This window comes from Mesorhizobium sp. CNPSo 4671 (assembly GCF_057784245.1).
Genome location: NZ_JBWLUW010000007.1, coordinates 1 through 57,671, shown reverse-complemented (window position 1 = coordinate 57,671; position 57,671 = coordinate 1). Strand labels below are relative to the sequence as shown.

General features: G+C 63.8%; 49 protein-coding genes (1 of these 49 running past the window's edge). 25 read left to right on the top strand and 24 right to left on the bottom strand.

Translation table 11 applies throughout. The features are described from left to right. The 6 genes from AC04SF_RS20020 to AC04SF_RS19995 form a co-directional block, all read left to right on the top strand. Positions 1-678, top strand: the 3' portion of a protein-coding gene (locus tag AC04SF_RS20020) for a transporter substrate-binding domain-containing protein (protein ID WP_488479227.1). 165 nt of this gene lie to the left of the window's left edge; 678 of the gene's 843 nt are visible here — the last part of the coding sequence; its start codon lies off the left edge, out of view; it ends in the stop codon at positions 676-678. Between the two features lie 90 nt (positions 679-768). Continuing rightward, positions 769-1,515, top strand: coding sequence for an ABC transporter permease (locus AC04SF_RS20015; protein WP_488479226.1), 747 nt, complete (start codon positions 769-771; stop codon positions 1,513-1,515). 9 nt (positions 1,516-1,524) lie between these two features. Beyond that, positions 1,525-2,256 carry an ABC transporter permease gene (locus tag AC04SF_RS20010; RefSeq protein WP_096451354.1) on the top strand — a complete coding sequence of 244 codons (732 nt, stop codon included), beginning with the start codon at positions 1,525-1,527 and terminating at the stop codon, positions 2,254-2,256. Then, complete coding sequence (locus AC04SF_RS20005; RefSeq protein WP_488479225.1) at positions 2,256-3,071, top strand: ABC transporter ATP-binding protein; 816 nt, start codon at positions 2,256-2,258, stop codon at positions 3,069-3,071. The genes AC04SF_RS20010 and AC04SF_RS20005 overlap by 1 nt, the downstream gene beginning before the upstream one ends. A gap of 228 nt (positions 3,072-3,299) precedes the next feature. Then, positions 3,300-3,551: a hypothetical protein gene (locus AC04SF_RS20000; protein WP_488479224.1), complete on the top strand. Its 252-nt coding sequence runs from the start codon at positions 3,300-3,302 to the stop codon at positions 3,549-3,551. Positions 3,552-3,861: 310 nt separating this feature from the next. Continuing rightward, positions 3,862-4,632: an SDR family oxidoreductase gene (locus tag AC04SF_RS19995; RefSeq protein ID WP_488479223.1), complete on the top strand. Its 771-nt coding sequence runs from the start codon at positions 3,862-3,864 to the stop codon at positions 4,630-4,632. Positions 4,633-4,661: 29 nt separating this feature from the next. Here AC04SF_RS19995 and recQ read toward each other — a convergent pair whose 3' ends face one another. Together recQ and AC04SF_RS19985 are read right to left on the bottom strand one after the other, a co-directional pair. Beyond that, a complete protein-coding gene (gene recQ, locus AC04SF_RS19990; protein WP_488479222.1) occupies positions 4,662-6,494 on the bottom strand; it encodes a DNA helicase RecQ in 1,833 nt (610 codons plus the stop codon). After that, entirely contained in the window at positions 6,491-8,137 is a 1,647-nt protein-coding gene (locus AC04SF_RS19985) for a sulfotransferase (RefSeq protein WP_488479221.1), read from the bottom strand. Before AC04SF_RS19985 ends, recQ begins: the two co-directional genes overlap by 4 nt. 174 nt (positions 8,138-8,311) lie before the next feature. On the opposite strand from AC04SF_RS19985, the gene AC04SF_RS19980 reads away from it, so the two are divergent. Beyond that, positions 8,312-9,733, top strand: a complete 1,422-nt coding sequence (locus AC04SF_RS19980) for a coniferyl aldehyde dehydrogenase (RefSeq protein ID WP_488479220.1) — start codon at positions 8,312-8,314, stop codon at positions 9,731-9,733. Positions 9,734-9,915: 182 nt separating this feature from the next. Here AC04SF_RS19980 and AC04SF_RS19975 read toward each other — a convergent pair whose 3' ends face one another. Both AC04SF_RS19975 and uxaC read right to left on the bottom strand, forming a co-directional pair. Next, the gene (locus AC04SF_RS19975) at positions 9,916-10,254 is read right to left on the bottom strand and encodes a cupin domain-containing protein (RefSeq protein WP_096451366.1); all 339 of its coding nucleotides are present in this window, start codon (positions 10,252-10,254) and stop codon (positions 9,916-9,918) included. Between the two features lie 26 nt (positions 10,255-10,280). Beyond that, positions 10,281-11,690, bottom strand: a complete 1,410-nt coding sequence (gene uxaC, locus AC04SF_RS19970) for a glucuronate isomerase (RefSeq protein ID WP_488479219.1) — start codon at positions 11,688-11,690, stop codon at positions 10,281-10,283. Positions 11,691-11,844: 154 nt separating this feature from the next. On the opposite strand from uxaC, the gene AC04SF_RS19965 reads away from it, so the two are divergent. Further along, complete coding sequence (locus tag AC04SF_RS19965) at positions 11,845-13,338, top strand: mannitol dehydrogenase family protein (protein WP_488479218.1); 1,494 nt, start codon at positions 11,845-11,847, stop codon at positions 13,336-13,338. A gap of 52 nt (positions 13,339-13,390) precedes the next feature. On the opposite strand, the gene AC04SF_RS19960 is transcribed toward AC04SF_RS19965, so the two are convergent. The 6 genes from AC04SF_RS19960 to AC04SF_RS19935 form a co-directional block, all read right to left on the bottom strand. After that, positions 13,391-13,798: a F0F1 ATP synthase subunit epsilon gene (locus AC04SF_RS19960; protein ID WP_010912151.1), complete on the bottom strand. Its 408-nt coding sequence runs from the start codon at positions 13,796-13,798 to the stop codon at positions 13,391-13,393. Positions 13,799-13,897: 99 nt separating this feature from the next. Continuing rightward, on the bottom strand, positions 13,898-15,472 hold the full coding sequence (gene atpD, locus AC04SF_RS19955; protein WP_096451374.1) for a F0F1 ATP synthase subunit beta: 1,575 nt from the start codon (positions 15,470-15,472) through the stop codon (positions 13,898-13,900). A gap of 70 nt (positions 15,473-15,542) precedes the next feature. Then, positions 15,543-16,430 (bottom strand): F0F1 ATP synthase subunit gamma, encoded by an 888-nt coding sequence (locus AC04SF_RS19950; RefSeq protein WP_096451376.1) that lies wholly within the window; start codon positions 16,428-16,430, stop codon positions 15,543-15,545. A gap of 32 nt (positions 16,431-16,462) precedes the next feature. Further along, the gene (gene atpA / locus AC04SF_RS19945; RefSeq protein WP_095204821.1) at positions 16,463-17,992 is read right to left on the bottom strand and encodes a F0F1 ATP synthase subunit alpha; all 1,530 of its coding nucleotides are present in this window, start codon (positions 17,990-17,992) and stop codon (positions 16,463-16,465) included. Beyond that, positions 17,992-18,552, bottom strand: a complete 561-nt coding sequence (locus AC04SF_RS19940; protein WP_202352327.1) for a F0F1 ATP synthase subunit delta — start codon at positions 18,550-18,552, stop codon at positions 17,992-17,994. Before AC04SF_RS19940 ends, atpA begins: the two co-directional genes overlap by 1 nt. Before the next feature lie 246 nt (positions 18,553-18,798). Next, positions 18,799-19,194, bottom strand: coding sequence for an AGROH133_08824 family phage infection protein (locus tag AC04SF_RS19935; protein ID WP_096451380.1), 396 nt, complete (start codon positions 19,192-19,194; stop codon positions 18,799-18,801). A gap of 362 nt (positions 19,195-19,556) precedes the next feature. Here AC04SF_RS19935 and AC04SF_RS19930 point away from each other — a divergent pair, with 362 nt between their 5' ends. Then, positions 19,557-22,532 (top strand): hypothetical protein, encoded by a 2,976-nt coding sequence (locus tag AC04SF_RS19930; RefSeq protein ID WP_488479217.1) that lies wholly within the window; start codon positions 19,557-19,559, stop codon positions 22,530-22,532. A gap of 21 nt (positions 22,533-22,553) precedes the next feature. Here the strand turns inward: AC04SF_RS19930 and AC04SF_RS19925 are convergent, their stop codons facing one another. Together AC04SF_RS19925 and AC04SF_RS19920 are read right to left on the bottom strand one after the other, a co-directional pair. After that, on the bottom strand, positions 22,554-23,249 hold the full coding sequence (locus AC04SF_RS19925) for an aspartate/glutamate racemase family protein (RefSeq protein WP_488479216.1): 696 nt from the start codon (positions 23,247-23,249) through the stop codon (positions 22,554-22,556). Positions 23,250-23,299: 50 nt separating this feature from the next. Next, entirely contained in the window at positions 23,300-25,483 is a 2,184-nt protein-coding gene (locus AC04SF_RS19920; protein ID WP_488479215.1) for a primosomal protein N', read from the bottom strand. 90 nt (positions 25,484-25,573) lie between these two features. Here AC04SF_RS19920 and fsa point away from each other — a divergent pair, with 90 nt between their 5' ends. Next, positions 25,574-26,230: a fructose-6-phosphate aldolase gene (gene fsa / locus AC04SF_RS19915; protein WP_019861850.1), complete on the top strand. Its 657-nt coding sequence runs from the start codon at positions 25,574-25,576 to the stop codon at positions 26,228-26,230. A gap of 89 nt (positions 26,231-26,319) precedes the next feature. Here fsa and AC04SF_RS19910 read toward each other — a convergent pair whose 3' ends face one another. The 3 genes from AC04SF_RS19910 to leuS form a co-directional block, all read right to left on the bottom strand. Then, a complete protein-coding gene (locus AC04SF_RS19910) occupies positions 26,320-28,812 on the bottom strand; it encodes a DNA translocase FtsK (protein ID WP_488479214.1) in 2,493 nt (830 codons plus the stop codon). A gap of 267 nt (positions 28,813-29,079) precedes the next feature. Beyond that, positions 29,080-29,658: an LPS assembly lipoprotein LptE gene (locus AC04SF_RS19905; RefSeq protein WP_096451388.1), complete on the bottom strand. Its 579-nt coding sequence runs from the start codon at positions 29,656-29,658 to the stop codon at positions 29,080-29,082. Next, positions 29,645-32,269, bottom strand: a complete 2,625-nt coding sequence (gene leuS / locus AC04SF_RS19900; RefSeq protein WP_488479213.1) for a leucine--tRNA ligase — start codon at positions 32,267-32,269, stop codon at positions 29,645-29,647. Before leuS ends, AC04SF_RS19905 begins: the two co-directional genes overlap by 14 nt. A 156-nt stretch (positions 32,270-32,425) precedes the next feature. Between leuS and AC04SF_RS19895 the strand changes: the two genes are divergently transcribed. The 5 genes from AC04SF_RS19895 (at position 32,426) to AC04SF_RS19875 (ending at position 35,457) form a co-directional block, all read left to right on the top strand. Continuing rightward, complete coding sequence (locus tag AC04SF_RS19895) at positions 32,426-33,088, top strand: YggS family pyridoxal phosphate-dependent enzyme (protein ID WP_488479212.1); 663 nt, start codon at positions 32,426-32,428, stop codon at positions 33,086-33,088. Positions 33,089-33,170: 82 nt separating this feature from the next. Further along, on the top strand, positions 33,171-33,425 hold the full coding sequence (locus AC04SF_RS19890) for a type II toxin-antitoxin system Phd/YefM family antitoxin (protein WP_488479211.1): 255 nt from the start codon (positions 33,171-33,173) through the stop codon (positions 33,423-33,425). Next, positions 33,425-33,826: a PIN domain-containing protein gene (locus AC04SF_RS19885; RefSeq protein WP_488479210.1), complete on the top strand. Its 402-nt coding sequence runs from the start codon at positions 33,425-33,427 to the stop codon at positions 33,824-33,826. The genes AC04SF_RS19890 and AC04SF_RS19885 overlap by 1 nt, the downstream gene beginning before the upstream one ends. Positions 33,827-33,948: 122 nt before the next feature. Further along, complete coding sequence (locus tag AC04SF_RS19880) at positions 33,949-34,998, top strand: aldo/keto reductase (RefSeq protein ID WP_488479209.1); 1,050 nt, start codon at positions 33,949-33,951, stop codon at positions 34,996-34,998. Positions 34,999-35,115: 117 nt separating this feature from the next. Beyond that, positions 35,116-35,457: a hypothetical protein gene (locus AC04SF_RS19875; RefSeq protein WP_488479208.1), complete on the top strand. Its 342-nt coding sequence runs from the start codon at positions 35,116-35,118 to the stop codon at positions 35,455-35,457. 37 nt (positions 35,458-35,494) lie between these two features. Here the strand turns inward: AC04SF_RS19875 and AC04SF_RS19870 are convergent, their stop codons facing one another. Continuing rightward, a complete protein-coding gene (locus AC04SF_RS19870; RefSeq protein ID WP_488479453.1) occupies positions 35,495-36,205 on the bottom strand; it encodes a neutral zinc metallopeptidase in 711 nt (236 codons plus the stop codon). Positions 36,206-36,342: 137 nt separating this feature from the next. Then, the gene (locus AC04SF_RS19865; RefSeq protein ID WP_488479207.1) at positions 36,343-37,248 is read right to left on the bottom strand and encodes a LysR family transcriptional regulator; all 906 of its coding nucleotides are present in this window, start codon (positions 37,246-37,248) and stop codon (positions 36,343-36,345) included. Positions 37,249-37,388: 140 nt separating this feature from the next. Between AC04SF_RS19865 and AC04SF_RS19860 the strand changes: the two genes are divergently transcribed. Then, positions 37,389-38,570 carry an MFS transporter gene (locus AC04SF_RS19860; RefSeq protein ID WP_488479206.1) on the top strand — a complete coding sequence of 394 codons (1,182 nt, stop codon included), beginning with the start codon at positions 37,389-37,391 and terminating at the stop codon, positions 38,568-38,570. A gap of 59 nt (positions 38,571-38,629) precedes the next feature. Continuing rightward, complete coding sequence (locus AC04SF_RS19855; RefSeq protein WP_488479205.1) at positions 38,630-39,664, top strand: aldo/keto reductase; 1,035 nt, start codon at positions 38,630-38,632, stop codon at positions 39,662-39,664. 160 nt (positions 39,665-39,824) lie between these two features. On the opposite strand, the gene AC04SF_RS19850 is transcribed toward AC04SF_RS19855, so the two are convergent. After that, positions 39,825-40,097 (bottom strand): usg protein, encoded by a 273-nt coding sequence (locus tag AC04SF_RS19850; protein WP_096458115.1) that lies wholly within the window; start codon positions 40,095-40,097, stop codon positions 39,825-39,827. A gap of 303 nt (positions 40,098-40,400) precedes the next feature. Here AC04SF_RS19850 and acs point away from each other — a divergent pair, with 303 nt between their 5' ends. The 3 genes from acs (at position 40,401) to AC04SF_RS19835 (ending at position 44,089) form a co-directional block, all read left to right on the top strand. Next, entirely contained in the window at positions 40,401-42,356 is a 1,956-nt protein-coding gene (acs, locus tag AC04SF_RS19845; RefSeq protein WP_488479204.1) for an acetate--CoA ligase, read from the top strand. Continuing rightward, positions 42,356-43,105, top strand: a complete 750-nt coding sequence (locus AC04SF_RS19840; RefSeq protein ID WP_488479203.1) for an MOSC domain-containing protein — start codon at positions 42,356-42,358, stop codon at positions 43,103-43,105. Before acs ends, AC04SF_RS19840 begins: the two co-directional genes overlap by 1 nt. Positions 43,106-43,270: 165 nt before the next feature. Further along, positions 43,271-44,089, top strand: a complete 819-nt coding sequence (locus AC04SF_RS19835) for a sugar phosphate isomerase/epimerase family protein (protein ID WP_488479202.1) — start codon at positions 43,271-43,273, stop codon at positions 44,087-44,089. Positions 44,090-44,104: 15 nt separating this feature from the next. Here AC04SF_RS19835 and AC04SF_RS19830 read toward each other — a convergent pair whose 3' ends face one another. The 3 genes from AC04SF_RS19830 to AC04SF_RS19820 form a co-directional block, all read right to left on the bottom strand. Beyond that, the gene (locus AC04SF_RS19830) at positions 44,105-45,367 is read right to left on the bottom strand and encodes a class I SAM-dependent methyltransferase (RefSeq protein WP_488479201.1); all 1,263 of its coding nucleotides are present in this window, start codon (positions 45,365-45,367) and stop codon (positions 44,105-44,107) included. Between the two features lie 397 nt (positions 45,368-45,764). After that, positions 45,765-47,189, bottom strand: a complete 1,425-nt coding sequence (locus AC04SF_RS19825; RefSeq protein ID WP_488479200.1) for a pilus assembly protein TadG-related protein — start codon at positions 47,187-47,189, stop codon at positions 45,765-45,767. 313 nt (positions 47,190-47,502) lie between these two features. Further along, positions 47,503-48,372: a transglutaminase-like domain-containing protein gene (locus AC04SF_RS19820; RefSeq protein WP_488479199.1), complete on the bottom strand. Its 870-nt coding sequence runs from the start codon at positions 48,370-48,372 to the stop codon at positions 47,503-47,505. A gap of 169 nt (positions 48,373-48,541) precedes the next feature. Here AC04SF_RS19820 and AC04SF_RS19815 point away from each other — a divergent pair, with 169 nt between their 5' ends. After that, positions 48,542-49,207 (top strand): HAD-IA family hydrolase, encoded by a 666-nt coding sequence (locus AC04SF_RS19815; protein WP_488479198.1) that lies wholly within the window; start codon positions 48,542-48,544, stop codon positions 49,205-49,207. Positions 49,208-49,267: 60 nt separating this feature from the next. On the opposite strand, the gene AC04SF_RS19810 is transcribed toward AC04SF_RS19815, so the two are convergent. Continuing rightward, positions 49,268-49,489: a DUF1674 domain-containing protein gene (locus AC04SF_RS19810; RefSeq protein ID WP_488479197.1), complete on the bottom strand. Its 222-nt coding sequence runs from the start codon at positions 49,487-49,489 to the stop codon at positions 49,268-49,270. A 105-nt stretch (positions 49,490-49,594) separates the two neighbouring features. Here AC04SF_RS19810 and htpX point away from each other — a divergent pair, with 105 nt between their 5' ends. From htpX to AC04SF_RS19795, 3 genes are all read left to right on the top strand, one after another. Further along, on the top strand, positions 49,595-50,614 hold the full coding sequence (gene htpX, locus AC04SF_RS19805; RefSeq protein WP_488479196.1) for a zinc metalloprotease HtpX: 1,020 nt from the start codon (positions 49,595-49,597) through the stop codon (positions 50,612-50,614). Further along, positions 50,605-51,993, top strand: a complete 1,389-nt coding sequence (locus AC04SF_RS19800) for an RsmB/NOP family class I SAM-dependent RNA methyltransferase (protein ID WP_488479452.1) — start codon at positions 50,605-50,607, stop codon at positions 51,991-51,993. The genes htpX and AC04SF_RS19800 overlap by 10 nt, the downstream gene beginning before the upstream one ends. Positions 51,994-52,129: 136 nt before the next feature. Next, positions 52,130-53,854 (top strand): heparinase II/III family protein, encoded by a 1,725-nt coding sequence (locus AC04SF_RS19795; protein WP_488479195.1) that lies wholly within the window; start codon positions 52,130-52,132, stop codon positions 53,852-53,854. 27 nt (positions 53,855-53,881) lie between these two features. Here the strand turns inward: AC04SF_RS19795 and AC04SF_RS19790 are convergent, their stop codons facing one another. Next, complete coding sequence (locus tag AC04SF_RS19790) at positions 53,882-54,190, bottom strand: putative quinol monooxygenase (RefSeq protein WP_488479194.1); 309 nt, start codon at positions 54,188-54,190, stop codon at positions 53,882-53,884. A 151-nt stretch (positions 54,191-54,341) separates the two neighbouring features. Between AC04SF_RS19790 and purH the strand changes: the two genes are divergently transcribed. Continuing rightward, on the top strand, positions 54,342-55,958 hold the full coding sequence (purH, locus tag AC04SF_RS19785) for a bifunctional phosphoribosylaminoimidazolecarboxamide formyltransferase/IMP cyclohydrolase (RefSeq protein ID WP_488479193.1): 1,617 nt from the start codon (positions 54,342-54,344) through the stop codon (positions 55,956-55,958). Between the two features lie 131 nt (positions 55,959-56,089). Here the strand turns inward: purH and AC04SF_RS19780 are convergent, their stop codons facing one another. Beyond that, positions 56,090-57,466, bottom strand: a complete 1,377-nt coding sequence (locus AC04SF_RS19780) for an MFS transporter (RefSeq protein ID WP_488479192.1) — start codon at positions 57,464-57,466, stop codon at positions 56,090-56,092. Positions 57,467-57,671 lie beyond the last annotated feature (205 nt).

The window sequence follows — 57,671 nt, the reverse complement described above, 5'->3', positions numbered from 1 at the left end:
CTCAACGACGTCTGCGCCCGCGCGAAGCTCGAATGCAAGATCCAGGCGCAGGACTGGGACGGCGTTATCCCCGGCCTCACCGCAGGCAAGTTCGACATTGTCATGGACGGCATGTCGATCACCGAAGACCGCATGAAGACCATCGACTTCTCGATCCCCTATGCCTCCTCGCCGGTGGCTTTCCTTGCCGACAAGAATGGGCCGCTGGCGCAGCTGTCCAACAGCGGCAAGATGATCGATCTTTCCAAGGACGACGCCGAGTCTAAGGCGGCGCTCGACACGCTGCGCAAGGAACTGACCGGCAAGAATGTCGGCCTGCAGGTTTCGACCACGGAGGCGACGTTTGCCGACAAATATCTCAAGGATGTCGCCAACGTCCATGAATACAAGACCACCGACGAGCATGATCTCGACTTGATGGCCGGGCGCCTCGACGTGGCCTTCGCCGACACCACCTATTTCCTCGGCACGCTGGCCAAGCCCGACGCCAAGGACCTGGAGTTTGTCGGGCCGCAGTTCAAGGGCGGTCCGATCCTTGGACCGGGCATCGGTGCAGCCTTCCGCAAGACCGACAAGGACCTGCAGGATATCTACAACAAGGCGCTCAAGGCTGCTCTCGATGACGGCTCGGTGTCGAAATACTCGATGCAGTGGTTTAAGATCGACATTACCAAGTAGTGTCGCAAAGGGAGCAGCCAAGGCTGCTCCCGTTTTGCATTGAGGCGGGCGAGCTGTCGATGCATTATCTCGACGCCCGGGGAGGCGTAGGTGGACTTTCTCAACAGTCTCAAGGATCAGCTATCGACGGCCTATGAGCTGTTGGCGGCCGGCTGGGGCTTGCAGCTGCTCTGGGGCATTGGCTGGACGCTCGCCGTCACCGTCGTTTCGATGATGATCGGCGCCATGCTGGGTTCGCTCGTGGCGGCGGCCAAGCTTTCGCATCGCGGCGGACTGAGGTTCATCGGCGAGAGCTACACGACCGTGTTCCGCGGTGAGCCGGAGCTTTTGGTCATCTACCTCTTCTACTATGGCGGCACGCAGATCCTGACGGGCGTGGCGCGGTCCACCGGATCGATCGGTTCGACCGACATCTTGAACATGCCGAGCTTTCTGGGCGGCGTTCTCGCGGTCGGCATCATTTCGGGCGCCTATCAGGCCGAGGTCTTCCGCGGGTCGTTCCTGGCAATCCATCGCGGCGAGCTGGAAGCGGCGCGCGCCTATGGCATGTCGGCCTGGCTGCGTTTTCGCCTCGTGATCATGCCTCAGGTGCTGCGCCTGGCGGTGCCGGGGCTGGGCAATGTGTGGCAGCTGACCATCAAGGATTCAGCTTTGATCTCGGTCACCGGCGTCGCCGAGCTGATGCTGACGGCGAACAAGGCCGCGCGTTCAACACACCATTCGCTGCTTTTCTACACGGTCGCCGGTATCCTCTACCTCGTGATGACCTCGATCTCGACGCCGATCTTCGACAAGGCCGAGCGTTACACCTCACGCAGCTTTCTACGTCCGAAATAGGAGGTGGCGGTGGATTACAACTTCTACCTTTCGACCATGTGGAGCGTGCTGAAAGCACTGCCGCTGACGCTCGAGATCTGGTTCTTCGGTGTCGCCATCGGTCTGGTTATCGCCGCCGGCCTGACCTGGTTGCGGGCATCGGGCTACAAATCCGGCGAATATTTCACCCGGGCCTATGTCTTTGTCTTCCGCGGATCGCCGCTGCTGGTGCAGCTCTATCTGATCTATTTCGGCCTTTCCCAGTTCGATTTTGTTCGCCACAGCCCGATTCTTTGGCCGATCCTGCGGGACCCCATGTATTGCACGATCGTCGCGATGGCGCTCAACACCGCCGCTTATGAGAGCGAGATTTTCCGTGGCGCGCTCCGGGCCGTGCCGGTCGGGCAGATCGAGGCAGCCAAGGCCTTCGGCATGTCTACGTTCACACGGTTCCGCATTGTGACGTTGCCCATAGCGCTCCGCCTAGCCTTGCCGGCCTATTCGACCGAGATCATCCTGATGACGAAGGCGACCGCGCTCGCTTCCGTGGTGACGATCATGGAGATGATGGGAACGGCACAGAAAATCCAGCACGACACGTTCCGGCCGATCGAGGTGCTGACGTGCGCCGGTGTCATCTATCTGCTGCTCAACCTGTCGATCGCCCGGCTGTTTGCCTGGGTTGAATACCTGCTTTCACCGCATCTGCGTCCCCCACCCGAGCAGAGCCAGCAAATCAAACCCGTCCCGGAGGTGTTGTGATGTCGGCAAATGTCGCCGCTGCCGCGAAAGCAGCACCGTCCCCGGACGACAAGTCAGCCATCAGCGTCAAGGACATGCGCAAGTGCTTTGGCGATCATGAGGTGCTCAAGGGCATTTCGCTCGAGGCCCATAAGGGCGACGTCATTTCTATCCTCGGCTCTTCGGGCTCGGGCAAGAGCACGATGCTTCGCTGCATCAACCTCCTGGAGACCCCGGACTCCGGCGAAGTGCGGGTCGACGGCGAGCTCATCAAGATGAAGCAAAGCCGCGACGGTCATCAAGCGCCGGCCGATATGCGCCAGGTCGAACGGATTCGGGCCAATCTCGCCATGGTCTTCCAGAGTTTCAATCTCTGGTCGCACATGACCGTGCTCGAGAACCTTGTCGCCGCGCCGGCGCATGTGCTCAAGCGGCCGCGCGCCGAATGCCTGGAGCAGGCCGAGGCATTGCTGAAGCGCGTGGGGATATGGGAGCGTCGCAACTACTATCCCCCTCACATGTCAGGCGGCCAGCAACAGCGCGCCGCCATAGCGCGCGCCCTGGCGATGAATCCCAAGGTGATGCTGTTCGACGAGCCGACATCCGCGCTCGATCCGGAACTGGTCGGCGAGGTGCTGCGCGTCATGCGCTCGCTTGCGGAGGAGGGGCGCACCATGTTGGTGGTAACGCACGAGATGAGTTTTGCCCGCGACGTATCGAGCAAGGTGATGTTCCTTCACAAGGGTGAGGTGGATTCGGTGGGTGAGCCAAAGGAGATGTTCGCGCACCCCCCCACCCAGCAATTCGGGCAGTTTATCGCGAATTTCAACAAGTGACGTGAACCGCGAAACGCTTCTTCAGCTGAACTGGCTGGATTGGTGCGCCGCAATGGCGCTATCAAACACGCATCAAAAGGTCAACTTATCGACCGAAGCAAGCTTTACCATGATGGCTGATGGAAAGACCGATTGAACCGCCCCAAGGTGCCGGCTTCAACGGGCTGGCGGGAACGGATTTCTAAGCCTTTGCTGCTATCGGTTTGCTGGCGGACGGAGTTCCCGGCAGTGACCCAGCGCACGTTCATCATCTTGCTCATCCTGCTGGCGATGGCGGTCGCGCTGTCGGCGACATCGTTTCCGGGTTCGATGATCGGCTTCCTCGTCGCGATCGCTGGAGTTTTCTTCGTCGCGGTACCGGGCGCGGCCATCGGCGACGCGCTCAGACAGGGCGGCATCCCAGTTACCGGCGAGCAGCGCCTGCGGGCTCTGGCCGGCCTCTACGCCCTGCTCCCCCTTGGCGCCGCGGTGCAGGCATAGCCGCGGCTGAGGCGCAATGATTTCGACAGAGCCCGATCGGCGGCACTGCGCCTGGCGCTTCTGCTGGCGCTGCCGCTGATTGCCTGGCTGTCGGTCAATTCAATGCAGCGTGCCTGGCCGTGAAGCGGCGCCAGGTCTCTCGCGTGGTTCGCAGGCCTAGCTTCAGGCCGATCCACCTGATGGACGCAGGCGAAATTCACCTGCGCATTAAGTTCATTTGACCGGCTTCGATTGAACGGTAGGCTGAAAGCAAGCAGCCGATTGCCGCATGGGGTCGGTTGCCGTTCCATGCGCGCAGAGGCCGCCTGTTTTGAGCATTTTCGATCGATTTTCCCTGAAGGGGCGTGTGGCCCTGATCACCGGCGGTGGACGCGGCCTCGGCTTGGAGATCGCGCGCGCCTTTGCCGAAGCCGGGGCCTATGTCGTGGTGACCGGCCGCACCGCCGCCACGCTCGATGGTGCTGTCGCTGCCATCACGAGAAATGGCGGCAGCGCGCAGGCGGCGGTCTTCGACGTGGCCGACATCGGAGCGGGCCGCGCGATGATCGCCGAGATCAGCAAGACCCGAGGCCGTCTCGACATCCTGGTCAACAATGTCGGCGCCCGCGACAGGCGGCCGCTCGCCGCCTTCAACGACGACGACATTCTCGACCTGATCAGGACGGATCTTTTGTCGGCGATCTCGCTGTCGCGCGATGCGGCCGAGATCATGAAGGCCCAGGGTCATGGCCGGCTGATCGCGGTGACCTCGATCGTCGGCGAGATGGCGCGGTCCGGCGACGCCATCTACCCCGCCGCCAAGCAAGGGCTGACCGGGCTGATGCGCAGCATCGCCGTCGAATATGGCGCCCACGGCGTGACCAGCAACGCCATCGCGCCGGGAATGTTCGCCACCGAGACCAATGCCGCGATGGCGGCAAACCCCGATCTGGTTGCCTTCGCCCGCCAGCGGGTTCCGCTGCAGCGCTGGGGGCGGCCGCAGGAGATCGCCGGCGCCGCGCTTTTCCTCGCCAGCGAGGCGGCCTCCTTCGTCAACGGCCATGTCCTGACCGTCGATGGCGGCATGTCGATCCAGATGTGAGGATCGCCGGTAGTATCTGGTGAGGGTTTTCAGGCCGACCCGTTGGACCGGTGCGCGGCGATTGCCTTCAGAAAGATCGCCCCGAACTCCTTGAGCTTCGCCCCTCCCACGCCATTGACTTCAGCGAAAGCATCGAGGTCCCGGGGACGGCGTTCGGCCATGTCGATCAGCGTGCGGTCGGAGAACACCACATAGGCCGGCACCTGGCGCTCCTTGGCCAGACGCAGCCGCAGGGATTTCAGCGTGGCCAGCAGCGAAGCATCGACGCCTTCGGCACCCGAAGCCTCGGCCGCTCGCATCTTGCGCAAGGCGCGGCCGCGCATCTCGACACGGTAGTGGAACGGCAGCTCGCCGCGGCCAAGCGCATGGCCTTTTTCGGCGATGGCGAGGCCGCCATGGCCGCTCGGATCCGGCTCCAGGAAACCGTTCGCGACGAGCTGCCGCATCAGCGACAGCCAAAGATCCTTCTTGTGCGCCGCCCCGCTGCCGAAGCTGGCCAGCCTCTGATGGCCTCTGGCCAAAATCTTCTCGGTCTCGTGGCCGAGCAGGATGTCGATGACGTGCGCCGCGCCGAAGCGCTCGCCGCTCTGCGCGACAGCCGCCAGGATGATGCGCGCCTCGACAGCGCCATCGGCGCGCGGCACCTTGTCGACGCAGTTGTCGCAATTGCCGCAAGGCTCGGCTTCCTCGCCGAAATAGCCAAGCAGCACCTGGCGGCGGCACTGCGCCGTCTCGCAATAGCCGATCAGCGTGTCGAGCCGGCGATGCGCGCGCCTCTTATGCTCAGCGGCCGAGTCCTCGTCGTCGATGAACAGCCGGCGCATGCGGATGTCACCAAGGCCATAGAGCATATGCGCTTCGGCCTTGCGCCCGTCACGCCCGGCGCGGCCGATCTCCTGATAATAGGCTTCCAGGCTGCCCGGCATGTCGGTGTGGAAGACATAGGCGACGTCGGGCTTGTCGATGCCCATGCCGAAGGCGATGGTCGCCACCATGACGACGCCGGACAACGTCATGAAAGCGTTTTGGTTCGCCTCGCGCGCCTCCTTGCTCATGCCGGCATGATAGGCGAGCGCGGTGACGCCGTTCTTCTCGAGGAAGGCCGCCATCTCTTCCGTCTTCTTGCGTGACAGGCAGTAGACGATGCCGCTCTTGCCGGGATGGCGTTCGATGAAACGCAGCAATTGCCGCTTGCTGTCCTGCTTGGACTCGATGGCGAGCTTGATGTTGGGCCGGTCGAACCCCAGCACCAGCGTTTCGACCCGCTCCGCGAACAGCCTTGCCTCGATATCGCCGCGCGTGCTCTCATCCGCCGTCGCCGTCACCGCGATGATCGGCACGTTGGGGAAGATGTGCCGCAGCCGCGACAGGTCTTCATATTCGGGCCGGAACGCCGGCCCCCATTGCGAGATGCAATGCGCCTCGTCAATGGCTATCAGGCTGATGTCGAGCCTTGAAAGCGCCTCGAGCATGCGCTCGGTCATCAGCCGCTCCGGCGCCAGATAGAGTAGCCGCGTCTGGCCGGACGCCACACGGCGCCAGGCGGCGACATTGGCTTCGCGGTCGAGCGAGGAATTGATCGTATCGGCACCGACGCCGGCCAGCCGCAAGGCGGCGACCTGATCCTGCATCAGCGCCACCAGCGGCGACACGACGAGGGTGAGCCCACCCATGACCAGCGCCGGAACCTGGTAGCAGAGCGATTTGCCGGCACCCGTCGGCATGACGGCCAGCACATGGCGCCCGCCGAGCAGCGCGTCCATGACATCGGCCTGGCCGGGACGGAAATCGTCGAAACCGAACACGTCCTTCAGGACGCGCCGCTTGGGATCCTCGGCCCTAATGCTGGTAGTCTGCGTCATTCAGCCAATTCCGTCGTCGATATGCCGGCCGAATTGTCATAGCCGAACTCCCGGCAGAAGCCGTCGACGCGCTCAAGAAACGGCGGCGGCAGCCCGCGCAGATAGGTCCTGAACGCTTCATTGCGCTCCCATTTTCTCAGCGAGGTCGACCGAATGGGATTGTTTGCATCGCGGCTGAAGAGCGTAGCCGTCGTCAGGCCGAAGGAGCGGGCAATCCTCGCCTGCACGATGTCCGGCTCGGCGATCACATCCTCATAGCGCAAATAGGAGATGACCCTTTCCGGCTGGGCTTGTCGCAACCGCATCAAACCGTCATACTCGGCCTCCCAGCGCTCCATGGTCACGTGAAAAGGCCGCAGAGCAATGGTCTCCGGATGAGAGCTGGTCAGCACGTCGAAAGGATGCCGCACGCAATAGATCAGGCCGACCGAGGCCGGCAAGTCCTCGAGATCCCTATAGCTCACGAAAGTGCGTTTTACGACCAGGTTGGCTTGGTAGCGATCCAGTTCGATCAGTGTCTGGTACGGCGCTTCGCCGGCATGGATATAGATATCCTCAAAACAGCCCATCAGATTGAGGCTGAGCGTGGTGCCGCTGCGCGCGCAGCCGGCGATGAAAATTCTGTTTCGCGGTCTCACTGCCGAACGCAGCATTGGCGCCTTGCGTCGAAGGTGCCAGAAAAACCGCCGCGCGCGGCGACGCAACGTCGCAATCGGCTTCCGGGCCGCGGTGGCCCGCACCTCGGAAAAGCCAAGCTCGGCGAGCGCGATTCCGCTTTCTCCGGCGACCGCATAGAGCAGCCAGCTCTGATTGTCCTGCTCAAAAATAGCCGGGTCGCGCAACGCGTTTTCCCTGCCCTGGGCCTGACCGAGCCGGCTGGGGCGGATCGGCAAACCGGCCCCTTCGAACTCCATCAGCGGCCGCAGCACTTCGCTGTCCCCACGCACGGTCCAGTCCCGCCAATCCTCGGCGAGATCGATCGTGCCGCAAAGGATCCGTTCCGGCGCGTCGCCCCGACGCGTGTAATAGACCCGCAGCCAGCGGCCGGACTTCTGCAGCGCGACATGGCGTGGGGCGAGATCGCGCCGCATGGCGGGCAGCACGACCGGACCGCGTTGGAAATCCGAAATGCCGTTTCTCGATCGGTAGACGGTGATCGCTCCCGTTCCAAGCAAACCGTACCACCAGCCATCGTGACGGAAGATGCGCGCGTAGAACGGCCCGAGCGGCTCGGAAAGCGGAGTGAAACGAAGCCCGTCGACGGATGTCGCGGCGAAGCTCGTCTGGCCTTCGCCGGATTTTGCCGGGCCATGAAAATACATCACGAAATGGCGAAGCTTGCGGTCGACGTGAACATCCGGCGAGGCGATATGCCCGACGATGAATGGGCATTGATCGAGAGACAGCACACCGCCGGGGTGGATGCGCCAAGGCCCGTGCAGCGAATCGGAGTAGGCAAGGCGGATATAGGTCCCCATGTGGTGGGCAAAGTAGAGATAGTAGGCACCAAGCCGACCGGGCACCCAGTCGGCCATGCTGATCAGCGACGGCCCGTTGATGTTGGCCCCGTCATCGCCGGGCAGCATATCCGGCGTAATGACGGGGCCGTGTCGCATGGCAGTGACACGGATTTGCGGAATCATACGGCACGCGCCCTTGGCGGAGATTTCAGCTTACCGCATTCGGTACAACGCCATGGATGCAAACGGAAGGTCAAACAATAGCCATGTGAGCCTCGCCTGCCCTTGCGGCAAGTGCTCCTAGCTGGATTCGGGCTGGCTCTGATGTAAGCTGGACTGGAGCAAGGAGAGCGCGCGATGCTGCAGGTGAGACAGGATGTCCTTGGCGAGCGATTCCAGCTACAGCGCACCGTCTTCGAGAAGCAGCCCTTTCCGGACCTGAGCGTTCGGAAAGACCGCCTGAAGCGCCTGCTGGCGCTGACCGAGCGGCACGAGCCCGAGATTTGCGCCGCGATCAACGCCGACTTCGGCAGCCGCTCGGCGCATGAGACGCGCCTTGCCGAACTGTTTGTCGTGCGCGCCGGTATCCGCCACACGCTGTCTCATCTGAAGGGCTGGATGCGGGAGCGTCGTGTCGCCACCACCTTGCCGTTCCTGCCGGGCAAAAATCGCCTCCTGCCGCAGCCGCTTGGTGTCGTCGGCATCGTGTCGCCGTGGAATTACCCGTTCCAGCTTGCCGTCGCGCCGGTCACGGCAGCGCTCGCCGCCGGCAACCGCGTGCTGGTCAAGCCGTCCGAACTGACACCGGCTTTCTCGGCGCTGCTCGCCAGATTGGCCGGCGAGCATTTTTCGCCCGACGAGTTGAGCATCATCACCGGCGATGCCGAGATGGGCAAGGCCTTCGTGTCGATGCCGTTCGATCATCTGCTGTTCACCGGCTCGACCGCGGTCGGCCGCCAGGTCGCGATGGCCGCTGCCGCCAACCTGACCCCGGTCACGCTCGAACTCGGCGGCAAGTCGCCGGCGATCTTCGATCCCTCCTGCGATCTCGATGCGGCAACGGCCAGCATCGCCTATGGCAAGCTGCTCAATGTCGGGCAGACCTGCATCGCGCCGGACTACCTGCTGGTGCCCAAGGGGCAGGCCGGCACGGTCGCAGCCAAGCTCGCAACCGCGGTGGCGCGGCTCTACCCAACCTTGCGCGACAACCCCGACTACACCGCCATCATCAGCGACCGGCATTTTCAGCGCCTGCGCGCCATGATCGCGGAAGCCCGCGATGCCGGTGCCGATGTCACCGAAATCAACCCGGCCGGCGAAGACCTTGGCGCCACGAGCCGCAAGCTTCTGCCGACCCTGGTCAGCAATGCCGGCCCGGATTTGCGGCTGATGCGCGAGGAGATTTTCGGCCCGGTGCTGCCGATTGTCGAATACGCCACCATCGAGGAGGCGATCAGCCATGTGAACCAAGCCGACCGGCCGCTGGCGCTCTACTGGTTCGGCAATGACAGCACCAACCGCCAGCGGATCCTGCGCGAGACGGTTGCCGGCGGCGTCACCGTCAACGACTGCATGCTGCATCTGGTGCAGGAGAACCAGCCTTTCGGCGGTGTCGGCGCCAGCGGCATGGGCGCCTATCACGGCGAATGGGGCTTCCGCACCTTCAGCAAGGAGAAGCCGGTTTTCCTGCAATCGCGCTTGAGCGCCGGCGCCCTGCTGCGCCCGCCCTATGGCAAGACGTTCGAGCGGCTTTTCAGCTTGCTTCAGCGGATTACCTGACCAACCGCCGCGACCGTCGGCGCATTAAGTCTATATTCACCATGATCCGGCAGGTTCCAATTCTGCGGTGATGTTTTTGAGTACCGCGGCGCGACAAGCGCCCAGGCAACAAACCCGCGCCTCCTTTGAGGGCGCGGGTTTTTCATTTCGAAAGAGAGCGCGAAGTCGGCCGCGGCTCGCCCTCAGGCGAGGAAATCAGCCCGGTGCGGCGTAAAACTGTCGACCAGCCGCCCCGCTTCCAGCGCCTTGACGCCATGCACCAGACCCGACGGCACGATGAAGCTGCCCCCGGTTTCGAGGATTTCGGTTTGGCCGTCGATGGTCACCTCGAAACGGCCTTCGGCGACATAGCTCGACTGGACATGCGGATGCGAATGCAAGGCGCCGACACCGCCCTTGTCGAAACCGAATTCGACCAGCATCAGCTCATCGGTGGAGAGGAGAACGCGCCGCCTGTTGCCGTCCGGCGTTGGTGTCCAGGCGCCCTCGCCGGCATGCGCGAAGATCTTCGTCATCGTCATCTCCTCATTGCGGACGGCAGCATGCGTCAGAGCCGATAGGCTTTCTTGGCCAGCGTATAGGCCAATTCCCCTGCCAGCTCATGCGCCTCGTCCTCACGCAGCCGGTGCTCGGCGACAAGGCGCGCAAGGAAGGCGCAGTCGACCCGGCGCGCCACATCGTGGCGAGCCGGGATCGAGGGAAAGGCGCGCGTATCGTCGTTGAAGCCGACAGTGTTGTAGAAGCCGGCGGTCTCGGTTGTCATCTCGCGAAACCGGCGCATGCCTTCCGGACTGTCGTGGAACCACCAGGCGGGGCCGAGCTTCAGCGCCGGGTAAACACCGGCCAGTGGCGCCAGCTCGCGCGCGTAGCTGCTCTCGTCGAGCGTGAAGAGGATCACCGTCAGGTTACGCTCCAGCCCGACACAGTCGAGCAGCGGCTTCAGCGCCGTCACATAGTCGGTCCGCGTCGGGATATCGAAGCCCTTGTCGCGGCCGAACCTCTGGAAAATGGAAGGCGAATGGTTGCGCCAGGAACCGGGATGGATCTGCAGCACCAGCCCGTCATCCCGGCTCATCTTGGCCATTTCGGTGAGCATCTGGGCACGGAACAGTTTGCGCTCGCGCTCGTCCTCCGAGCCGCGGCGGATGCGGTTGAACAGTTCCTGCGCCGCCGCGTCTGAGAGATTGGCGGTCTCGGCCGTCGGATGGCCGTGGTCGGATGAGGTCGCGCCAAAACTTTTGAAGAAGGCGCGGCGCTGGCGATGCGCGTCGAGATAACCGGCCCAGCTGCCGGTGTCGCAGCCGGTGATCTCGCCCAGCCGGTAGAGATTGGCCGAAAACCCGTCGAAATCGGGATCGACAACCGCGTCCGGCCGATAGGCGGTGACGACGCGGCCCTCCCAGCCGCTGTCGCGGATCATCTTATGCCATTTGAGATCGTCGAGCGCGCCTTCGGTCGTGGCGATGACCTCGATGTTGAAACGCTCGAACAGAGCGCGGGGACGGAAATTCTCCCACTGCAGCACCGTCGCGATCGTGTCGTAATGCCGGTCGGCTGTCGCTGCATCCAGCGGCTCTTCGATGCCGAACAGATGCGCCAGCACATGGTCGAGCCAAAGCCGGGTCGGTGTGCCACGAAACAGATAGTAGTGCTCGGCAAAGCGCCGCCAGATGGTCCTGCCGTCGGTCTCGACCGGGGCGCCGTCCAGGCTCGCCACGCCGAGATCCTCCAGACGCACGCCCTGGCTGAACAGCATGCGGAAGATGTAGTGATCGGGCACGATGAGCAGTTGCGCCGGATCCGGGAAGGGCTCGTTCTGTGCATACCATCGCGGATCGGTGTGACCATGCGGGCTGACGATGGGCAGGTTCTTGACGCCGGCGTAGAGGTCGCGGGCAAGCGAGCGCGAATGCGCTTCGGACGGAAACAGCAGGTCCGGATCGGTCAGCGCGACCATGGGAAAACGGCTCCTCCCAGTTTGGATAGCGGTACGTTCGGGCCAAGGCGAAGTCAATGTGCGCAGGCAAAACGGCATCCTTGCGGCAGGCGCAAACAGGTGTTACGCCGCCTGTCATCCGCCGCGCCCCCAAGCCCTCAGCCCCGGTATCGTGATGACCAGAAGCCATCTGTCCGACGCCACGCTACAGAAGCTGCCCGCCGGGACCAAAATTCCCGCATATGATCGCGGCAAGATTGTCCCAGGCATCGTGCATCTCGGCGTCGGCGCCTTCCATCGCGCCCATCAGGCCGCCTATGTCGACGAGTGCCTGGCGGCGGGCGAAACGGACTGGGGCATTGTCGGTGTCTCCTTGCGCAGCCCCGACACGCGCGATGCGCTGGCGCCGCAGGACGGGCTCTACACGCTGGCGATCCGCAGCAGTGGTGTGGAAGAGCTGCGCGTCATCGGCTCGATTCAATCGATGCTGGTGGCGCCGGAAGATCCGGGCGCCGTGCTGGCCGTTCTGACCGATCCGCGCACCCGCATCGTCACGCTGACCATCACCGAGAAGGCCTATCTCAGGGCGGCGGGCGGCGGGCTGGACACCGCCCATCCCGACATCATCCACGATCTGGCCAATCCGCGAACACCGAAGACGGCGCATGGTTTTCTCACCGAGGCGCTTGCCCGGCGACGCGCCACGGGTACATCCGCCTTCACCGTGCTGTGCTGCGACAACCTGCCCGCCAATGGCGCCACACTGCACCGGCTGCTGATCGAATTCGCCGCATTGCGCGATGCCAGCCTCGCCACGGCAGGCGACACTGGAATCGCCGACCACATCGCGAACCAGGTCGCCTTTCCCTCCAGCATGGTCGACCGCATCGTGCCGGCAACCACCGACGCCGATCGGACGCGCGTCGCTGGCGAACTCGGCGTCGAAGATGCCTGGCCTGTGATGACCGAGCCCTTCCGCCAATGGGCGGTCGAAGATAATTTTCCGGCAGGCCGGCCGGCCTGGGAAAAGTTCGGCGTCACCATGGTCGGCGATGTCGGTCCCTTCGAGGACATGAAGCTCAGGCTGCTCAACGGCGCGCATTCAGGCATCGCCTATCTCGGCCTGCTCAGCGGCCACGCCACGGTCGACCGCGCTTTCGCCGATCCGGCGATCCGGCAATTTGTCGACGGGCTCTGGGCCGAAGCCATCCCGACATTGCCGGAAGATGCCGGGCTCGACACATCAACCTACACAGCCGAGCTTGCCGAGCGTTTTTCAAACACAGCGCTCGCCCACCGCACCGCGCAGATCGCCAATGATGGCAGCCAGAAACTGCCACAGCGCATCATCGCCTCCGCCATCGAGTGCCTCGAAGCCGGTACCGAGTTCGTACATCTCACGCTGGTGGTGGCGGCCTGGATCGCCGCCTGCGCCGCGCGTGGAAAAACCTTGCCCGAAAACCATTTCACCGATCCGCTCGATGCAGCGTTGACGGTGCTTTTGGACCAGCAGCTACCGGCGAACGAGACCGTGACGGCGGTGTTCGACCTGGCCGGCTTCGCTGGAGACCACTCCGAACGCCAGACGCTGATCGAACTCGTGGCGGTGCATCTGGTCCACTTGCGGCGGGATGGTCCGACACTGGCCTTTGCCGCCTTGGGCATTTAAACAAAAAAGCGAGGCAAGGCCCCGCTTTTTATCAAGTCACTCGATGCAGACTTCAGGCCGGGAGAATCGCGCCTTCCAGCGTGGTGAGCTGGCTGAGGAACTGCTCGGCCTTGCTGCGCGCCTGGTCGTCCTTGGCGTCGGCGGCATCTTCCTTGGCTTCCTGGATGCGGCGCGCAAGATCCGCACGATCGACATCCTTCACGGCGACAGCCGATTCCGCCAGCAGCGTGCAGCCGGCCGGAACGATGTCGGCGAAGCCGCCGAACACGACATAGCGTTCTTCGCCGCCCGACGCGGTCTTCACGGTGACGACACCCGGCTTGATCGTGGTCATGACCGGCGCGTGATGCGCCATCACGGTCATCTCGCCTTCGGCGCCCGGAATGACGACGGACTCGACCTGCTCGGAAACCAGCAGGCGCTCCGGCGAGACCAGTTCGAATTTGAAAGCTTCAGCCATGATCACTTTAGCGAGTAGGAATTAGTGAGTAGCGAGTACGGAAGAAACTCGCTCGGCTCACCTTGCCCTATTCGCTACTCCCTATTCGCTATTCGCTTCTTATGCCGCTTCAGCCGCCAGGCGCTGTGCCTTCTCGACTGCTTCCTCGATGCCGCCGACCATGTAGAAGGCGGCTTCCGGCAGGTGATCGTAGTCGCCGTTGCAGAGGCCCTTGAAGCCCTTGATGGTGTCGGCGAGGTCGACCAGCTTGCCCGGCGCGCCGGTGAACACTTCGGCGACGAAGAACGGCTGCGACAGGAAGCGCTCGATCTTGCGGGCGCGGGCCACGGTCTGCTTGTCCTCTTCCGACAGCTCGTCCATGCCCAGGATGGCGATGATGTCCTGCAGCGACTTGTAGCGCTGGAGGATCGACTGCACCTGGCGGGCGACGGCATAGTGCTCGTCGCCGACAACCAGCGGGTCGAGCATGCGCGAGGTCGAATCCAGCGGATCGACCGCCGGATAGATGCCCTTTTCGGCGATGGCGCGGTTCAGCGTCGTCGTCGCGTCAAGGTGGGCAAACGAGGTCGCCGGCGCCGGATCGGTCAAGTCGTCGGCGGGCACGTAAATGGCCTGCACCGAGGTGATCGACCCCTTGGTGGTGGTGGTGATGCGTTCCTGGAGCGCGCCCATGTCGGTGGCGAGCGTCGGCTGGTAGCCGACGGCCGACGGGATACGGCCGAGCAGAGCCGACACTTCCGAACCTGCCTGCGTGAAGCGGAAGATGTTGTCGACGAAGAACAGCACGTCCTGACCCTGGTCACGGAAATATTCGGCAACCGTCAGGCCGGTCAGGCCGACGCGAGCGCGGGCGCCCGGCGGCTCGTTCATCTGGCCGTACACGAGAGCCGCCTTGGAGCCTTCGCCGCCGCCCTTCTTGTTGACGCCGGATTCGATGAACTCGTGATAGAGATCGTTACCTTCGCGGGTGCGCTCGCCGACGCCGGCGAACACCGAATAGCCGCCATGCGCCTTGGCGATGTTGTTGATCAGTTCCTGGATCAGCACGGTCTTGCCGACGCCGGCGCCGCCGAACAGGCCGATCTTGCCGCCCTTGGCGTAAGGTGCCAGCAGGTCGAGCACCTTGATGCCGGTGATCAGGATCTGCGCTTCCGTCGACTGCTCGACATAGGCCGGAGCCGGCTGGTGGATCGAGCGCATCTCGGTCGCGTCGACCGGGCCTTCTTCGTCGACCGGCTCGCCGATAACGTTGATGATGCGGCCGAGCATGCCCGGGCCGACCGGCACGGAGATCGGGCCGCCGGTGTCGCGAACTTCCTGGCCGCGCACCAGGCCTTCGGTGGAGTCCATGGCGATGCAGCGCACCGTGTTCTCGCCGAGATGCTGGGCAACTTCGAGCACGAGGCGGTTTCCGACATTGGTGGTCTCGATCGCATTCAGGATCGGCGGCAGGTGATCGCCGAACTGCACGTCGACGACGGCGCCGATGACCTGACGGACCTTGCCGACAACGCCGGTTGCCTTGGTGGCAACAGCCGAGGTCTTGGCCGCTGCGGCCTTTGCTGGCGCTGCCGCCGTCTTGGCCGGAGCTGCCTTGGCCGCCTTCGCGGGGGCTGCGGTCTTCGCGGCTGCGGCCTTGGGGGCTGCCGTCTTGGGGGTCGCTGCTTTCGCCATCGTCTTTACCCTTTTCGTCCTTTGTTTCTCACGCGGTCCGGTCGCGGGCAGATTGACCCGCGAACCGCGCCTAGAGCGCCTCGGCGCCCGAAATGATTTCGATCAGTTCCTTGGTGATCTGCGCCTGCCGCTGACGGTTGTAGGTGATCGACAGCTTGTTGATCATCTCGCCGGCGTTGCGCGTCGCATTGTCCATGGCGCTCATCTTGGCGCCCATCTCGCCGGCCGCGTTTTCGAGCAGCGCCCGGAAAACCTGCACGGAGATGTTGCGCGGGATGAGGTCGGAGAGGATTTCGCCCGGCTCCGGCTCGTATTCATAGACGGCGTTGGCGCCATCCGCCGACACTGCCGGAGCAGACGAAGCGACGCCGGCCGGAATGATCTGCTGCGCGGTCGGAACCTGGCTGATCACCGACTTGAACTGCGAATAGAACAGCGTGCAGACGTCGAAGGCACCCTCGTTGAAGAGGTGGATGACCTTCTTGGCGATCGCGTCGGCGTTGACGAAGCCGAGCGTCTTGACCTCGCGCAGATCGACGCGATCGAGGATCATCGCTGCATAGTCGCGGCGCAGTATGTCGAAACCCTTCTTGCCGACGCAGATGATCTTGACCTGCTTGCCGTCGGCGAGAAGCCGGCGGATATGGTCGCGGGCGTGACGGGCGATCTGCGAATTGAAGCCGCCGCACAGGCCGCGCTCGGCGGTGCAGACGACGAGCAGATGGACGTCGTCCTTGCCGGTACCGGTCATCAGCGCCGGGGCATCGCCGCCGCCGCCGATCGCCTGGGTGATGTTGGCCAGCACGGAACCCATGCGCTCCGAATAGGGGCGCGCCGCTTCCGCGGCCTCTTGCGCACGGCGCAGCTTCGCCGCGGCGACCATCTGCATCGCCTTGGTGATCTTCTGCGTCGCCTTGACCGAGGCGATACGGTTACGAAGGTCTTTTAATGAAGGCATGCTTCAAACCTGATCCCGTCTTGTCGCTTCGCTCAGGCGAAGGTCTTGGCGAAAGCGTCGATCTCGGCCTTCAGCTTGGCGCGCAGATCGTCCGACAGTGCCTTTTCCTTGCGGATGGCGTCGAGAACGTCCTTGCCGGCCGCACGCATGTGGCTGAGCAGACCATGCTCGAACTTGCCGACCTGGTTGACCGGCAACTTGTCGAGATAGCCATTGACGCCGGCGAAGATCACCGCGACCTGCTCTTCCGTCTTCAGCGGCGAGAACTGCGGCTGCTTCAGGAGTTCGGTCAGACGCGATCCGCGGTTGAGCAGGCGCTGCGTGGCGGCGTCGAGGTCCGAGCCGAACTGCGCGAAGGCCGCCATTTCGCGGTACTGCGCGAGCTCACCCTTGATCGAGCCGGCAACCTGCTTCATCGCCTTGATCTGCGCGGCCGAGCCCACGCGGCTGACCGACAGACCGACGTTCACCGCAGGACGGATGCCCTGGAAGAACAGGTTGGTTTCGAGGAAGATCTGGCCGTCGGTGATCGAGATCACGTTGGTCGGGATATAGGCGGACACGTCGTTTGCCTGCGTCTCGATGACCGGCAGCGCGGTCAGCGATCCGCCACCCAGATCGTCATTGAGCTTGGCGGCGCGCTCGAGCAGGCGCGAGTGCAGGTAGAAAACGTCGCCCGGATAGGCTTCGCGGCCCGGCGGGCGGCGCAGGAGCAGCGACATCTGGCGATAGGCGACAGCCTGCTTCGACAGATCGTCGTAGCTGATCAGCGCATGCATGCCGTTGTCGCGGAAATATTCGCCCATGGTGGCGCCGGCGAACGGCGCCAGGAACTGCATCGGCGCCGGATCGGAAGCGGTGGCGGCGACGATGATCGAATATTCTAGCGCGCCGCGCTCTTCCAGCACCTTGACGAACTGCGCGACGGTCGAGCGCTTCTGGCCGACCGCGACATAGACGCAGTAGAGCTTTTCCTTCTCAGGACCGTTATCGTGCACCGACTTCTGGTTGAGCATCGTGTCCAGGATAATGGCGGTCTTGCCGGTCTGACGGTCGCCGATGACCAGCTCGCGCTGGCCGCGGCCGACCGGGATCAGCGCATCGATGGCCTTGAGGCCGGTCGACATCGGCTCGTTCACCGACTTGCGCGGAATGATGCCGGGCGCCTTGACGTCGACGCGCTTGCGTTCGATCGCCTTGATCGGGCCTTTGCCGTCGATCGGATTGCCGAGCGCGTCGACGACGCGGCCGAGCAGGCCCGGACCAACCGGAACGTCGACGATGGCGCCGGTCCGCTTGACGATGTCGCCTTCCTTGATGTCGCGGTCGGCGCCGAAGATGACGACGCCGACATTGTCGGCTTCGAGGTTGAGCGCCATACCGCGGATGCCGCCGGGGAATTCGACCATCTCGCCGGCCTGGACATTGTCGAGGCCGTAGACGCGGGCGATACCGTCACCGACGGACAGCACCTGTCCAACTTCGGAGACCTCGGCCTCCTTGCCGAAATTCTTGATCTGGTCTTTCAGAATTGCGGAAATTTCCGCGGCGCGGATGTCCATCAGCCGACCTCTTTCAGTGCAAGCTTGAGCGAATTGAGTTTGGTTTTGAGCGACGTATCGATCTGGCGCGAGCCCATCTTGACCACCAGCCCGCCGAGCAACGACGGATCGACGGTGACGGAGATGGCCACGTCCTTGCCGGCAACGCTCTTCAGCGCAGCCTTGAGTTCGGTCTGCTGGGCAGCCGTCAGTTCATGAGCCGACGTTACCTCGGCAGAGGTCTCGCCGCGATGTTCGGCGGATATCTGGCGGAACGCCTTGATCATGCCGGGAACGGCGAAGAGCCGGCGGTTCTGGGCGACGACGCGCAGGAAATTGCCGGCCAGACCGGTGATCCCGGCCTTGTCGGCGATCGCCGCGATAGCCTTGGCCTGATCCTCGCTGGAGAACACCGGGCTGTTGATCAGCCGGGTCAGGTCGGGGCTGCCCGCGAGCATCGCCTCGAAACTGTTGAGGTCGGCCTCGACCTTGGCCACGGAATTTGCCTGCAGGGCGAGTTCGAACAGCGAACCCGCATAGCGTTCTGCGACACCTGAGATTGGCGATGACGATTGAGCCACGGACCGTCTTTTCTCTTGTCTGACAGGCCGCAGATTGTTGGCGCGAGCAAAAACTCTGGCTAAATCTTTGACCTTACTGCATTTTTTCAAGCACGGAGGCGCGGCTTCCGCTATCCCCGGCCGAAAGTCGATTGCCGTCTAGCACAGGCATTTTAAGACCGCAATGCGTCGTTCCGCATGCTTTTCAGGCACTATTGTCGCATCTGGCGAAAGACTCGCGCCTTATGCGCCGCAATACCCTTGGATTCAGGGCACAAAGCCGAAGGCAAAGGCGAGCGGCAATGCCGCCAAGACCAATTCCACCACAATGGAAACCCAATTGAAAGGTGTGTTTGCGCCATCCGACATCATCGACAGCAGCCGGCCGAAGGCGGTGAACAGCCAGGAGAAGCCGAGCGCCATGTAAACCAATGGCTGTGCCAGCAGGATGCAGCACAGGCCGACGCCGAGATAAAAGCCCGACATCCTGCCGCGCCCCTCGGCGATCGCCGCCGCTTTCTCAGGCTTGGCCTGCAGGCGCAGGATGCGGAAGGCCAGGTTGGGTGCCAGGAAAAACAGAAGCCCGAGCAGAACGGTGAAGACGGCGCTCGACCAGGCCAGCCATTCGCCCTGGCTCGTCGGCCACGGAAGCGCAAAGTCCATTCTGTCTCGACCCCTCACAAGAATTGCGGATGCATTGAATGTCACCCGTGGCGGAAGTCAAGCGCGCAGCCGGCACACCGAGTTTTCGCCAAGGCCTCCCAGGAAATGCCCGCCTGGGAAGCACCGGCTCCGCCGCCGATATGGCTGTTGTGCAAGAAAATCCACGCACGCGAGCATGCCGGATGCAATTTCTTCGACAGTATAGATTGCGCGCCTTGCCGCAACGTATGCCAAGTATTATGGTCTCGATGTTTATTTCGTCGACTGCTTGTTCATTTTAGCAATTGCACATGTTTCACGATCACTTGTGAAATCTGCGCGGACGGAGTGCGGCAGGCAGGATCTCGAATGCGGAGACGATCATGCCGAATCTCGGTCGGGCGTTGAACCTGGCCCGCATCTGGGTCGCCGCGGCCGCCCTTGCCAGCATCACGCAAGGCGCGCGCGCCGACTGCGTCGCCGAACGGCCGACAGCGATGGTTCCCGCCGATCCCCTAGTCTGCCACCTGCTTGAGGCCACGATCAAGAAACCCTCGGCGCAGTCCCTGGGGGACTACGAGAACAAGCTCAACCAATATCTCGGCAGCTACTGCTACCGCGACGAGGCGGCCGGATGGGTGCACGACAAATTCGTGCGCCAGGCCGGACCCCGCATCGCGACCCTGGTCAACGGCGCCTGGCAGGGCAAGGATTTCGGAACCCATGCGCCTGTCATGATCTGGTATTCGCCCGAGATGATGGACTGGCTTCGCAAGAACCGCTCGGCCGAGGGCGAGGTCGATCATCCGCCGCCCGTACCTGACGGCGCCATCATGGTGAAGGAAATGTTCTCCGAGCCGGCATCCGATTGCCGGACGGTCGATCCCGTCAAGCTTTTTCCAACCAGCGGCGCTGCGATCATGATCCGTGATGCCAGCGCCTCTTACGACGGCTGGTTCTGGGGCTGGTACGGCTTTGGCAGCCAGAGCGGCTGGACTCCGGATTGGCCGGCCCTGCCGGCCGACAACAACAGCCTGCCCAACATGGGCTTCGCCCAATATTGCATGAACTGTCATGCCTCGGCAGCCGACAATCTGACTTTCGCATCGCCCAAGAATATCGCCGGCGAGCCAGGCAAGCCGCTCAACTATCTCGCACAGGACTTCTTCGACGGAGCGCCGGCTCCGACTTTGCACCAGACCGTCGTTTTGCCGGTCAATGCCAGCCCGCGCCTTGGTCAACCGCTCTACAGTCCGAACGCCGACGTGATCGCCGCGCTGCGAGCCTATGTCCGCGAGATGCCGAGCTACGACACCGTCTCGCGAATGCCTTCCGAGACCTACGACAACACCTGGGTCGGGGCCAAGGGCCCCGATGCATCGGACACTTTCCTGACCTCCAGCCAGTGCCTCGGCTGTCATGATGCCGGCAGCACCGGGCTGCAGTTCGACATGACCAAGCCGAACCCACATGGCGACGGCCTGGTCAACCTGTCGCCCTTTGCGACCTGGCGAACCTCGCCGATGGGGTTGGGCGGCCGCGATCCGATCTTCTTTGCGCAACTGGCCAGTGAAACGCAGAGCTTTCACCCCAAAATGTCCGGCGTCGTGCAGGACGTCTGTGTCGGCTGCCACGGCATCGCCGGAGAGCGGCAGTTTCACATCGACGACAAGGCGCGCACGGGCAAATGCGAACCGTTCTCGCGCGCAATGGTCGATGCGACGCCATGGCCGGCCGACAATCCGAGTGCCGCGCATGCCAATTACGGCATGCTTGCCCGCGACGGCATCACCTGCACGTCGTGTCACCGCATGGTGCTCAACAGCAAGGCCAGCGACCCGCTCGGTGACCAGCCGCAGAACGCTTGCGTCGACGAGCGTCAGGCGCTGCTCAATCCGCATGCAACCGGTTTTGCCAAGACCTTCACCGGCAGCTTCATGGTCGGTTCGCCCGATACGCTGATCGGCCCCTTCGAGAAACCGGAGGTCGGGCCGATGCATACCGCTCTCGGCATCAAACCGGTTCACGACGCCACGATCATGAGTTCCGAGGTTTGCGGGACCTGCCACACGGTTCATCTGCCGGTTCTGCAAGGCACCAACACGCTGGCGCATATCTATGAGCAGACGACCTATCCGGAATGGGCGTTCAGCGCCTATCGAACCGGCAGCACCCCGGACGGGCAGCTTCCGTTCGGCCCCGGCGCCACGCCGCGCAGCTGCCAGGGCTGCCACATGCCGTCGGCGGAAAAGGACGGATCGCCGACGACGAGCAAGATCGCCAGCATCCAGGAGAATCTCAATTTCCCACAGACGGAATCCAGCAACGCGCCGGACCTTCTGGCTCGCGAGGGCTTTGCCCGCCACACGCTGGTTGGCCTCAATGTCTTCCTGGTCAAGATGGCGCAGCAGTTTCCCGATGTCTTCGGCATCAGGACGCGCGATCCGATGATGGGCAAGAAGGCCGTCGATCCGCTCGTCCTCACCGAGCAGGCGATGCTCGACCAGGCCTCGCAGGCAACCGCCACCGTCGCCGTCAGCAACCTTGCCCTGACCGCCGACACGCTCGACGCCAAGGTGACGGTGAAGAACCTTGCCGGTCACAAATTTCCCTCAGGCGTCGGTTTCCGGCGCGCGTTTCTGACCTTCAGTGTGTTCGACCAGAACGGCGAGCCGCTCTGGGTCTCCGGCCGCACCAACGCCGCCGGCGTCATCGTCGGCGCCGACGGCAAGCCGCTCGATGGCGAACTTTGGTGGAAAGACGATTGTTCCGGCCGCGTGCACCCTGGCGAACGGCCGCATCAGCCGCACTACCAGAAGATCACGCGCCAGGATCAGGTCCAGATTTATCAGGAGCTGGTCTCCACCCCGCCGGCCGATACGCCCAATCCGGTCTGCAATGCCCATTCGAAGCCGGAAGGCGAACTGACCACCAGCTTCCTGTCGATCTGCACGGAGGTGAAGGACAACCGCATATTGCCTTCGGGCTTCCTGCCGCTCTCGGACCGGCTGGAAATCGCCAAGGCCTTGGGCGCGGATGAAGAGCTCGCCGTCGATGTCGGCACAACTGCCGTGGAGGACGACCCCGACTATGTCGAGGGCGGCAGTGACACGCTGAGCTACTCGATCCCGCTTGCCGATCTGCCGAAGGGCGCACGCCCTGCCAGCATCGAGGCGAATCTCTACTACCAGGCGACGCCGCCATCCTATCTGCAGGACCGGTTCTGCACCGCCAAAGGTCCCGACACCGATCGCCTGTACTTTCTCACCGGTCATCTCAACCTGGCCGGCACGGAAGCGGACGGATGGAAGCTGAAAGTGGTCGGCAGCGGAACAGTCGCCGTGGCTGCCCCGCCCTGACAGGCTTTCCGTTGAATTGCTTCAGGACAGCATGAATTCCACCGCCGCCTCGGCGTGGATGCGAGTCGTGTCGAACACCGGAATGTCGAAATCGTCCTGGCCGATGAGCATGGTGATCTCGGTGCAGCCCATTATGATGCTGTCGGCGGCTTCCTCGCTGCGCAGGCGTTCGGCCTCTTCTATATAAGCCGTCTTCGAAGTCTCGGTGACTATACCCTGGCAGAGCTCGTCATAGATGACGCGATGCACCATGTCGCGCCCGGCCGCATCGGGCACCACTGGCGACAGGCCGTATTTGTCGGTAAGCCGGCCCTTGTAGAAATCCTGCTCCATGGTGAAGCGCGTCGCCAGCAGCGCCGGACGCTGCATGCCGGCACGCTTGATCGCCACCGCGGTGGCGTCGGCAATGTGGATCAGCGGGATCGATACCGATGCCTGCACCTGGTCGGCCAGTTTGTGCATGGTGTTGGTGCACAGAAGCAGCCCTTCCGCGCCGCCCGCCTCGAGCTTGCGCGCCGCTTCGACCAGAAGCATGCCGGCCCCCTCCCAATCGCCATGATGCTGCCGCTCCGCGATCTCGGCAAAATCGAACGACCACAGCAGCAGTTTGGCCGAATGCAGCCCGCCAAGGCGCTCGCGCACGATCTCGTTGAGCAGGCGGTAGTAGATGGCGGTCGATTCCCAGCTCATGCCGCCCAGAAGGCCAAGGGTTTTCATTCGATCTTCCGTTTCTCGCTGGCCTGCAGCGTATCGCCGATATGGCGACCTTACAAAAAGCTCTGCGGATCGATATCCACCTGCACGCGGACCGAACCACGCTGTTTCGGCCCATTGGCCAGCATGGCGCGGATAAACCCTTGCATGTCGGCGCGCCGTTCGCCCTGGATCAGCAGGCGGAAGCGGTGACGGCCGCCGAGCAACGACAGCGGCGCCTCGGCTGGCCCCAGTACAAACAGGTCGGACGCTTCGGGCGCGGCGCGGCGCAGGCCGCGTGCATGACCTTCTGCTTCCGCTCGTGTCACCGCGCTGACGATGACGCCGGCCAAGCGGCCGAAGGGTGGCAAAGCCGCCCGCTCGCGCTCGGCGATCTCGCGCTCGTAAAAAGCCTCGGCATCGCCCGAGACGATCGCCCGCATCACCGGATGGTCGGGCTGAAACGTCTGCAGCAGGCCGAGGCTCTTCTTGCCGGTGCGGCCGGCGCGGCCGGTCACCTGGCTGAGCAGCTGAAAAGTACGCTCGGCGGCGCGCGGATCACCATTGGCAAGGCCGAGATCGGCATCGACGACGCCGACCAGCGTCATGTTGGGAAAATTGTGGCCCTTGGCGACCAGCTGCGTGCCGATGACGATATCGGCCTCGCCATCGGCGATCGCCTCCAGTTCCAGCCGCAGCCGCCGCACCCCGCCCATCAGGTCCGATGACAAGACGATGGTGCGCGCATCGGGAAAATGCGTGACGACCTCCTCGGCGATGCGCTCGACGCCCGGCCCGCAAGCGACCAGGTGATCAAGCGTGCCGCATTCCGGGCAGGCTTCGGGGCGGCGCTCATTGTGCCCGCAATGATGGCAGACCAGCTGGCCGCGAAAGCGGTGCTCGACCAGCCAAGCCGAGCAGACCGGACAGCCGAAGCGATGGCCGCAGACCCGGCACAGCGTCAGCGGCGCATAGCCGCGCCGGTTGAGGAACAAGAGCGACTGTTCCTTCTTCTCCAGCGTCTTGCGCATATGGTCGAGAAGCACAGGCGACAGGAAGCCGCCGCGCGCCGGCGGCGCGCGCCGCATGTCGATCGACTTCAGCTGCGGCAGTGCGGCCTCGGCGAAGCGGGCGGAGAGAATGGCCCTGTTGTATTTGCCTTGGCTCGCATTGACCCGGCTTTCGACCGATGGCGTCGCCGACGCCAGCACCACCGGAAAGCTACCAATGTGACCGCGCACCACCGCCATGTCGCGCGCATTGTAGAAGACACGGTCTTCCTGCTTGTAGGCGGGATCGTGCTCCTCATCGACGACGATCAGCCCAAGCTCTTTGAACGGCAGGAACAGCGCGGAGCGGGCACCAGCAACGACGCGCACCGTGCCCTCAGCCACTTGCCGCCAGACTTTTTCGCGCATCCTGGGCGGCAGGTCGGAATGCCATTCACCCGGCTTGGCACCGAAGCGCTGCTGGAAACGCTCGAGGAAAGCGTGGGTCAGTGCGATTTCCGGCAAAAGGATCAGCACCTGCTTGCCCTGGTCGAGGGCTGCCGCCACCGCCTCGAAGTAAACCTCCGTCTTGCCCGAACCTGTGACACCATCGAGCAGCGCAACATTGAACACGCCGGCCGCGACATTGGCGCGCAGCATCGATGCGGCCTCGCTTTGGTCCGGCATCAGTTCCGGCACGGCGTAGCTCGAGTCAGGCGCGGCGACCACCGGGCGCGGCGGGATCATCACCGTCTCGAACACGCCTTGCGCCTTGAGCCCCTCGATCACCGTCGACGACACGCCGGCAGCATGGGCGAGACCCGAGCGTGTCCAGGCCAGTCCGCCCTCGGCCGTCTCCAGCACGCGCGCCCGCGCATCCGTCATCCGGTCCGGAATGATAAGCGTGCGCTGCAGCCCCTCGATCCAGGGTTCGGGGTCGAAGGCCTCGGGAGCTCGCAGCAGCATCCGCGCGACCATGCCCGGCGCCGACAGCGTGTATTGCGCCACCCAGTCGACGAAACGGCGCATGGCGCGGTCGATCGGCGGGCAATCGAAAACCTGTTCGATCGGGCGCAGCTTTTTCGCGTCGATATTCTCGACCGCGCCATCCCAGACGATGCCGGCGACCTGGCGCGGCCCGAGCGGCACGCGCACGATCGAGCCCGGCACCACGCGCATGCCGGCCGGCACGGCATAGGTGTAGGGGCGTTCGGCAGGCATCGGCACCAGCACCGGTGCGGCTGCGACAAAGGGCGAATCTTCGATCATGAGGCGTGACCTTGCCCTGACTTTGGTCTAGATCAAAGGCCGACCCCGAATGTGCATGGCATGCACATAAGAATCTTCAGGAGACCCGTCATGAAATTTTTTGTCGACACCGCCGACATCAAGGATATCCGTGAACTCAACGATCTGGGACTGCTCGACGGCGTCACCACCAATCCGTCGCTGATTCTCAAATCCGGGGGCAAGATCGCCGACGTCACCAAGCAGATCTGCGATATCGTCGCCGGCCCGGTCTCGGCCGAAGTCGTGGCGACCGAATACAAGGACATGATGGCGGAGGCCGAGGTGCTGGCCAAGATCGCGCCCAATGTCTGCATCAAGGTGCCGCTGACACTGGACGGCCTGAAGGCCTGCAAGACGATCCGCACCCAGATGAACCGCATGGTCAACGTCACGCTGTGCTTCTCGGCCAACCAGGCGCTGCTCGCCGCCAAGGCCGGCGCCTCGTTCATCTCGCCCTTCGTCGGCCGCATCGACGACACCGGCTCGGACGGCATGGAGCTGATCCAGGAGATCCGGCAGATCTACGACAATTACGATTTCCAGACCGAGATCCTGACCGCTTCGGTGCGCACGGTGAACCACGTCAAGCAGGCGGCGCTGATCGGCGCCGATGTCATCACCGCGCCGCCGGCGACGCTGAAGGCGCTGGTCAAGCACCCGCTGACCGACAAGGGCCTGGAACAGTTCCTCGCCGACTGGGCCAAGACCGGCCAGAAGATCGGCTGAGATCGCACTGCTTCAACGAGAAAAAGGCCGGGCGACCGGCCTTCTTTATTACGCATCAGAAAAAGCCCGATCACCGAAGGGGCAGCTGTTCATTCCGCGCCGTCGTCGTCAGGCGCGGCCGCCGGCGGGCGCCGACCCATGATGATCTCGCGTTTGCCGACATGGTTGGGCGCGCCGACCAGCCCTTCCTTTTCCATGCGTTCGACCAGGGATGCGGCGCGGTTGTAGCCGATGCCGAGGCGGCGCTGGATGTAGGACGTCGAACACTTCTTGTCGCGCACCACCACCTTGACCGCTTCGTCATAGCTGGAATCGCCGTCCTCGGCCGCGACCGATCCCTTGTCGAAGACCGCGCCTTGGTCGTCATCGACCTCTTCCTCATCCTCGTCGGCTGTCACGGTCTCCAGATATTCCGGGCGGCCCTGCGCCTTCAGATGCGCCACGACATGCTCGACCTCCGCGTCGGAAACGAAGGGGCCGTGCACGCGCGAAATCCGCCCACCACCCATCATGTGCAGCATGTCGCCCTGGCCAAGCAGCTGTTCGGCGCCCTGCTCGCCCAGGATGGTGCGGCTGTCGATCTTGGAGGTGACCTGGAAGGAAATACGGGTCGGGAAGTTGGCCTTGATCGTGCCGGTGATAACATCGACCGAGGGACGTTGCGTCGCCATGATGAGATGGATGCCGGCCGCGCGCGCCATCTGCGCCAGGCGCTGGATGGCGCCTTCGATCTCCTTGCCGGCAACCATCATCAGGTCGGCCATCTCGTCGACGATGACGACGATGTAGGGCATCGGCGCCAGATCGATTTCCTGCTGCTCGAACAGCGGCTCGCCGGTGCCCTTTTCGAAGCCGGTCTGCACCGTCATGACGACCGCCTCGCCCTTGTCGCGGGCTTGGGCGGCGCGTTCGTTGTAGCCGTCGATGTTGCGCACGCCGAGCCGCGCCATCTTGCGATAGCGGTCCTCCATCTCGCGCACCGCCCATTTGAGCGCGGTGACCGCCTTCTTGGGATCGGTGACGACGGGCGTCAGAAGATGCGGGATGCCGTCATAGACCGAGAGTTCGAGCATCTTGGGATCGACCATGATCAGCCGGCATTCTTCCGGCTTCAGCCGGTAGAGCAGCGACAGGATCATGGTGTTGATGGCAACCGACTTGCCGGAGCCGGTGGTGCCGGCGACAAGCAGATGCGGCATCTTCGCCAGCTCGGCGATGACAGGCTCGCCGCCGATCGTCTTGCCAAGGCAAAGCGCCAGCTTGCAGCTGGTCTTGCGGAAACCCTGCGATTCGATCAGCTCGCGGAAATAGACGGTCTCGCGCGTCTCGTTCGGCAACTCGATGCCGATGACGTTGCGGCCGGGCACGACGGCGACGCGCGCTGAAACCGCCGACATGGAGCGGGCGATATCATCGGCGAGACCGATGACGCGGGACGATTTGACGCCCGGCGCCGGCTCGAACTCATAGAGGGTGACGACCGGACCGGGGCGAACGTGGATGATCTCGCCGCGCACGCCGAAATCCTCGAGCACGCTTTCCAGAAGATCGGCATTCTGCTCGAGCCGCTCCTGCGACATGTAGAAACCCTGCCCTTCCGGCGGCTGCTGCAGCAGCTCTTCCGAGGGCAGTTCGTACGCTTCGCCCGTCGTGGCCGGCACGATCTTGCCGGCCTTGGGCAGTGGCGCTGACACGCGCACGGCCGGAGCCTGCCCGGCCTCCCCCGCGACCTGCGCCGGCGCGGCACTGCCCGCGACAGCGGGAACTGCAACCGCCATTTGGGCCCGTCGCGGTGCGCTGCTCGCCACCGGCTGGACCACGGCTTCGTTCGAGTTGGCCGGACGGACTTCCGGCGGGGCAGACGGAGCCTGCTGGCCTGGCAGGCAGTCGATCACACGGAACAATGCGGTCGGATCGGCCATGGACGCGGCGCGGACGTCGACCCGTGGGGAGACAACCGGCGCTGCCCGACGGGGAGTTGGGACCGCCCGAGGCGCCGGCAACGGGCTCTCGATCATGTAAGGCGCCATGAGCTCGAAGAAGACGTGATTCGACAGATAGGGCCAGCGCACGGTTTCGCGGCCTGGTGTCTTGACCGGCGCAGCCATTCCCTGGGCGGACGCCGCCGGTGCGGATGTCCGTGCCGGCGCGGCCGTCCTCGGACCAACCGGCGCAACAGCCCGCGCCTTTTCGCTGGTATGCCCGGCTGGGATGGATGGTACGGACGAGGCGGGAGGCCGGCTGCTCGTCTGCGGGGGCAAGGCGTGGGACGCCGCGGTGGATTTTGCCATCGCCTGCGGCGCCGGCGGCGCTAGTGGCTCACTTTGCTCGGCGGCAATCTGGTCGCGTTCCGGACGGCGCGTATTGGCCTCATAATCCGGCGTGCGCGTAAACCGCACATTGGGCGCCAGGAAGAAATAGTCTTGCCAGGCAGGGCTTTCGTTGCCGCCGAGATCAACAGGTGGCGGGAGATTGCTGGCCTTGGCCGCGCCGGGCTGCTGGCCGTTGAAACGCTTTCCCTCGGGGTCATCGGGCGAAGCTGACTTCAATGAATTGACCCGAGGAAAACGCTTGGATTCCATTCTCAAGACTCACTCTGAAACGTCTGCTGAGACATAGGGAGCGAGTGGTTAACAGTTGCTTCCCGTCAGCACCTTTGGAGCGACCGAAATGCATCTTTCGCAGCGATGTGTGGGATCCGGATTCGAGCAGCCAATCGTCATTCGGCGATCATCGCGCCATCCAATACGTCGAGCTAAAAAGGTGAGCTGAAAATAGGATGCTCGGCCGCTGCGGGGCGGCCGGACACCAGGATCGAAAGGTCGTCTTCCGTGAAACGAAAAGCGGCGCTAGCTGGCCGCCTTGCCGTGCCGGACCAGATCCTGGGCGATGGACAGCTGCAGGGCCTCGGCCAATTCGCGCGCGGCGCGATTTTCGGCGTCGATCTGCGCCCGGTACGAAGCAAATTCCTGGCGTGGCCTGTCGAAGGACGAGGTGATCGCGCGCTTGCCGACCGTGATGACGGCACCGGTTTTCATATCGGTCAGCGTATAGCTGGCGTTCAGCGTCACCGAACCGGCGGTGGGCTCGTCTTCGTCGGTTCCAACCTGCACGAGCGCCGCCGAATCGACGGCTTCGGTCACGGTGAGATCGAGCGAATAAAGCGGCGAGGCCGGTTCGCCGGCGCCACGCCCAAAGCCGAAGATCAGATTGTTGCGCACCTGCTGGGCATAACGCGTCTTGACCGGCTTGATGGCGATCGACGCCAGTTCGGTATTGGCGGTCGAGCCCGTCGACAACGGCGCGTTGGAATAGAGCGGCCGCACCGTGCAGGCCGAAACCAGCGCAAGCGCGCCGACAAGGCCGGCAAGCGCAACGCGGCGCAGCAAACGGCTCAGCTCTGTCTTTTCCCGATCAGGCAACGACATTGACGATCCTCTGCGGCACGATGATCACCTTGCGCGGAGCCTTACCTTCGAGCGCTTTCTGCACGAAGTCGAGAGCCAATACCGCTTTTTCGACCGCACCTTGGTCCGCGTCGCGGGCAATTGTCAAATCCCCCCGCTTCTTGCCGTTGACCTGCACCGGATAGGTCACTTCGTTGTCGACGACCAGCGCTGGATCGAAGACCGGCCACGGCCGTTCGGCGACCAGATCGGTGCCGCCGAGCGTCTCCCAGCACTCTTCGGCCAGATGCGGCATCACCGGCGCGATCAGATGCACCAGGATCTCCACCGCCTGGCGGCAGGCGCCTTGCAGCGCCGGATCGGCCTTGCCTTCCGCCACCTGGCTGAGCGGCGTGGTCAGCACGTTGGCCAGTTCATAGATGCGGGCGATGGCACGGTTGAAGCCGAGCTTCTCGATGTCCTCGCCGACCGCTTTCAGGATCTTGTGCGTGGCCTTCGAGACCGCTCCCGCCTCACCGGCGTCAGCCGCAGCAGGCTTGACGCCTGCCAGCGTCTCAGCCGCCGTCGAAACCAGACGCCAGATGCGCTGCATGAAGCGATGCGCGCCGGCGGCGCCATCATCGGTCCATTCTACATCGCGCTCGGGCGGCGAATCCGACAGCATGAACCAGCGCGCCGTGTCGGCGCCGTAGCCGTCGGTGATGTCTTCCGGGCTCACCGTGTTCTTCTTCGACTTCGACATCTTCTCCAGCGGGCCGATGGTGACAGCCTCGCCGGTGGCGATGTCGAAGGCCCGGCGTTCGCCGTCGACGCCCTCCAGCCGCACCTCGGTCGGCGCCAGCCAGCGGCCGTTCGAAGCCGTTCCGACGCGATAGGTTTCGTGCACGACCATGCCTTGCGTGAACAGGCCCTTGAACGGCTCGGCCAGATCGACATGGCCGGTCTCGCGCATGGCGCGGGTGAAAAAGCGCGAGTAGAGCAGGTGCAGGATCGCGTGCTCGATGCCGCCAATATACTGGTCGACCGGCAGCCATTCATTGGCCGCCTTGGGATCGGTCGGCTCGTGCGCCCAGGGCGCGGTGAAGCGGGCGAAATACCAGGACGAATCGACGAACGTGTCCATCGTGTCGGTCTCGCGGCGCGCATCGCCACCGCATTGCGGGCACTTCACATGCCGCCAGGTCGGGTGCCTGTCGAGCGGATTGCCAGGCCGGTCGAAATCGACATCGTCCGGCAGCTTGACCGGCAGATCGGCCTTAGGAACCGGCACCACGCCGCAATCCTCGCAATGGATCATCGGGATCGGGCAACCCCAGTAGCGCTGGCGCGAAATGCCCCAGTCGCGCAGGCGGAAATTCACCTTGCGCTCGGCCATCGGCCGGTTGCCGATCGTCTTCTGCTCCAAGAGCTTCGCCACCTCGTCGAAGGCGCGGTCCGGCTTCATGCCGTCGAGGAAGCGTGAATTGATCATCAGGCCGTCGTCGACATAGGCTTCCTCGACGATCTGGAAGGTCTTCGCATCGCCGCCTTCCGGCATCACCACCGGGATCACCGGCAGGCCGTATTTGTTGGCGAAGTCGAGGTCGCGCTGATCGCCGGACGGGCAGCCGAAAATGGCGCCGGTGCCGTATTCCATCAGCACGAAATTGGCGACGTAGACCGGCAGCGTCCAGCTGTCGTCGAAGGGATGGACGACACGGATGCCGGTGTCGAAACCCTTCTTCTCGGCCGTCTCAAGTGCGGCAACCGAGGTGCCCATATGGCGCACTTCGTCGATGAACTTCGCCAGCGCCGGATTGGTCTCGGCGGCCTTCTTGGCCAGCGGATGATCGGCGGCGACGGCCATGAAGGAGGCGCCGAAAATGGTGTCGGGCCTTGTCGTATAGACCTCCAGCTCATGCTCGCCGGCTACGTCCGACGCCAGCGGCCAGCGGATCAGCAGGCCTTCCGAACGGCCGATCCAGTTCTGCTGCATCAGCTTCACTTTTTCCGGCCATTCGTCGAGGCCGTCGAGCGAATCCAGCAGGTCCTGCGCGTAGTCGGTGATCTTGAAGAACCACTGCGTCAGCTCGCGCTGTTCGACCAGCGCGCCTGAGCGCCAGCCGCGCCCGTCGATGACTTGCTCGTTGGCGAGCACCGTCATGTCCTCCGGGTCCCAGTTGACCTTGGAGGATTTGCGCGTCACCAGCCCCTTCTCGACGAAATCGAGGAACAGCATCTGCTGGCGGTGGTAGTAATCGACATCGCAGGTGGCGAATTCGCGTGCCCAGTCCAGCGACAGGCCCATCACCTTGAGCTGCTCGCGCATGGTGGCGATGTTCTGGTAGGTCCATTCCTTGGGATGGACCTTGTTCTGCATCGCCGCGTTCTCGGCCGGCATGCCGAAGGCGTCCCAGCCCATCGGGTGCAGCACGTTGAACCCCTTGGCCCGCTTGTAGCGCGCCACCACGTCGCCCATCGTGTAATTGCGGGTATGGCCGATATGGATGCGCCCCGACGGATAGGGGAACATCTCGAGCACGTAGTATTTCGGCTTCGGGTCGTCATTGCGCGCTTCGAACAGCTTCTTTTCGGCCCAGGCCTTCTGCCATTTGGGCTCTGACGCGCGCGGATTGTATCGTTCGGTTGCCATGGGACGTTTTTCACTTAAAAGCAGGCGCGAACCGCGGGCGATCGGCTGTGCGGTTCAGGGAATGTGGTCCGGGTGTTCACCATGGTTTGGCAAACCCGTCAACCATATGGGCATCGCGACGGCTAAAAACGCGGGTCAAAACAGCGGGATTTGCATATGGGTGACACCGTTCAGCAGTTTTTCGCGGTCAAGGCGAAGATCGCCGCCGCCGAGCAGGAAGCCCGCCGCGAGACCGGCGCGGTGACGCTGGTGGCCGTCTCCAAGACTTTTGATGCCGCCGACATCCAGCCGGTGATCGATGCCGGCCAACGGGTCTTCGGCGAGAACCGCGTGCAGGAGGCGCAAGGCAAATGGCCTGAGCTGAAGCAGGCCTTTGCGGATATCGAACTGCATCTGATCGGTCCGCTGCAATCGAACAAGGCCAAGGAGGCGGTGGCGCTGTTCGACGTCATCGAGACGGTCGACCGCGACAAGATCGCCGCCGAACTTGCCAAGGAGATCGCACGGCAGGGTCGCGCCCCAAAGCTCTATGTCCAGGTCAACACCGGCTCGGAGCCGCAGAAGGCCGGCATCGAGCCACGCGCGGCGATCGCCTTCGTCGCCCGCTGCCGTGACGTCTACGGCCTCGCCATCGAAGGCCTGATGTGCATTCCGCCGGCCGACGAAAACCCGGGTCCGCATTTCGCCCTGCTGGAGAAACTGGCGCGCGAGGCCGGCGTCGAAAAGCTGTCCATGGGCATGTCCGGTGACTACGAGACGGCGATCGCCTTCGGCGCCACCAGCGTCAGGGTTGGTTCGGCGATCTTCGGCAGCCGGTAGGCCCGCCCCGGCGCCAACACAGCATTCCTTGCGGCTTCACCGGGCGAATGCTATATCTAGCCAAGCTAGCTAGGAGCATTCAATGAATTGGCACCTGCAAGACGCAAAGAACAATTTCTCCAAGGTGGTTCAGCGTGCGCGCAGCGAGGGACCGCAGACTGTGACATTGCGCGGCGAGCGCGCCGCAGTGGTGCTTTCCGTTGAGGATTACGACCGCCTAGCTGGAAAGAAGAAGTCGTTGGCGGAGTATCTTTTGACCGGCCCGGTTTGGGACGACGATTTCGCCGAAGAGGTCAACCGCCGCCCAGAGACGATGATCCGGGACGTCGATCTCTGATGTATCTGCTCGACACGAACATCGTTTCGGATGTGCAGAGGCGACTATCCAAGCCGACTGAATGGCTGGCTTCGGTGGATCCGACCTCGGTGAGTCTCAGCGTCATCACGCTTGGAGAGATCGAGCGTGGGATCATCAAGCTACGCAAGGTCGACTCCGAAAAGGCAACACGCCTTGATCTGTGGCTAAGGGAGCTTCGGCGGGACAATGCCGACCGTATTCTTGCTGTCACGGAAGATGTCGCGTTGGCTTGGGGCCGCATCACCGCAGGCCGCACACGAGGCAGTGCCGATACCCTCATCGCGGCAACCGCGCTTGTCCATGATCTCATTCTTGTCACGCGCAACGTTGCCGACTTTGATGATGCAGGCGTGACGGTGCTCAATCCCTGGGATGCCTAGGCCAACAACGCTCATGCCTACAGGGTTGGGCCAATCCGGAAGCGCCATTGCGCCACCACTAGAAACGAAACGTTCCGTTCCTATTTGTTTTGTGTCCTCACAATTCTCCTGGAGCCTCCACCATGCGCTACAACCAGCTTGGCAATACGGGGATGTTCGTCTCCGAACTGTGCCTCGGCACCATGACCTTCGGCGCCGCCGGCGAAAATGCCCAATGGGGCCTGATCGCCAGCCTCGACCAGAAGGGCGTCAACGAGATCGTCGGCCGCTCGATCGCCGCCGGCGTCAATTTCTTCGACACGGCCGATGTCTACTCATTTGGCCAATCCGAACGCTTGCTCGGCCAGTCGCTCAAGGACCTTGGCGTCGCCAGGTCGAGCGTGGTCATCGCCACCAAGGTGCATGGCGCCATGGGCCAGGGCCCGAACGAGCGCGGCTCGTCGCGCGGCCACATTATGGATTCGGTCGATGCCAGCCTCGAACGGCTGCAGCTCGACCATATCGATCTCTATCAGCTGCACGGCACCGACGCGGTGACGCCGATCGACGAGACGCTGAGGGCGCTCGACGATCTCGTTGCCAGCGGCAAGGTCCGTTATGTCGGCGTGTCCAACTGGGCGGCGTGGCGCATCGCCAAGGCGCTCGGCATCGCCGACCGTAAGGGTTTTGCCCGTTTCGAGACCATCCAGTCCTATTATTCGATCGCCGGCCGCGACCTCGAGCGAGAGATCGTGCCGCTCATCAACGAGGAGAAACTCGGCCTGATGGTGTGGTCGCCGACGGCCGGTGGCCTGCTTTCCGGCAAATACGGCCCCGGCGCGCCCGGCAATGGCGAGGGCCGCCGCGCGTCCTTCAACTTCCCGCCGGTCAACGAGGATCGCGCCTGGGCGGCCGTCGCCGTCATGCGCGAGATCGCGAAAAAGCATAATGTGAGTGTCGCCACCGTGGCGCTCGGCTATGTCCTGGCCAAGTCTTTCGTGATGAGCGTGATCATCGGCGCCAGCCGCATGGATCAGCTCGAACAAAACCTTGCCGCGGCTGAAGTGAAGCTCGATGCGGATGATCTCGCCAAACTGGACGAGGTCAGCGCGCTGCCGGCCGAATATCCCGGCTGGATGCTGGAGCGCCAGGCAGCTGGCCGCCGCCCGGCGCCGTTCGTGCCGAAGGGGTAGTCCGTCTCCAACACAACGCGATTTTCCAAAGGCCGCGCGTCCCTTCGGGCACGCGGCTTTTTCGCGCTTCGTCAAGGCCGCACGCCTTGTACCGAGCACGGGTTCGCAGCTACCATCATGACGCCGGAGCAGCGTACCGGGATGTCAGGGGCGACGATGGCACCATCCGCCGAGGAATTTCGAGCCGAGATTGTCGCGATCATGGCTGATCGCCAGGCCGCGGCTTCTGCCAGCCCTTACGATTGGAAAGTCTGCGTTGGCGCGGTCAGTGCCGCGCGAGGCGAATTTGAAAAGGTCGCCGTCGCCGGTACGGCGCATGACTACGCAGCCGCCGTGATTGCTCATTTGGAGCGGCTGCGGGACGCGTATTGTGACCCGGATGGGGAATACACGTCCGGGCGATCGGACATCGGCACCGTCATTGAAAAGATCAGGAAAGCCTTGAAGGCTATCACCTGATGATGGCGCACCTCACCCGTAGTGGATAGGCTCGGTATTAAAGCGGATTGGCAAAAGTATTGCAGTCCGCGATCGCTTTTCCGGCAAGGCCCCGATCAAACCAGCGGATCCTCTGTTCTGAGGTGCCGTACCTCTTGGCCGTCGAATTTCCGGAGGCATTGGCGGCCTGATCGTCTCCAAGAGATCGCAGCAGTTCTCTGGCTTGGGCCAGATCGGTGCCTTCCAACAACCCCTTGTCCTGAACGTAGCGGCTCCACAGTCCGGCAAAACAATCGGCCTGCAGTTCGACCTGTTCCGACCGGATGATGGCGGCTTGCTGGTCACCGTCGGCGACAAGCTGCTGCGGAACGGCCGAGATGTTCTGCACGTGGTACGCAACCTCCCGGGCGACAATCAACGCCTTGGCGAAATCTCCGGTCAAACCGACCTCTCGAAGCTCGGGGAACGCCGGATCGAGATAAATCCTATGGTCTGCCGCGCAGTATGATGTACCTGAAACGGCACCGCATGCGGTGGCGATGAAGCCGGTGAACAGCACCAGCTTGGGCTCCTCGTAAGTCGATCCGCCGGCTTTGAAGGTGGTGCCCCAGAAATCCTCCGTTTCCGCCAGAACCACCGAGACAAGCTGCTTGACGTCGTCATTTCCGGCGTTTGCGGCAGGCACGGCTGTTGTCGAGGCCTCGGCTGCCTCGGAGATCGTTGGGGCATGCAGCCATGTCGCGATGGCTAGCAGGGATGCCGTGACCAAGGACAAGCGGACCAAATCACGCCTCCTGAATTGCCAACGCTTTCGGTGCCTGGGCGCGAAGCGCCTGCTATGACCGGGCAGGAATCCATATCCTGCCCCTGCTGGGCTGTCGAACGGACCTTGAAAACCGCGCTTCGTCAGAGCCGCACGGTCTCGGCCAGGAAATCGAGAAAGGCCCGGACCCGCGCCGGTAGGTGGCGGCCCTGGCCGACATAGACGGCGTGCGTCGCCTCCTCGTCGCCCGGATTGAAATCCTCCAGCAGCGCCACCATCCGTCCGGCAGCGATATCGGCCGCGACGTGCCAGCGCGCCAGCCGGGAGATGCCGGCTCCGGCCAGCGTCATCAGCCGCATCGCCTCACCGTCACTGACCAGCGCATTGCCGGTGATCGGGACCATGACCGCGCGGCCCTCCGCGTCGAGGAACGGCCAGCCATCGATATGCCTGACGAAGCCGAAGCCCATGCGGTTGTGGCTGTCGAGATCGGCCGGCGTCAGCGGCGTGCCATGCGCGTCAAGGTAGGACGGTGCCGCAACCACCACAACCGGGCTTTGCCCGAGTTTGCGCGCCACCAGCCGTGATTCGCCAAGCGGCCCGGCGCGGATGGCGATGTCGGCGCGTTCGGCCATCAGGTCGATGACGCTGTCGGTCAGCACCAGATCGACCGATATTTCCGGGTAGCGCTCAAGGAAGCGCGGCAAAAGTGGGATCAGCCGGTGCACCCCGAACGGCACGTAGCTGTTGACGCGCAGCCGTCCGCGCGGCGCGGCCCCCGCCGCCGCCTCGCGCTCGGCAGCCGCCATGTCGGCCAGGATGCGCAGCCCGCTCTCGTAGAAGGCGGTTCCCTCGGGCGTCAGCTGCAGCTTGCGTGTCGAGCGGCTGACCAGCCGCGCGCCAAGCCGGGCTTCCAGCCGCGCGATCAGCTTGCTCACCGCCGACGGCGTCATGCGCAATGCGCGTGCCGCAGCCGAGAAGCTGCCCGCTTCGACGACACGCACGAAAACTTCGATCTCGCCGGAGCGGTTAATATCGGGTCTGGCCATCTGTGAATCTATTTCACAGAAAATATGCCTTGATCAAGTCTGGTTCACAGTGCGTGGCGACACGATCTTCCCGGTCGGGGCGCGGGTTTGGACAAGGCGCTCGTCGCCTTAACGGCCCGTCTTGGAAGTGGAAAACCGCCATGCCTCTTGCTCTCTATGCCCTCGCTGCCGGCGCCTTCGGCATCGGTGTCACCGAATTCGTCATCATGGGTCTTTTGCTCGACGTCAGCAAAGACCTCGGCGTCTCGATCTCGGCCGCCGGCCAGCTCATTTCGGGCTATGCGCTGGGCGTCGTCATCGGCGCGCCGCTGCTCACCATCGCCACCGGCAACTGGCCGCGCAAGACCGTGCTTCTGGCGCTGATGGCAATCTTCACCATTGGCAATCTCGCCTGTGCGCTGGCGCCCGACTATTGGACGCTGATGGGCGCTCGCATCATCACTGCCTTTGCCCATGGCACCTTCTTCGGCGTCGGCTCGGTGGTCGCCACCGGTCTGGTCGCGCCCAACAAGAAGGCCTCGGCGATCGCGCTGATGTTTACCGGGCTCACCATCGCCAACATCCTCGGTGTGCCTTTCGGCACCTGGCTCGGCCAGGCCTTCGGCTGGCGCGCGACCTTCTGGGCCGTGACCGCGGTCGGCCTCGCGGCCTTCGCCGTCATCCTGGCCCTGGTGCCCCGCAGCCAGGCAGCACCCGAGAAGAGCGACCTGCGCGCCGATCTTGCCGTACTGCGCCGCACGCCGGTTCTGCTCGGCCTCGCCACCACCGTGCTCGGCTACGCCGGCGTCTTCGCTGTCTTCACTTACATCGCCCCGCTGCTGACCGAGATTAGCGGCTTCAAGGAAGCCGCCGTGTCGCCGATCCTGCTCGTCTTCGGCGGCGGTCTCATCGCCGGCAATCTCGCCGGCGGCAAGGTCGCCGACCGCTGGCTGGTGCCGGCGGTGCTGGGCAGCCTCGTGGTGCTGGCCGTGGTGCTCGCGACCATGAGCTTTGCCATCCACAGCCAGGTGATGGCCGTGATCTATGTCGGCCTGCTCGGCGCCGCTGCCTTCGCCACCGTGGCGCCGCTGCAGATGTGGGTGCTGGACAAGGCGCAAGGTGCCGGCCAAAGCCTCGCCTCGTCCTTCAACATCGCCGCCTTCAATCTCGGCAACGCCGCCGGCGCCTGGCTTGGCGGCGCGGTCATCGCCCATGGCATGGGGCTGGGTTCGCTCACCTGGGTCGCCGCTCTGCTGCCGGTCGCGGCGCTTGGCGTCGCCGGGCTGGCCCTGCGCCTCGACCGCACCAACGCGCTCGGTGCGCCGGTCTCCGTTCGGTCCTGACGCTCGTCGGCGGACCGGATTTTTTCGAAACCTCTTTCCAAACCACCAGGAGTAAGAAAATGGACTATCGACGTCTCGGCGCATCGGGCCTGAAGGTCCCTGCACTTTCCTTCGGCGCCGGAACCTTCGGCGGTTCCGGCCCGCTGTTCGGCGCCTGGGGCAACAGCGACGCCAAGGAAGCGCGGCGGCTGGTCGACATCTGCCTGGAGGCTGGCGTCAATCTGTTCGATACCGCCGACGTCTATTCGAACGGCGCCTCGGAAGAGGTGCTCGGCGAAGCCATCAAGGGCCGGCGGGACGCCGTGCTGATCTCGACCAAGACGTCCTTGCCGATGGGCGACGGGCCGGCCGACTACGGCTCTTCCCGCTCGCGGCTGATCAAGTCCGTGGACGCCGCGCTGAAGCGCCTCGGCACCGACTACATCGACCTGTTGCAACTGCACGCCTTCGATGCCGGGACGCCGATTGAAGAAGTCCTGTCGACGCTGGACGATCTCGTGCGCACCGGCAAGCTGCGCTATGTCGGCGTCTCCAATTTTTCAGGCTGGCAAGTGATGAAGTCGCTGGTGGAGGCCGACAAGCATGGCTACCCGCGCTACGCCGCGCATCAGGTCTATTATTCACTGGTCGGCCGCGACTATGAGTGGGAGCTAATGCCGCTCGGCCTCGACCAGGGCGTCGGCGCGCTGGTGTGGAGCCCGCTCGGCTGGGGGCGGCTGACCGGAAAGATCCGCCGTGGCCAGAAGCTGCCGGAAAAGAGCCGGCTGCATGACACGGCTGATTTCGGTCCGCCGGTCGCGGACGAACATCTCTACCGGGTGATGGATGCGCTGGACGCGGTGGCTGATGAAACCGGCAAGACCGTGCCGCAGATCGCCATCAACTGGCTGCTGCAGCGCCCGACCGTTTCCTCCGTCATCATCGGCGCCCGCAACGAGGAACAGCTGAGGCAGAACCTCGGCGCCGTCGGCTGGTCGCTGACGCCGGAACAGATCAAAAAACTGGACGCAGCAAGCGAAGTGACAGCGCCCTACCCGTATTTTCCGTACCGCCGCCAGGAAGGTTTTGCCCGGCTGAACCCGCCGGCGGTGTGACCACCGCGCGCCAAAGTTAAGGCGTGTCGAGATTCAGGTCAGGCCGAGTCGAGAATGGTGGCTTCCGAGAACCGGAGCGGAGCGTACTTTTCGTACGTGAGCACCGGAAGCGCAGGAAGCCGCCATTCGCAGGCCGGCCTCACCTGAATATCGGCACGCCTTAGTGCAGCACGAACTCCCCATCCACCTTCCGCCACTCATTCGGCGCGATCAGTTTCTGGTGCGTGTAGACAACCGAGTGCAGCGGCCCGTCCAGCTTGGCCTTCCAGAATTCGATGAATTTGATCAGCACCGGAAACTGCGGGGCGATGTCGTAGTCCTGCCAGATGAAGCTCTGCAGGAGGTGCGGGTGGTCGGGGAAGTGATAGAGAATCTTGGCCGTGGTTAGGCCATAACCCCTAAGCATCAGGTCCATTTCGGCATGGTCGCGCATTGCGGTCCCCAGGTTGATTAACCTCGCCTCCCAACGCAACATTGTGCGCGCCGTTGCTTAACTGTCTATTGATTTTTCCTGATCGAAACAGGGTTTTCGACGCGAAAACATACAGTTAGCAGCGACCCAACCCGAGTGCTGACAACGTATGGCGATGCCCCTGCGGCATCCCGCCGCGCGAATCCAACGTCTAATGTTGCCGTCACGGCGGAACTGGTAATAATGCCGCCGAATTCGCGGCTGCTTCGCCGCGATCCCGCCGGCGTTTCAAGCCGGCGGATTGGTTCGGGAGGAAAACCAGAAATGTCCGAGGTTCATGTCCATCGCGTCCAGCCGGCGTGGAAGAAGAATGCGCTGATCGACAATGACACGTATCTCAAATGGTACGCCGACAGCATCAAGAGCCCGGACAAGTTCTGGGGCAAGCACGGCAAGCGCATCGACTGGTTCAAGCCCTTCAGCAAGGTCAAGAACACCTCCTTCGACGGCAAGGTCTCGATCAAATGGTTCGAGGACGGGCTGACCAATGTTTCCTACAATTGCATCGACCGCCACCTGAAGAAGCGCGGCGATCAGACCGCCATCATTTGGGAAGGCGACAACCCCTACGACGACAAGAAAATCACCTACAATGAGCTTTACGAGCATGTCTGCCGGCTCGCCAATGTGATGAAGAAGCACGGCGTCAAGAAGGGCGATCGCGTCACCATCTACATGCCGATGATCCCGGAAGCCGCCTATGCGATGCTGGCCTGCACGCGCATCGGCGCCATCCATTCGATCGTCTTCGGCGGCTTTTCGCCGGATGCGCTCGCCGGCCGCATCGTCGACTGCGAATCGACCTTCGTCATCACCGCCGATGAGGGCCTGCGCGGCGGCAAGTCCATCCCGCTGAAGGAGAACACCGACAAGGCCATCGACATCGCCGCGAAGAACTTCGTCATGGTGAAGAATGTCCTCGTCGTGCGCCGCACCGGCGGCAAGATCGGCTGGGCGCCCGGCCGCGACGTCTGGTATCACGACGAAGTCGCGACGGTGAAGGCGGAGTGCAAACCCGAGAAGATGAAGGCGGAAGACCCGCTGTTCATCCTCTACACCTCGGGCTCGACCGGCAAGCCGAAAGGCGTGCTTCACACCACCGCCGGCTATCTCGTCTATGCCTCGATGACGCACCAATATGTCTTCGACTACCATGAAGGCGACATCTACTGGTGCACCGCCGATGTCGGCTGGGTGACCGGCCACAGCTATATCGTCTATGGTCCGCTCGCCAACGGCGCCACCACGCTGATGTTCGAGGGCGTGCCGAACTACCCGTCGCAGTCGCGCTTCTGGGAAGTCATCGACAAGCACAAGGTCAACATCTTCTATACCGCGCCGACCGCGCTGCGCGCGCTGATGGGCGCCGGCAACGACCCGGTGAAGAAGACCTCGCGCAAATCGCTGCGCGTGCTGGGTTCGGTCGGCGAGCCGATCAATCCGGAAGCCTGGGAGTGGTATTTCAGCGTCGTCGGCAACGGCAAGGTGCCGATCGTCGACACATGGTGGCAGACCGAGACCGGCGGCATTCTGATCACCCCGCTGCCGGGCGCCACCGACCTCAAGGCAGGCTCCGCGACGCGGCCCTTCTTCGGCGTCAAGCCGCAGCTGGTCGACGGCGAAGGCAAGGTGCTGGAAGGGGCCGCCGACGGCAACCTCTGCATCACCGATTCCTGGCCGGGCCAGATGCGCACGGTCTATGGCGATCACGACCGCTTCGTGCAGACCTATTTCTCCACCTACAAGGGCAAGTACTTCACCGGTGACGGCTGCCGCCGCGACGCCGACGGCTATTACTGGATCACCGGCCGCGTCGACGACGTCATCAACGTCTCCGGCCATCGCATGGGCACGGCCGAAGTCGAATCGGCGCTGGTCAGCCACGACAAGGTCTCGGAGGCCGCCGTCGTCGGCTATCCCCACGACATCAAGGGCCAGGGCATCTACAGCTACGTCACCCTGATGAAGGGGGTGGAGCCCACCGAGGAGTTGCGCAAGGAACTCATCGCCCATGTTCGCAAGGAGATCGGCGCCATCGCTTCGCCCGACAAGATCCAGTTCTCCCCCAGCCTGCCCAAGACGCGCTCGGGCAAGATCATGCGCCGCATCCTGCGCAAGATCGCCGAGGACGATTTTGCCGCCCTCGGCGACACCTCGACGCTCGCCGATCCGGCCGTCGTCGACGACCTTATCGCCAACCGGCAGAACAAGAAGGACTGATGGCAGGCGAAGCTGCATTGGGCTCTGTCAGCCAGCTCTGGCGCTATCCCGCGAGTTCGCTCGCCGGCGAGCGCCAGGACGCCATCCTGGTCGGACCCGCAGGCATGGCAGGCGACCGCATGTTCGGCCTCGTCGATAGCTCGGACAACGAGATCGCCCGGCCCGATCGCGAGGCGAAATGGCACAAAGTGCCGCGCATCCGCACCCGGCTGACCAATGATCGCGACCTGGAGGTCGCCGTCCCTGACGGCGACTGGCTGAGCGCGCCCGGCGCCGAATGCGACCGCGCCATTTCGGCCTATCTCGGCTTCGCCGCCTCGATCCGACCGTTCGGTCGGGAGAATGCACCGCCGGCCTATGCCGGTCCGGTCACCGCGGCCCGCTATAGCAAGGCACCGGTCCACCTTTTGACCACGGCTTCGCTGGCGCGGCTGACGGCGCTGCATCCGGAAGGTGCGGCCGACCCGCGCCGCTTCCGCCCCAACATCGTCGTCGACATGGCGGCGGTGGAAGGCTCGTTCCCTGAAACGGAATGGATCGACCGCAAGCTCGCCATCGGCGACTTGCTCCTGACGATTTCCGAACCATGCCGCCGCTGCGGCTTCACCATCATCGCCCAGGACGGCTTCGACACCGATCCGGCGATCCTGCGCAACCTGGTCCGCCACAACGCCCACAACCTTGGCGTCTATTGCACGGTCGACCAGCCGGCCCGCGTCGAGGTCGGCGCACCGATGCGCTTCGTCTAAATCATACCGCCAACGCCGCGCCATATAGCGACGTATGATCCCTGCACCTCCCTGCAAGCTTGGTGCAGCGTGTAATACGCCTGACAGAAAACGGCGTCATACAGCCCCCCGGGCGCGATCCGTCCTGCTGCCCGACATCTTGAAATCTCACCGATCGGAGTCCCGATGACCCCTCTGCCCATTCTCGGCGCCGCCATGACGCTTGACGACCTCGAAATCCATCGCGACTGGCTCTTCGAAAAACAGCGTGACCTTGAATTGCAGAGCTTTGCCGAGGCCAGTGTTCTCAACGGCGACTGGGCACCGCTCGCCGAGCGAGCCAGAGAACTTCTTGACGGCCATCAGGGACGGCTTGGAATTCACGGACCTTTCTGGGGCTTCACCATTGCCTCGCAGGACCCCGATATTCGCGATGTCGTCAGCAAGCGTCTGGTCCAGGGCATCGAGGTCTGCGCCGCCATCGGTGCGACGCAGATGGTTGTTCACAGCCCCTATACGACCTGGTCCTATAACAATCTCGACAACAATCCCGGCGAGCGCGAGAAAATCATCGACTATTGCCAGCTCACTCTACGTGATGCCGTCAGGCGGGCCGAGGACATCGGCTGCACGATGGTTCTGGAGAACATCGAGGACAAGGACCCGCATATCCGCGTGGTATTGGCCGACAGCTTCAACTCCCCGGCGGTCGCCGTCTCGATCGACACTGGCCATGCCTATTATGCCCATGGTTCGACCGGTGCGCCGCCGGTCGATTACTATGTGCATGCCGCCGGCAACCGCCTGCGTCACGTCCATTTGCAGGATGCCGACGGCCATGCCGATCGTCACTGGAGCCTCGGCGAAGGCACGCTTCCATGGCGCTCGGTCTTTGCCGCGTTGGCGAAGCTCGAAAGCAGTCCGCGCCTCATCATCGAGATCAGGGACAAGTCCAAGATCCCGGCCTCGGCGGCCTACATCGCCTCACTTGGCATCGCCGAGTAAGGCGCGAACTCCCGGCTACCGATAAAGGTCGGCCCGTGTCGGCGGCAGGCCGCTCGGCCCCCGCGCGCGCTTGGTGACGACGGTCTGGAAAATCTGCGCCGAGCCGCGATCGAAGGTGATCGAACAGCCGGTGAGGTAAAGCAGCCACAGCCGAGCCTTGGGCTCGCCGACCTCGGCGATCGCCTCTTCGAAACGCGCCTGCAGGCGCTCGGCCCACAGCCTGCAGGTGCGGGCATAGTGCTCGCGCAGATTCTCGACATCGGCAACGAGGAAGCCGTGCGCCTCGAGATTGCCGAGCGTCATGCCGATCGTGTCGACCTCGCCGCCGGGGAAGATGTATTTAATGAGCGCCTTGTACTCCGCGCCCTTGCGCAAAGTCTTGCGCGTGCCACCCTTGCCGCGCCTTGTGATGGCGTGGTGCAGATAGATGCCGCCCGGCTTCAGCAGGCGATGGACGGACGAGAAATAGGTGGCGTGGTTGGCGAGACCGACGGCCTCGAACATGCCGATCGACGAGATCTTGTCATAGCTGCCGTCGAGCTCGGTGTAGGATTTTATGTCGATGGTGATCCTGTCCTCCAGCCCCTCGGCGCGGATGCGCTCGCGTGCCAGCCGGGTCTGTTCCTCCGACAGCGAGACACCGTGGCCGATGGCGCCATAGTGCTTGGCGGCATGGATCAGCATGGCGCCCCAGCCGCAGCCTATGTCGAGCAGCCGGTCGCCCGGCTTCAGCCTGAGCTTGCGGCAGATATGGTCGAGCTTGTCCTTCTGCGCCTGGTCGATGCCGTTGGCGAAATCAGTGAAGTAGGCGCAGGTGTAGACCATGCGCTCGTCGAGGAAGAGGCGGTAGAAGGCGTTCGAAATGTCGTAGTGATGTTCGATCGCCTGCTTGTTCGACCCGCTGACGAAGGGATTGCGTCCGGCCAGATCGGCCCGTTTCGTCATCTGTTTGCGCGAGAACAGGACGGCGGGCAGGTCGCGCAGGATCGCCAGTTTCGGCAACGCCTTCAGTCTCAGCTTTCCCTTGGACGGCAAGGCGTAAAGATCGAACAGCGATCCGTCTTCCACGTCGATCGTCCGGGAAATCCACATCTCCAGCAGCGTCGTGAAATTCGGCCGGCGGGCCAGCTGCCAGACAATGTCCTGATCGTTGATGGCAAGCACCGGACCGCCGGCGGGACCGATCCGCTCACCGGTCCACAGCTTGACGGCAAAACCCGGTTTCAGCGCCTCGATCACGGTGCGAACGATGCGCGCGGCTCTCTCGGTGGCGTCCATGGTCCCTCCCGTGACCCGATAACGCCATGTTGTCCGTTTGGGCCTTGGATCGCAAGCCGAAGCACGCGGATCTGGCTGGGCGCCATTTTATGGCGGGGCGCCTTTTTATGCATGGCACTTGTCATTTGCTGCAACGCACCCCATCATGTCTGTGTGTTCAACAAATCGAAAGGAGGTGATCCGATGTCGAGTGATTTCGTTTTCCAGAACGTGGCCTCAGCGGATTGCACTTTCGGGAAGCAGTCTTCCCGTTAAGGCGCGAGATGCGCGGCAGGTAACCCGAAGGGGTTGCCGCCACAGGCCGCGCCATGGACGGAAACACGGAAGGCCGCCGGCTTCGAAAGAAGCGGCGGCCTTTTCCTTTGGCCATTGCGAAAGACCAGCTGGTGTTCAAAATTCACTTGGCGATGGTCAGCCGCTCGATGTTCTGCACGATGGCATTGAACGCGTCGTTCAACTCGGAACCCGTGGCCGCCTCGTAATAGTGCTTTAGCGTGGACGTGTCCGCGGTCGAGCAATCCTGGAGCACGCTCTTCGCCTGATCCCGTTCGGTCGAAGTCATAGACGGATCGTCGAGGTCGAAGCCGATGGTGAAGATCTCGATGCCGTCGCGCTTCATGCTGTCGCAGATGTTTTCGGCATTGCTTCGCGACATCTGGCCTGCATTCTGCGATCTGGGCGCGCCGCGTCCGCCGGCAAAGGCCGTGTTGAACTGGCCGTCCGTCATCAGGATGGCGACCTTGCCGACTTTCCTACTGTCAAAATTGGCGGGGCCGGCACCCAGCCTGGCGTCGACGATCGTCGAGCGCCAGTTGGGTGAAAGCATGTAGTAGCCCCATTGCACGGCAATGCCGCCTGCGGTCACGCCACCCGCCTTGAAACTCGCAATGGTGTTCAGCAATTTCTGCTTGTCGGCTGAGAGCGGAATGAGCTCCGGCTTCGGACAGCTTCCCATACGATCGTCACGATTGATCTTGGCGAGATAGGTCTTGCCCTGGTTGTTCAGGCGCGGCGCCGACGGCCCGTCGGACGAATAATCGGCATAGCCATCCTTGTCCTTGCGCTCTGTGGCACAATTGTCGGGCCGCGTGGGCACGGATGAGTCCACCTGGATCGGCGTATCCACCGGTGGCGGCAGATTCGAGCCTCCCGGCTGCTCAACGAAAACGCTGTCCGCGAGGCCGCCTGCATTCACCGCCTCGGCATAGGGAACAATGGCCACGCGCACGCGCGGATTCTTTGGATCGATGTTGTTGTCCAGCAGGTCCTCGACAGCCGCCGAAGCGGCCGTTTGCAGGTCACCGATTTTGTCGGTCTTGGCCCACCAGTTGGCGGCCATCGATCCGGTCACATCGAGCATCATCGCCACTTCGATGGTCTTGTCCGAATAAAGCGATGTTGTCGACGCGGTGACGCGCTTCGTGTCGCCCATGCCGAAGACCGGGAAGAACACGGCGACATCGACATGGACGTCCGCCTGCACCGTGTTGGCGGTCCTGTCGACAACAAGCTTGTCGAGCACGATCTGGTCGGGTTGCAGAATGCCCGCCGTGCTGTTGGCCACGAGAAAGTTCTGCACAGCCTTGCTGGCATCGGCTTCCTTGATGACCCCGGTCGTCAGGTCGCGCGCCGTCGATGTCACCGCGGCGTCGACGACGCCCTGCAGGCTCGATTTGGCGTTGTAGAGCTGCGAGATGTTGACCGAGAAGCCGGCGGCCAGCGCCAAGACCGAGGCAGCAAAGCCGAACAGGATTGTGAAATTTCCACCGCTGTGTCTGGCGAACCCGCCGACCGCGTGAACAAGACCCCCGTAATTTCGCATCCAACAGCCTCCGCATGCCTCGGCCTCGTCGCCGCAGTGAGGGCAATGCAGGATTCCAGCCGGAAGCCGCTCGTCGGGCGCCGGAACTAAGCCATAGACAATCAACCTGTTGTTTTTGTTGGATTTCGCTCTTTACAAAGGTGAATGACCGGTAAACGGGAGAACGCGGTTTCTGCGGCGTTTACGGATCGCTTACCATGCTCGTATCGAGGCGATGGCGGAATGCTCCATAACGTCCTGTTGCGGCACAGGCCTTCTGTGCCGAAGCGGGCCAACCGTCCCGAGGTTGTGAAACACAAAACGGTACGAAGGACTAAGCGAGCATCTGTGCGCTGACCGTCCGGTCGATGCCGTGATGGGGCGGATTGAACAAATTGCCCTCCTGCTCATAGGTCCACACCTTGAACAGGCTGAGCCGGTGCGGGCCGAAGCTGTGCAGCAAGGGCACGTCGGTGGCGTCGCGGCCGCGCGCGATGACGACGCGGCCGGTCCTCGGCCGGTTGTGGCGTGGATCGAACGTGTACCACTTGCCGTCGAGGAACACTTCCATCCAGGCCGAGAAGTCCATCGGCGCCGGATCGATCGGCACGCCGATGTCGCCGAGATAGCCGTTCACATAACGCGCCGGAATGTTCATGCAACGGCAGAGCGTGATCGCCAGATGGGCGAAGTCGCGGCAGACGCCGACCCGTTCCTCATGCGCCTGTGCCGCCGTGCGGGTCGAACGCGCATAGCCGTAGCCGAATGAGAGCCGGTTGTGGACATAGTCGACGATCGCCTGCACCCGCGCCCAGCCGGAGGGAAGATGACCAAACAACTGCCAGGCGAGATGGCTGAGATGATCGGTCTCGCAATAGCGACTGCCCAAGAGATAGCCGAGCACCTCGTCGGGCAATTCGGCTACCGGCATTTCCCGGGCCAGCGTGTTGACCTCGTCCGTCTCGCCACTGTCTTCGATCACTGCATCGTAGAGGATGCGAAAGGTGCCGGCCGGTGCGGTGAAGCGGCGGCAGCCATTGCCATGCAGATCCTGGTAGAGCCTGGTCGGCACCGAAGGCGATGTCAGCACCCGCGTCTGCCGCTTGATGTCGGCCTGCCTGTCCTTGTGGATCTCGAGCAGCGAAATCACCGGAGTGGGCTCGGCGCATTCAATGGAGATTTCGTAGCCGAGCCGGATCAGCATCGCAGGTCCCCTTCGATCGTCATGGAAAACAATGCCGTTGAAACGCCGCAAGCTGGCTGTGGTTCCCTGGATCGCCCGCAAAATACGCCCGCGTGCCTTTCCATGGCCGTACCTTGACGTTACGGTTGCACCCTCCCTCGACACACTCTCCCGGACTTCAAGGAAAATCATGTTTGCTGGCAGAAAATTCGCCGCCTTTCTCTTCGATATGGACGGCACCCTCATCAATTCCATCGCCTCGGCGGAGCGGGTGTGGAGCGACTGGGCGCGCCGCCATGGCCTCGACGTCGCCGCCTTCCTGCCGACAATCCACGGTGTGCGGGCGATCGAGACCATCACCAACCTTGCCCTTCCAGGCGTCGACCCGGCGCATGAGGCGGACCTGCTGCTGCAGGCCGAGGCCGCCGATCTGGAGGGCATTATCCCGATCGCCGGGGCCGTGGCGTTTCTCAAGGCGTTGCCCGGTGAAAGCTGGGCGATCGTCACCTCGGCGCCGCGCTCCCTGGCGCTTGCACGCATGGAGGCTGCCGGCATTCCTGTCCCGGCGGTCATCGTTGCGGCGGAAGACGTTTCCCGTGGCAAGCCGGCCCCCGACTGCTTCCGGCTTGGCGCGCAACGGCTCGGCTTCGATGCGCGCGACTGCCTGGTGTTCGAGGATGCCCCGGCAGGCATCGCGGCGGCGGAGGCCGCCCAAGCCGCGGTCATGGTGATCAGCGCCACGCACTCGCACCCGCTGCCGACGCAGCATGCCGCGATCGCGGGCTACAACAATGTCGGCATCACCGTCGACGAGCGCGGCTGGCTGGCGCTTGAGGCGCAGCGCAGCGCTGCTTGAGGCACCGGAGCGCGGGCAACCACCGTTTGCAGGCCGGCATCGCCTGAATATCGGCACACTCTAAAAATCGCTGGTCAGGCCTTTGACTTCCCAGTCGCCGTAGCGGCCGGGTTCCTTGCCGCCGCGGCCGCCGATTTCCCGAGGCAGCGCGGCTTCCTTCTGGCGATAGTCTTGCCGCCGTGCCTCGGCTTCCGCCAGCGCGCGGCGGGCGGCGGGCGTCAGTTGTTTTGACGGCGCGCCGTCATCCCGGCCGGCGGGCGTTTTACTGGTTTCGTCGGTCATGCGATATTCCCCGAAGATTGAAACAGGGGCAGGCGTTTCCCATCATATAGCCATGAACCCAAGACGATCGACCCCTTTTTGCCACCGACACGACAGGAGCAGACGATGAACACCCTTCGCACCGCCATGCTTCTTGCGGCGATGACGGCGCTGTTCATGGGCGTCGGCTTTCTGATCGGCGGTTCGGGCGGCATGATGATCGCGCTGGTGATCGCCGCCGGCACCAATCTGTTCAGCTACTGGAACGCCGACAAGATGGTGCTGTCGATGAACCGCGCCGTCGAGGTCGACGAGAAGAACGCGCCTGAATATTACGCCATCGTCCAGGCACTGGCCAAGCAGGCCGGGCTGCCGATGCCGAAGACCTACCTGATCGACAATCCGCAGCCCAACGCCTTCGCCACCGGCCGCAACCCGCAGAACGCGGCGGTCGCCGCCTCCACCGGCCTGCTGCAGCGGCTGACCCATGAAGAGGTCGCGGCCGTGATGGCGCACGAGCTCGCGCATGTGCAGCATCGCGACACGCTGACCATGACCATCGTCGCCACCTTTGCCGGCGCCATCTCGATGCTGGGCAATTTCGCCTTCTTCCTCGGCGGCAACCGCGACAACAACCCGTTCGGCTTTGTCGGCGTGCTGGCCGCGATGATCGTGGCGCCTTTTGCCGCCATGATCGTGCAGATGGCGGTCAGCCGCACCCGCGAATACGAGGCCGACCGGCGTGGCGCCGAAATCTGTGGACACCCGCTGTGGCTGGCATCGGCGCTTGACAAGATCGCCCGTGGAGCAGAACGCATCCCCAACCCCGATGCGGAACGCAATCCGGCGATGGCGCATCTCTTCATCATCAATCCCCTGCACGGCGAGCGCATGGACAATCTGTTCTCCACCCATCCGAGCACCGACAACCGCATCGCCGCTTTGCAGGAAATGGCACGGCAGATGGCAGGCGGCAGCACCCAGGCCGCGCCGCGCCAGGCGCCGGCGCCCCGGCAGGCCGAGGAGCAACAGCCGTCCGGTCCGTGGGGTCAGGCGCCTCAAGCAGAACAGCCGGCGGAGCCGGCCGCGCCGAAGCCCAACCCATGGGGACGCAACCCGACCGGGCCTAAAGGCCGCTGGTCGTGAGCGTGGGAGCACCTCGGCGCACAGGCTCAGGCGATCAGGACCATAAAGACGGCGGCGAATTCGTCGCCGGCCTTGCTGCCCGCAAGGCAGCGGCGCGGCTGCTTGCCGCCGTCATCGACGCCAGGACGCCGCTCGACGGATTGACCGACCACGAAAACGGCCACCCGCAATACAAAGCGCTCGATTTGCGTGACCGCGGCCTGGTGCGTGCCATCCTGGTCACCGCGCTGCGCTTCCGCATGACCATTGCGGGGCTGCTGGCGCGACGCCTGGAAAAGCCCCTGCCGCCCAACGCCACCGCTTTGTCGCACATACTGCATGTAGCGGCGGCACAAATCCTGTTCCTCGACATTCCCGACAGCGCCGCTGTCGACCTCGCGGTGACGCACGCCAAGTCCGATCCACGCACACAGCGCTTTTCCGGCCTCGTCAACGGCGTGCTGCGCACCCTGGCACGTGCCAAGGACACTGAACTGCCGAAGGCTCTTGCCGCCACCGACGAAGCGCCAAAATGGTTTTCCGACCGGCTGAAAGCCTCCTATGGCCCTGATAAGGCCAGGCAGATTCTCGCAGCCCATCGCGTTGAGGCGCCGGTCGACTTCTCGGTCAAGGCCGATCCCGAACTCTGGGCCGGAAGGCTCGGCGGCATTGTCTTGCCCACCGGCACGGTGCGCGTGGAAAACCTTGCCGGGGCCGTCACCGAACTGCCCGGCTTCGCGGAAGGCGCTTGGTGGGTCCAGGATGCTGCCGCCAGTCTGCCGGCACGGCTGTTCGGCGATGTCAGGGGGTTGCGTGTCGCCGATCTCTGCGCCGCGCCTGGCGGCAAGACCGCCCAGCTGATCCTGGCCGGCGCCAGGGTCACCGCCGTCGACACCTCGAAGAACCGGCTGGCCCGGCTGACGCAGAATCTCGACCGCCTCGGCCTGTCGGCCGAAATCCTCCAGGCCGACCTCCTCAAATACGAGCCGGCGGAGCTGTTCGACGCCGTGCTGCTCGATGCGCCCTGCTCGTCGACCGGCACGGTGCGCCGGCACCCCGACGTGCCATGGACCAAGACGGCGGCCGATGTCGAAAAGCTCGCCGACCTGCAAGGGCGGTTGCTCGCCCGTGCCGTCACGCTGGTTAGGCCCGGCGGCCGGATCGTCTTTTCCAATTGTTCGCTCGACCCACTCGAAGGCGAAGACCTGCATCGTGCTTTTCTCAAGGACACAGCGGCGGTCGTCGACGATCCGCTGCAGCAGGGCGAGGTCGCTGGCGTCGATTCGTTCCTGACGGCGCAAGGCACGCTGCGCACCACGCCCGCCGATCTCGACCTCGGTGCCCCGGAGCGCTCGGGCCTTGACGGCTTCTTCGCCGCCCGCATGCGCCGAGCCGGCTAAGGAGTTAACCGGCAGAATTTGCTGACTTTTTTAGGGAGGGTATCGGGCACCGACCCCATTCCCAGGAATTCGCCTTCGCACGACTCGTTCAATCATGTAAACTCCGCACCGGGGTAGAGGACGACCAGGAGGGCTTTTGGCACTTGCTGCCGGCAACACGACGCGTCTGTGGACGCTGGTCGCGAAGGAGTTCTGGCGCAAGACGCGCCGGCGCCTGCGTGCCGGGCCGGTCTATCGCTGGCGCTATTCCGGCCGCACGCCCGAACGTGTCCTGATCGCGCCACCGGACCTGCGCCTCGCCGACCCGCAGATCGCGCTCGAGATCTATTACGGCCGCTATCCGCTGTCGGGGCATCTGGTCGAGACCGGCGGCAAGTCGCCTTTCCAGATCAACGTGCCCAATCATGGCTGGCAAAAGACGCTGCATGGTTTTCGCTGGCTGCGCCACATGCGCGCCGCCGGCACCGAGCTTGCCGCCGCCAATGCGCGTGCCCTGGTGTCCGACTGGATCGCCATGCATGGCAACAACATTGCCGGCATCGCCTGGGAGCCCGGGACGACGGCCAAGCGCATCATCGCCTGGCTGCAGCATTCCTCCGTCGTGCTGCAGGGCGCCGAGTTCCCCTTCTACCGCGCTTTCCTGAAATCGCTGGCCGTCCAGATCCGCTATCTCAGGTCGATGGCGCGTGAAATGCCCGACGGCAAGGACCGGCTGCGCGCCCGCATCGCGTTGGCCTTCGCAGCGCTGTCCCTGCCGGCGCCGGCTTCGGCGCTGCGTGGCGCCACCCGCAACCTCGCTGAGGAACTCAACCGCCAGATCCTTGCCGACGGCGGCCATATCTCGCGCAATCCGATGACGGTTCTGGAGATCCTCGCCGACCTTTTGCCGCTGCGCCAGACCTACGCCAACCAGGCGGAGGCCCCACCGCAGGCACTGATCGGCGCCATCGACCGCATGCTGCCGGCGCTGCGCTTCTTTCGCCACCAGGATGGCAGCCTCGCCCGCTTCAACGGCATGGGCGCCACCATCCATGACCGCATCGCCACCATATTGCGCCATGACGACACTGCCGGCGCGCCGCTGCTGCACGCGCCACATTCGGGCTATGAGCGGCTGTCGATGGGGGGCGTAACCGTCATCGCCGACACTGGCCTGCCGCCGCCGGTCGACGTGTCCAACGCCGCGCATGCCGGCTGCCTCGCCTTCGAACTGTCGTCGGGCCGCCAGCACTACATCGTCAATGCCGGCATCGACACCTATGGCGCCGCCGAGTTCCGGCCGCTGGCGCGCGCCACCGCCGCGCACTCGACCGCCACCATCAACGACACCTCGTCGGCGCGCTTCAGCCATTCGCTGCGCGTCAACGACCTGCTCGGTTCGCCGCTGATCGGCGGCCCGCAGAATGTGCAGTGCAAGCGCATCGACCAGAAGGGCGTCCAGGGTTTCATTGCCCGTCATGACGGCTATGTCCCGCGTTTCGGCTTCCTGCATGAGCGTGAGCTGAAGCTGTCTACGAATGGCAACGTGCTGGCCGGCAGGGACCGGTTTCAGCGCCCCGCCAATGCCGCGATCCGCAACAATGGCCGTGACTTCATCACCGTGCGCTTCCATGTCCATCCCGACATCAACCTTTTACAGGACGAGCACGACCGGCTGGTGCTGACCGCCGATCAGGCCGACAGCTGGGTATTCACCGCAAGCGAAGTGGTGCCCGAGGTCGAGGAATCGATCTATTTCGCCGGTCTTGGTGGACCGCGCCGAAGCCGGCAAATCGTGCTTGCCTTCAAGGCGTCCGACGTGTCTGAAGTCCACTGGCAGCTGACGCGAACCAGCATCGCCGGCTATCCGGAAAACAATTGATTTGCCGCGCGAGGGCGGCCGGCTCGCTCAATCCCGCTGCGGGATACCGAAGGCATCATAGGTGCTGAGCGTCGGCGGACCGGCGAAGGCGAAGCGGATCTTGTCGACCATCGCCGCCGCCTGACCGCTGCGGTCATAGCGCTCCGCGTCCTCGACAGTGCTCCATACGGTGATTGCCATGAACGCGTCGCGCGCCTGATGCTGCTGCAACAGTACGGCGCTGATGTTGCCGGTTGCGGCGCGGATAGCGGGGATCGCCTCGATTTCGTAGATCGCCCGCAACCGCTCCGTCGTATCCGGTAACGCCGTGAACTGGCCAATACGGACAAATGCCATCGGTGTTCCTCCATCGCGAGGAGATCAGCCTATACCCGAGGCCGGCAAATTGCATATCAAACCGCCGAATGGTGCACGACGCTTGATTTCCTGATGTCATGTGCTACGGGCGCGGGCATCCACCACACCAGCCGTGAAAGGCCGCCAGCCCATGGCCGTCGCCGCCAAGAACATTCCCGCACCGGATCTCGTTCCCGTACGCCGTGCCTTGCTTTCGGTTTTCGACAAGACCGGCCTCATCGACTTCGCCAGGGCATTGGCCGCGGCCGGTGTCGAGCTGGTCTCGACCGGCGGCACCGCCAAGGCTCTCGCCGAGGCAGGTCTGGCGGTGCGCGACGTCTCCGAGCTCACCGGCTTTCCCGAGATCATGGATGGCCGGGTCAAGACGCTGCATCCTTCCGTGCACGGCGCACTGCTTGGCGTGCGCGACGACCCCGAGCATGCGGCGGCAATGCGCAAACACCGCATCGAGCCGATCGATCTCCTCGTCTCCAATCTCTATCCGTTCGAGGAAGTCCGCCGCTCCGGCGCCGACTATGCATCGATCGTCGAGAACATCGACATTGGCGGCCCGGCGATGATCCGCGCCTCGGCCAAGAACCACGCCTACGTCGCCATCGTCACCGACCCAGGCGACTATGCCTCGGTGCTGAACGCACTGGAGATGAACATCGGCTCGCTGTCGCTGGATTTCCGCAAGAAGCTGGCAGCCAAGGCCTTTGCCCGCACCGCCAGCTATGACGCGGCGATCTCCGGCTGGTTCGCTGAGGCGCTGGAGATCGAGCATCCGACCTGGCGCGCCTTCGGCGGCAGGCTGGCCGAGGTGATGCGCTATGGCGAAAACCCGCACCAGGGCGCCGGCTTCTACGTCAATGGCGACAAGCGGCCGGGCGTCGCCACGGCGCGGCAATTGCAGGGCAAGCAGCTCTCCTACAACAACATCAACGACACCGACGCCGCCTTCGAACTGGCCGGCGAGTTCGATCCCAGCCGCTCCGCCGCTGTGGCGATCATCAAGCACGCCAACCCCTGTGGCGTCGCCGAGGGCGCCTCGCTGAAATTGGCCTATGCCAAGGCGCTGGCTTGCGACCCGGTCTCGGCCTTCGGCGGCATCGTCGCTGTGAATCGCACCCTTGACGCCGAAGCGGCGGAGGAAATTGTGAAGACCTTCACCGAGGTGATCATCGCGCCCGATGCGACAGACGAGGCGGCGGCGATCGTTGCCGCGAAGAAGAACCTGCGCCTGCTGGTCACCGGCGGCCTGCCGGATCCGCGCTCGCCCGGCACGACGGTCAAATCCGTTGCGGGCGGCCTGCTCGTCCAGGGCCGGGACAACGCCGTGGTCGACGACCTCGAACTGAAAGTGGTGACCAAGCGGGCGCCGACACCGGCGGAGATGGCCGATCTCAAATTCGCCTTCCGCGTTGCCAAGCACGTCAAGTCGAACGCCATCGTCTACGCCAAAGACGGCGCCACCGTGGGCATCGGCGCCGGCCAGATGAGCCGCGTCGATTCCTCCCGCATCGCCGCCCGCAAGGCGCTCGATGCGGCGGAAGCAGCAGGCATGGCCGAACCGCTGACCAAGGGCTCGGTCGTCGCCTCCGACGCCTTTTTCCCCTTCGCCGACGGCCTGCTTGCCGCGGTCGCAGCCGGCGCCACCGCCGTCATCCAGCCCGGCGGCTCGATGAACGACAAGGACGTCATTGCGGCGGCCGATGAACACGGTATTGCGATGGTGTTTACCGGGGTCAGGCATTTCCGGCACTGAGCGCGTTTACCCTCCCTCGATGGGGGGGTCGGTGCGCTCGCTTGCGAGCGCGCCGGGGTGGGGTGATGGCGCTGACCCCGCCCCGCTCCGCTTCGCGGATCGACCCTCCCCACAAGGGGGAAGGTAAGGCACTACTCCGCCGGCCGATCCGCCGGATACGGCGTCCTCACCAGGATCGCCATGCCGATGCCGAGGAACAGGATGATCACGGCCATGCCGAGCCGCGCCGAATCGCTGAGCGCGGTGATGGTCGCCACCAGGAACGGCGCCAGGAAGCTGGTTGCCCGGCCAGCCAGCGCGTAGATGCCGAAATAGCGGCCGGATTCCGCCGCCGTGACGCTGCGCGCCATGTAGGAACGCGACGACGCCTGTACCGGGCCGAAAGCCAGGCCGATCAGCAGGCCGTACAGGATGTAGGCCTTCTCGGCCGCCGTGCCGAACAGGCCGCCGGAATCGGCGGTCGAGAGCTGGATCAGGCCGAGCAGCGTGAAGCCCGGACCAGTCGAGACGACGCCGATTGTGGCGACCGACAGCATGACCAGCGCGATCATCACCACCGCCTTAGAGCCGAGCGCGGTGTCGAGCCGCGCCGCGATCCAGCAGCCGAAGATGGCAACGACATTGAGGATGATGCCGAACATGCCGATCTCGGTGATCGACCAGTGGAACATGCCGGCCGCGAAGGTGCCACCAAGCGCCAGCAGCGCATTGACGCCATCCTGGTAGATCATGCGGGCGACGAGAAAGCGGAAGATGCCACCGCGCTTGCGCACCTCGGCCAAAGTCGATTTCAGCTCCAACAGGCCCTCGCGCACCGCCGGCCCGATCGGAATGCCCTTGATGGCGTCGGGTGTGAACAGGAACATCGGCAGGATGAATAGGAAATACCAGCCGGCCGACAGCGGCCCGGTGGCGCGCGCATCCTCGCCCAGATACGGATCGAGCCCAAACAGCGGGGTAATGCCGATGATCGTCTTGCCGGTCTCCAGCGAGCCGGCGAGACAGGTGACGACGAAGATCAGCGCGATCATGCCACCGAGATAGCCGAGGCCCCAGGCCATGTTGGAGATGCGGCCGATCTCGCTCTTCGGCACCAGCCGCGGCATCATCGAATCGTTGAACACAGTGGAGAATTCCGCAGCCACCGACGCCAGCGAAAACAGTGCCACGATCAGGAACAGGTTCGAGCCGGGCGCGGCAAACCAGAGCAAGGCAAGGCTGGTGATCTTGATCGCGGCGAAGAAGGCAATCCACGGCTTGCGCGGCCCGGTCTGGTCGGCGATCGAGCCAAGGATCGGCGACAATATCGCGATGACCAGTCCGGCCGCGGCGATGCCATAACCCCAGACGGCCTGGCCGGTGTTGGGATCGCTCGCCATGCGCGAAACGAAATAGGGGCCGAAGATGAAGGTGGTGACGACCGTGAAGAACGGCTGCGCCGCCCAATCGAAGAACATCCATCCCCAGATGCCGCGCCCGGACGCCCGCTGCACTGCTACCTCGGCCATATACCCTCCACTCGCCTCATGTCGTTGGCGGCGCCATGTCTGCATGTTTTCCGATGGTCATGCAAACACAAGCGTCGTGCTGCCGTTCATTGGCTTGCACCACTTTCATTGCCGAGTGAACGGGAGCAAGAGAGCGCTAACCCCTACCTCCCCCTTGTGGGGACGTCGGACCGAAGATCCAGGTGGGGTCGGCGCCGCCCCCCAC

Coding starts and splice junctions, on each gene's coding strand:
- AC04SF_RS19875 (WP_488479208.1), top strand. CDS start 35,116: ATGACGCCGGAGCAGCGTACCGGGATGTCAGGGGCGACGATGGCACCA.
- AC04SF_RS19965 (WP_488479218.1), top strand. CDS start 11,845: ATGACCAGAAGCCATCTGTCCGACGCCACGCTACAGAAGCTGCCCGCC.
- AC04SF_RS19925 (WP_488479216.1), bottom strand. CDS start 23,249: ATGAAAACCCTTGGCCTTCTGGGCGGCATGAGCTGGGAATCGACCGCC.
- recQ (WP_488479222.1), bottom strand. CDS start 6,494: ATGACGCAGACTACCAGCATTAGGGCCGAGGATCCCAAGCGGCGCGTC.
- AC04SF_RS19850 (WP_096458115.1), bottom strand. CDS start 40,097: ATGCGCGACCATGCCGAAATGGACCTGATGCTTAGGGGTTATGGCCTA.
- AC04SF_RS19820 (WP_488479199.1), bottom strand. CDS start 48,372: ATGCTGATCCGGCTCGGCTACGAAATCTCCATTGAATGCGCCGAGCCC.
- fsa (WP_019861850.1), top strand. CDS start 25,574: ATGAAATTTTTTGTCGACACCGCCGACATCAAGGATATCCGTGAACTC.
- AC04SF_RS19975 (WP_096451366.1), bottom strand. CDS start 10,254: ATGACGATGACGAAGATCTTCGCGCATGCCGGCGAGGGCGCCTGGACA.
- atpD (WP_096451374.1), bottom strand. CDS start 15,472: ATGGCGAAAGCAGCGACCCCCAAGACGGCAGCCCCCAAGGCCGCAGCC.
- AC04SF_RS19905 (WP_096451388.1), bottom strand. CDS start 29,658: ATGTCGTTGCCTGATCGGGAAAAGACAGAGCTGAGCCGTTTGCTGCGC.
- uxaC (WP_488479219.1), bottom strand. CDS start 11,690: ATGGTCGCGCTGACCGATCCGGACCTGCTGTTTCCGTCCGAAGCGCAT.
- AC04SF_RS19885 (WP_488479210.1), top strand. CDS start 33,425: ATGTATCTGCTCGACACGAACATCGTTTCGGATGTGCAGAGGCGACTA.
- AC04SF_RS19920 (WP_488479215.1), bottom strand. CDS start 25,483: ATGATCGAAGATTCGCCCTTTGTCGCAGCCGCACCGGTGCTGGTGCCG.
- AC04SF_RS19980 (WP_488479220.1), top strand. CDS start 8,312: ATGCTGCAGGTGAGACAGGATGTCCTTGGCGAGCGATTCCAGCTACAG.
- htpX (WP_488479196.1), top strand. CDS start 49,595: ATGAACACCCTTCGCACCGCCATGCTTCTTGCGGCGATGACGGCGCTG.
- AC04SF_RS19825 (WP_488479200.1), bottom strand. CDS start 47,189: ATGCGAAATTACGGGGGTCTTGTTCACGCGGTCGGCGGGTTCGCCAGA.
- AC04SF_RS19810 (WP_488479197.1), bottom strand. CDS start 49,489: ATGACCGACGAAACCAGTAAAACGCCCGCCGGCCGGGATGACGGCGCG.
- AC04SF_RS19960 (WP_010912151.1), bottom strand. CDS start 13,798: ATGGCTGAAGCTTTCAAATTCGAACTGGTCTCGCCGGAGCGCCTGCTG.
- AC04SF_RS19840 (WP_488479203.1), top strand. CDS start 42,356: ATGGCAGGCGAAGCTGCATTGGGCTCTGTCAGCCAGCTCTGGCGCTAT.
- AC04SF_RS19890 (WP_488479211.1), top strand. CDS start 33,171: ATGAATTGGCACCTGCAAGACGCAAAGAACAATTTCTCCAAGGTGGTT.
- AC04SF_RS19860 (WP_488479206.1), top strand. CDS start 37,389: ATGCCTCTTGCTCTCTATGCCCTCGCTGCCGGCGCCTTCGGCATCGGT.
- leuS (WP_488479213.1), bottom strand. CDS start 32,269: ATGGCAACCGAACGATACAATCCGCGCGCGTCAGAGCCCAAATGGCAG.
- AC04SF_RS19910 (WP_488479214.1), bottom strand. CDS start 28,812: ATGGAATCCAAGCGTTTTCCTCGGGTCAATTCATTGAAGTCAGCTTCG.
- acs (WP_488479204.1), top strand. CDS start 40,401: ATGTCCGAGGTTCATGTCCATCGCGTCCAGCCGGCGTGGAAGAAGAAT.
- AC04SF_RS19780 (WP_488479192.1), bottom strand. CDS start 57,466: ATGGCCGAGGTAGCAGTGCAGCGGGCGTCCGGGCGCGGCATCTGGGGA.
- AC04SF_RS20005 (WP_488479225.1), top strand. CDS start 2,256: ATGTCGGCAAATGTCGCCGCTGCCGCGAAAGCAGCACCGTCCCCGGAC.
- AC04SF_RS19930 (WP_488479217.1), top strand. CDS start 19,557: ATGCCGAATCTCGGTCGGGCGTTGAACCTGGCCCGCATCTGGGTCGCC.
- AC04SF_RS19880 (WP_488479209.1), top strand. CDS start 33,949: ATGCGCTACAACCAGCTTGGCAATACGGGGATGTTCGTCTCCGAACTG.
- AC04SF_RS19855 (WP_488479205.1), top strand. CDS start 38,630: ATGGACTATCGACGTCTCGGCGCATCGGGCCTGAAGGTCCCTGCACTT.
- AC04SF_RS19895 (WP_488479212.1), top strand. CDS start 32,426: ATGGGTGACACCGTTCAGCAGTTTTTCGCGGTCAAGGCGAAGATCGCC.
- AC04SF_RS19790 (WP_488479194.1), bottom strand. CDS start 54,190: ATGGCATTTGTCCGTATTGGCCAGTTCACGGCGTTACCGGATACGACG.
- AC04SF_RS19835 (WP_488479202.1), top strand. CDS start 43,271: ATGACCCCTCTGCCCATTCTCGGCGCCGCCATGACGCTTGACGACCTC.
- AC04SF_RS19830 (WP_488479201.1), bottom strand. CDS start 45,367: ATGGACGCCACCGAGAGAGCCGCGCGCATCGTTCGCACCGTGATCGAG.
- AC04SF_RS19815 (WP_488479198.1), top strand. CDS start 48,542: ATGTTTGCTGGCAGAAAATTCGCCGCCTTTCTCTTCGATATGGACGGC.
- atpA (WP_095204821.1), bottom strand. CDS start 17,992: ATGGACATCCGCGCCGCGGAAATTTCCGCAATTCTGAAAGACCAGATC.
- purH (WP_488479193.1), top strand. CDS start 54,342: ATGGCCGTCGCCGCCAAGAACATTCCCGCACCGGATCTCGTTCCCGTA.
- AC04SF_RS19865 (WP_488479207.1), bottom strand. CDS start 37,248: ATGGCCAGACCCGATATTAACCGCTCCGGCGAGATCGAAGTTTTCGTG.
- AC04SF_RS19935 (WP_096451380.1), bottom strand. CDS start 19,194: ATGGACTTTGCGCTTCCGTGGCCGACGAGCCAGGGCGAATGGCTGGCC.
- AC04SF_RS19950 (WP_096451376.1), bottom strand. CDS start 16,430: ATGCCTTCATTAAAAGACCTTCGTAACCGTATCGCCTCGGTCAAGGCG.
- AC04SF_RS19985 (WP_488479221.1), bottom strand. CDS start 8,137: ATGATTCCGCAAATCCGTGTCACTGCCATGCGACACGGCCCCGTCATT.